The following is a 43,555-nucleotide window of genomic DNA, read 5'->3' on the forward strand; positions in this document are numbered from 1 at the left end:
GGCACGGACAGCGGTCCGGGGGGCCGGCGGGGCCCCGGCGAGCCGGGCCCCGGCGGGCAGCGGTCGCGGGGCGTGGCCCGGCGCAGATTCCTGATCGCCGGCACCACCGCCGTCGGCCTCGGCGTGCTGGGCGTGGCCACCCAGCAGGAGCTCAAACGCTGGTGGTGGCGGGTGCCGGGGAACAGCACGCCCCGGATGGAAGGCCAGGTCGACGACTCCCGCGCCCGGTGGGTGGCCGCCGCCGACGCGAACATGCGCCGCGGGGACCGGCCCGCCGACTACGGGATCGACCGGGTGATCGTGCACGTCACCCAGGGCAGCGCCGCGGCTGCCGTGAAGGTCTTCCGGAACCCGGAGCACCGGGCGGCGGCGCACTACATCGTCTGCCAGGACGGGCAGATCATACAGATGATCCGCGAACTGGACGTCGCCTTCCACGCGGCGAACAAGGAGTACAACGAGCGCAGCATCGGGATCGAACACGAGGGCTGGATCGACCAGCCGCAGGACTTCACGGACGAGATGTACCGCTCCTCCGCCAAGCTGACGGCGGGCATCTGCACCCGCTACAAGTTCCCCGCCGACCGCGAGCACATCATCGGCCACAACGAGGTGCCCGGAGCCGACCACACGGACCCGGGCAGGCACTGGGACTGGGACAAGTACATGCGGATGGTCCAGGCCCAGATGAAGGTGGAGAGCACCCTCCGGAACCGGTGACGGGGAGGCGGCGCGTCACCCGGAACCGGTGGCGGGGAGGCGACGCGTCGGCCGGGCCCGTGGCGGGAGGGCGGCCTCGCCGGTGCCCGTGGCGGGAGGCGGCCCCGTCGGTGCCCGTGACGGGAGAGGGCCCCGCCGGTGCCCGTGACGGGAGGCGGTCCGTCGGGAGGGGTGACCGGAAGCGGCCCCGTCGGTGCCCGTGACGGGAGAAGGCCCCGCCGGGAGGGGTGGCGGGAAGCGGTAGGGGCGACGGGCGGCGGCCCCGGCGCGGCGGTCAGCTCAGGCCCGCGCTGCGCGCCCGCGCGACGACGGGCCCGATCGCCTCGGCCAGCGCTTCCACGTCCGCCTTGGTGGAGGTGTGCCCCAGCGAGAAGCGCAGGGTGCCCCGGGCCAGCTCCGGCCGGGTGCCGGTGGCCAGCAGCACGTGGCTGGGCTGCGCCACACCCGCCGTACAGGCGGAACCCGTCGAACACTCGATCCCCTGCGCGTCGAGGAGCAGCAGCAGCGAGTCCCCCTCGCACCCGGGGAAGGAGAAGTGGGCGTTGGCGGGCAGCCGCCCGGCCGGATCGGGATCGCCGTTGAGCACCGCGTCGGGTACGGCGTCCCGCACGCCCGCCACCAGCGCGTCCCGCAGCGCGCCCACCTCCCCGACGAACGCCTCCCGCCGCTCGAAGGACAGGCGGGCGGCCGTCGCGAACGCGGCGACGGCCGGGGTGTCGAGGGTGCCCGAGCGTACGTGCCGCTCCTGCCCCCCGCCGTGCAGCAACGGCACCGGCGCGAACTCGCGGCGCAGCAGCAGCGCGCCGACCCCGTAAGGACCACCGATCTTGTGCCCGGTGACCGCCATCGCGGCCAGTCCCGAGGCGGCGAAGGAGACGTCCAGCTGACCGAACGCCTGCACGGCGTCGGAGTGCAACGGCACCTCGAACTCCGCCGCTACCTCGGCGAGCGCCCGCACGTCCGTCACGGTGCCGATCTCGTTGTTCGCCCACATCACGGTGGCCAGCGCGACATCGGAAGGGTCCCGCTCGATGGCCTCGCGCAGCGCCTGCGGACGTACTCTCCCGTACGAGTCGACCGGCAGCCACTCCAGGCGGGCCCCCTCGTGCTCGGCCAGCCACTCGACGGCGTCGAGCACCGCGTGGTGCTCGGCGGGGCTGGCCAGCACCCGGGTACGCCGCGCGTCCTGGCCCCGGCGCGCCCAGTAGAGCCCCTTCACGGCCAGGTTGTCCGCCTCCGTACCGCCAGCGGTGAAGACGACCTCACTGGGCCGGGCGCCCAGGGACGCGGCCAAGGACTCGCGTGACTCCTCCACCGTGCGCCGCGCCCGCCGCCCGGCTCCGTGCAGAGAGGATGCGTTACCGACGACCGTGAGCTGCTCGGTCATCGTCCGCGCCGCTTCGGGCCACATGGGGGTGGTGGCGGCGTGATCGAGATAGGCGGGGTGGGCGGTGTCAGCCATGGTGATCCGATTCTACGGTCCGCCGCGGGGCGCACGACCGGCGCGTGGAAGCGGACCCGCGCGGGCGCCGGGGCGCGACCGCGCGGGCCGCGCACCGCGGCCCGCGCCGCGGCGGGCACCCGCCCCCGCCGGACAGATCGCGACCTCGGAACGCGACCTTCAAGCGGGGGCCTCGAAGCGGAGCCTCGAAGCGGGGCCTCGGAACGCGACCTCAGAACGGACGTCGGAACGCGACCTCGGAACGGGACGTCGGAACGCGACCTCAGAACGGGGTGTCGAAAGCCACCCGGGGGGTCGTGCAGCACCGGTGAGGCGGGCGCAGGTGGGCGCTCAGCGGGACTGGAGGGCGTCCAGCGCCACGCCCAGCGCCGCCGCCACCCGGAAGTCGAGGCGCTCGTCGGGCACCGTGACGACGTAGCGGTCCCGCAGGCCCGCCCGCTTCTGGCTGCTGAGTACGGGCTGTCCGCTGCCGGTGTCGACGAAGTCGAAGTGGAAGGGGAAGGGTCCGGGAAGGTCACCCACCCACGGCAGAACCTTCCACACCCGGCGCACGACCGCGATCAGCTGACTGCGCTCCTGACCGCGCGCCTCCGAGCCGCCCGCGGCGAGCGTCCACGTCGAGCGGAGCAGACTCTTGGCGAACTCCTTCTTGAAGTAGCCGATCGGGCGGCCGTCCGCGTCGAGGACGTCGATCCCGGAGCTGACGTCCAGCACGTTGCGCGCCTTGAAGGAGAACAGCGCGCGGGTGCGCGAGTCGTCCGCGTAGAAGGTGACCTCTTCCTTCAGTTTGAACCGCTTCTGCTGGGCGAAGGCCAGCAGCTCCCCTTCCGAGCCGTCGGGCCCGGCCGCCATGACCCGGTAGCGGTTGACCGCGAAGGTGACCTTCTGGCGGATGTGGAAGACGGGCACATGTGCGGGTGCGGTTGCCATGGCCGCATCCTCGCACGGGCGTCGCGGAGCCTACGGGACTTTCAGCGGACGGTGCCCGGCTGCGCGGACGGCGTCGGCCCGGCCCCCGAGATCAGTTCGCGGTGCGACTCCTGGAGCCCGTCGGGCAGGGCGTCCGGAGAGAACCAGCGCGCCTCGAGGATCTCCATCGGATCGATCCGGAGAGTGCCGCCGACGCACACGGCCTCGTACGCCACTTCGACACGGAGCCGGTAGCCGCTCCTCAGCCGCACGAGCGCCCCGGTACGCACGTGCAGACCGGTCTCCTCCCGCACTTCGCGCACCACGGTCTGCGTGAACTCCTCGCCCCGGGCCGCGCACCCGGTCGGCAGCCCCCAGGGCCTCTCCTGCGGCCACAGCCGGTGCCGCAGCAACAGCACCCGCCCTTCCTCGTCCCGCACCACGCCGGTCACCCCGACCATGAACTTCGCGTGCGCGAGCCAGAGCAGACGCCACTGCCACGACCCCCGCAGACTCCGCCAAGCGCGGGCGGCCAACTGCCTCATCCCCCGTCTCCCGTCAGCAGTGGACACCAAGGCCACGATCCTCCACCCGCACGAGCCTGAACGCCAACGGGCCGCCGCCGCGCACGTGTCTTACCGAACCGGGTCCGCGAGCCCCGTGTCGCCTCTACGCTCGGAGGGGAGGTGTCCACGGTGAGTGAGGAACAACAGCGGCGCGGCCCGTACGGCGGCAGCGGCCTGGCCGGGTGAGGCAACCGATGAGCTGCTTGGGGCCGCACCAGCTGTGCCGTGGCTGCGGAGGGACCGGGACGGTACACGGAGGCGCCCTCTACGTCTCCGACCACGGCGCGGGCGAGAGCGTGGCCGCACCCCACGGCTGCCGGCACTGCCGGGACCGCGGCTTCGCGTGCCAGGCCCCCACCCCCTGCGAGGGCGATCACCACGCCGACACCCCCCTCATCCGCCTCGACCGCCGCCCACCGGCGTAGCCATACCGCACACCTGGTGGTGCTCAACCCTTCCGGCTTGCTCCCCCGGGCCACACGACGATCACGTCCACGCCCGCGGCCCGGGCCTGTTCCACGGTGTCGGCGGTGCCGCCGCCCTTACCGGAAGGCGACTGCCCGTCCCACACGGCGACCAAGCGCACCTGGGTGCGACAGATCAGAACCGTACGCATTTCGGACGCGATCAGCGTTCGCTGACCAGCGCTTCGAGCGCGGCCTCCCACGAGTAGGCCGCGCCCTTGCCCTGCCTCGGCGGGTGCGGCTCACCCGGGGTGAACACCACGCGCACACCCTGTTCCCGCAGCACCTCTACGGCCCGGGTCACTGCCGGCTGTGCTCCGAGCGCCGTGCTCCAGAACGGTGCCGCGGCGACGGGCACGCCCATGTGTACGGCTTCCGCCGGAATGCCCAGCGCCACGGTGTCGGTGATCCCTGCCGCCCACTTACACGCACTCGTCGTCGTGAGCGGAGCAACGAGCATCGCATCCGCCTTCGGCAGCCCCCCTGACTCGCCGGGCAGCGTGTACCGATGCCGCACTGGATGCCCGGTCAGCTCCTCCAACTCGGCCGTGCGCTGCCCCCACCATCTCGCGGCCGTTGGGGAGAGGATCAGACAGGTGTCCCACCCGTCAGCTTGTGCAGCGCGAACGCCCTCGCCGATGTGCTGGGCGGGACCGGCCGCACACGCGATCAGGTAGAGCACTGGCTGTGTCATGCGGGGAGTCCACATCGTTGCGCGAGACCACGCAACTCAGGTCCGGGCCTTGGCGCAAGCTCCAGAAGCTGCCCCACCAAGCGAACGACGGAGGGACGGGCGACCTCTTGCGGGGCGAGCCGTTCGGCTTCCAAAGGGTCGCGGACGGCGCCACCCGGGTGCCCCGTGGCGTCTGCCCGGCGGGCTCGTTGAAGCGGGCGAGACTCCGCGCGAGGCACTGCGGCGGGAGTTGTGCGAGGAGCTGTCCCTCGACCTGGCAGCGGGCACGCTGCTCGCTGCTCGCTGCTCGCTGCTCGCTGCTCGCTGCGGAGTGGGCCCTGCCCCGCACCGCGATCGCCGCTCCCGCCTGGCACTGCTGTTCGCCACACGGCCCCTCGCACCGCAGGAGAACCGCCGCATCGCCCCCAGCGCGAGGAGATGGCCGACTCCCGCTGGGTCCGGCTGGAGATGGCCGTGCAACTGCTCCACGAGCGGCACGCGGCCCGCCTCACCGCGGCCTGCGCCGGGCCCCTACCCGTCTACCTCGAACACCGACCGGAAGAGAGAGCCGCCCATGTCTGACTTCCCCGAGCGTGTCCTGCGGATCGGCACACGCTCCAGCCCCATGGCCATGGCGCAGACCGAGCACGTCTCGACACTGCTGCGCGAGTTGCACCCCGAGCTCACGATCGAGGCCGTGCCGACCACCACGGAGGCCGACCGCTGGCACGGCGACCTCGCCCAGCTCGGCGGGAAGGGCCTGTTCGTCAAGGCCATCGACCAGCAGCTTCAGCGCGGCGACATCGACATGGCCGTCCACTGCCTCAAGGACGTCCCCGGCGACGAGCCCATGCCCAAGGGGCTCGTCTTCGCCGCGATGCTGCCGCGGGCCGACGTGCGTGACGTCCTGGTCATGCCCGAGGGCTCACCCGCCAAGTCCCTCGGCGACCTCCCGCCGGGCGCGGCCGTGGCCACCACCGCCGTCCGCCGCACAGCGCAGATCCTCGCCGTCCGCCCCGACCTGAACGTCATCCGGGTACGCGGAGCAGTCGGCACCCGCCTGGACAAGCTCGACGGGAAGAAGGGCGACCTGCACGCGGACGCCATGATCGTGGCCCGCTCCGGCCTCGAACGCCTCCAGCTGACCGACCGCATCGTCTACGAGTTCGGCACCGACGAGATCCTGCCCGCCGTCGGCGCCGGAGTCCTGGCGCTGGAGTGCCGCCGCGACGACAGTCCCGTGGCCGGCCTGCTGGAGCGGCTGAACCATCCGGCCACCCAGAACGAGGCGACCGCCGAGCGCGTCATGCTCCACGGCCTGCGCGGACACTGCAACAGCCCCATCGCCGGGCACTGCGTCACCGGCCCCGACGGACAACTGTCCCTGCGCGGCATGGTCTTCTCCCGCGACGGCAGCAAGTTCGCCCACGCCCACATCTGGGGCGATACCTCCAACGACCCCGGCACCCTCGGCTCCCGCGTCTGCGCCGAACTGCTGCGCCAGGACGCCCGCGACCTCATCGACGGCATCCCCCACTGAGCGCCCGGCTCCCGGCCCGGTGCGACGAGTGCCCACCCCTGGGCACCGCGACCCGGCCAGGGCGGATCGGTCACCGGCCATCCGCGGGCAGCCTCGACGCGACCGTCGCCCCAGCCCCGAGCCGCTCACGGCCCCCCCGGGGGGGGCTCAGGCGCGGTTCTCCGCCTGGAACATCCAGTGTTCCTTTTCCAGGTCGCCGGTGAGGGAGATGAAGACGTCCTCGGTGACCGGGTCGACCTCGCCGACGGCCTTCATGCGCTCGCGGGACTTGGCGATGACGGCGCCGAGGGCGTCGACCATGGTGCGGACGGCGTCGTTGTCGGGGAGCCAGCCCTCGGGGACGGTGTCGAGGGCGCTGCCTTCGGCGACGCTGGCGGAACGGCCGTCGGGGCTGATACCGAGCGCCGAGGCGCGTTCGGCGACGGTGTCGGAGTACTGGCGGGCGGTGTCGACGACCTCGTCGAGTTGGAGGTGGATGGAGCGGAAGCGGGGGCCGACCACGTTCCAGTGGATCTGTTTGGCGACGAGGGAGAGGTCGATGAGGTCCAGCAGCGTGCCCCGCAGTGCCGCGGCGACGGTCTTGAGGTCCGGCTCCGGAAGCGTGCTTTTGACTGTGTAGGTCACTTTTGCGTCGCTTTCTCTCGGAGAGTGGCGTTTCGGTCACACCGTAAACACCCGCGGACGACGGGGGCGCCGGTGACCGCTGGTGGCGGGCTCCGGTGCCCCCGCTGGCCTACGTGCATATGCCGCTACGCGCGTGTCCCGCTACGCGCATGTCCCGCTATGCGGGTGTCCCGCTATGCGCGTGTCCCGCTATGCGCGTGTCCCGCTATGCGCGTAGCGGCCTACGCGCGTGTTCCGCTATGCGCGTGCGAGCTGGCGGGACTGGGCCACCAGGCGGTCGGCGCTGTCCCATACCTCCACGTCCTCCTCCAGGAAGCCGCCCGCCAGGTTGCGGGTGGTGACGGCGACGCGGAGCGGTCCTGGTGCCGGGCGGGCACGGACGTGGACGGTGAGTTCGACGGTGGGCAGCCAGCCGGTGAGGCCCAACTCGAAGCCGGTGGGCGGCAGCGCGTCGACCGTCATCAGCAGGGAGAGCGGGTCGGGGTCGCGGCCGTCCGCGAGGGCGAGCCAGGCGCGCATCTCGCCGCGCATGCTGGGCGCTCCGAGTGCCCAGCCGCAGGTCTGCGGGTCGAGCCGCAGATCGAGCCGGTGCCCCATCTCGGGGACGGCGGCGGCGCCGTCCGGGTGGTCGGTGGAGCGGAAGCACTGTTCGCGAGGCGGCATGGCGGGCGGGTGGGCACTGGTGCGTATGTCGTCCGTCAGTGCGTCGAGGTCGCCGTAGGTGGCCAGGACGCGGATGCGTTCGACCTCAGCGCCCCGCTCGTCCGTCTGGTAGAGGCCGGCGGAGGCCGTGGAGACGGTACGGCCGCTGCGGGCGACGTCCGTGCGGATGGTGGCGGGACCCGCGACCGTGGCGGTCAGGTAGTGGGCCGTGATGGTGAACGGGTCCGGGTGCGGGAGCGCTTGGCGCAGCGCCCGGCCGAGGACGGCCAGCAGGTAGCCGCCGTTGAGGGCCTTGCCTATCGCCCAGCCCGGCGCCAGCAGCGTCTCGTGGACGCCCGGCTCGCGGGTGCGGACCACGGTGTCGCGGTCGAACTCGCTGGTGGTGGAGGTGGGGGCCGTCGGGTCGGCTGCCGCGGTGGCCTGAGAGAGAGCGTCGGACATGGAGGCACCGTACACCGCCTTGTTACCAGTGGGTAGGCACGCCCGGGGTGGGCGGACGGACGCCGGGTCAGCCGCCGCCGACCTGGCGGCCACCGTTTTCGGGCTCCCTGGGGCTCTCCCCGTTCGGCGTCTGGGTGTCCACCGTGGCACTCCTGCGGTGCCACGCGCGCGGGGCGCGCCAGTTGTAGCGCAGGGCCAGCAGCCGCAGGACGAACGCCAGCAGCGCGGCGCCCACCGTGGTGGTGGGCCGCACCTGGTCGAGGTGGATGAGCAGTGCCACCGCGCTGGAGCCGACGATGGCGGGCACCGCGTAGACCTCGCGGTCCCAGCGCAGCAGCGAGGGCACCTCGTTGGCCAGGACGTCCCTGAGCACCCCTCCCCCGGCGGCCGTCGCCAGGCCCATCACGACGGACGACGTCAGGCTGAGCCCGTACTCGTGCCCCTTGAGGGTGCCGGTCACGCAGAAGAGGCCGAGGCCGGCCGCGTCGAAGACGCTCACCGCCTTGTTGATGCGCTCCACCTCGGGGTGGAGGAAGAAGACGAGGGCCGTGGCGAGGAGAGGCGTGAGGAAGTAGCCGAGATCGGTGAAGGCCGCCGGCGGCACGGCGCCGATGACGACGTCGCGGAAGAGCCCGCCGCCCAGCCCCGTGACCTCGGCGAGGACGGCGATGCCGAAGACGTCGAAGTTGCGCCGGACCGCGAGGAGCGCGCCGGAGATGGCGAAGACGAAGATGCCGGCGAGGTCCAGCCAGTGCTGGAGTGAGGGGCTGAAGAGGGAGTCCACGGGCACCTTTGTACCGCCCGGGCGGGGGTGGTCGCGGTGGGTGGAGCGTGCCCTGCCCCGCGCCTTCCCGTCTCCCGGGAGGCTCCGCCCCCCTCAGACACCCCGGTCCTCGATCGCCTGGCGCACCTCCCGGCCGGAGGCCGACGTGTGGTCGGCGGGAGGCCGACGGGAGGCGGGCGTGTTGCCGGCCGAAGGCCGACGTGTGGCCAGCGGGAGGCCCATGGCGGGTGGTCGGCGGGAGGCCCACGGCGTGTAGCCGGCCGGAGGCCCGCGGCGGGTGGCCGGCTCGTCAGCCACCCGCCGGGCGATCGGGGACGAGCGCGTCAGCGCGGTTCTTTGACGGGAGCGGCCGTGCGCAGCAGCTTCGTGTCGCCGGGCTCCTGGTCCGGGGCGTTCTCCGGGTGGTGGCACGCGGTCTGGTGGCCGGGAGCCAGCGAGACGAGCGGCGGCTCCTTGGTCCGGCAGATCTCGGTCGCCTTCCAGCACCGGGTGTGGAACCGGCATCCCGACGGCGGGTTCATCGGCGAGGGCACGTCGCCCTGGAGCAGGATCCGCTCCCGGCCCCCGGCGGCCTTGCGGCGCGGGTCCGGCACCGGCACCGCGGACAGCAGCGCCCGCGTGTAGGGGTGCATGGGCGTGTCGTACAGCGACTGCCGGTCGGTGATCTCGACGATCTTGCCCAGATACATCACCGCGATCCGGTCCGAGACGTGCCGGATGACGGACAGGTCGTGGGCGATGATCACATAGGTGAGCCCCAGCTCCTCCTGGAGGTCGTCGAGGAGGTTGACGACCTGCGCCTGGATGGAGACGTCGAGCGCCGAGACGGGCTCGTCGGCCACCACCAGCTTCGGGCTGAGCGCGAGCGCCCTGGCGATGCCGATGCGCTGGCGCTGTCCGCCGGAGAACTCGTGCGGGTAGCGGTTGTAGTGCTCGGGGCTGAGCCCGACCACGCCCAGCAGCCGCTGGACCTCCTTCTTGACCCCGCCCTCGGGCTGCACCCCCTGGAGTTTGAACGGCGCGCTGATGATCGAGCCGACCGTGTGGCGGGGGTTCAGTGAGGAGTACGGGTCCTGGAAGATCATCTGCACGTCGCGGCGCATCGGCCGCATCGCGCTCACCCCCAGGTGCGTGATGTCCCGCCCCTCGAATTCGACCTTGCCCGCGGTGGGTTCGAGCAGCCGGGTGATCAGGCGGCCCATCGTGGACTTGCCGCAGCCCGACTCCCCCACCACGCCGAGCGTCTCGCCGGCCCGGACCTCGAAGTCGATGCCGTCGACGGCGAGCACGGCGCCGACCTGCCTCTTGAGGAGGCCCTTGGTGACGGGGAAGTGCTTCTTGAGGCCGCTGACCTTGAGCAGCGGTTCGCCCTCGCGCGGCTCGGTGAGGGTGCCCAGGGCGCCGGGCTCGGCGCCGGCGCCGGCCGCGTCCGAGGCGGGTGTCTGCGGCTCGGAGCCCTCACCCGGGGTTTTCGCGGGGTTCGTCATCGGCTCGTCGTCCTCACTCACTGAAAGCTCACAGCTTCGGGGCAATCTCTTCGTTCCAGATGCGCTCCCGGTCCTCCTGCGCCATGTGGCAGGCGGACAGGTGCCCGGGCTTCACCTCGCTCAGCTCGGGCCGCGTGGTGCGGGTGATGCCCCCCTTGGGGACGTCCGCGTAGGGGCAGCGCGGGTTGAAGGCGCAGCCTGCGGGGACGTTGATGAGGCTGGGCGGCGATCCCTTGACGGGGATGAGGCGCTCGGCCCGGTCCCGGTCGATGCGCGGCATGGAGCCGAGCAGCCCCCAGGTGTAGGGGTGCTGCGGTTCGTAGAAGACCTGCTCGGCCGCGCCGTACTCCACGCACCGGCCGCCGTACATCACCAGGATGTCGTCGGAGAGTTCGGCGACGACGCCCAGGTCGTGGGTGATGATGATGACGGCCGAGCCGAACTCCTTCTGCAGGTCCCGGATCAGGTCGAGGATCTGCGCCTGGACGGTGACGTCGAGTGCCGTGGTCGGCTCGTCGGCGATCAGGAGTTCGGGGTTGTTGACCAGCGCCATGGCGATCATGGCGCGCTGGCGCATGCCGCCGGAGAACTCGTGCGGGTAGCTGTCGACCCGCTTGCCCGGCTCGGGGATGCCGACCCGGTCGAGGAGTTCGACGGCACGCCTGCGCGCGGTCTTCTTGTCCACGTCGTGGTGGACGCGGTACGCCTCGACGATCTGCTGGCCGACGGTGAAGAAGGGGTGCAGCGCGGAGAGCGGGTCCTGGAAGATCATGGAGATCTCGCGACCGCGCAGCTTGCGCACGCTGTCGGGGTCCGCGGTGAGCAGTTCCTGGCCGTTCAGCCAGATCTCCCCGGACAGGTGGGGACGCTGCCTGCCGTACTGGCCGACGGTGTGCAGCCCCATGATGCCGAGCGAGGTGACGGACTTGCCGGATCCGGACTCGCCGACGATGCCGAGGGTCTTGCCCTTCTCCAGGGTGAAGGAGAGGCCGTCGACGGACTTGACCAGACCGTCCTGCGTGGGGAAGTGCACCCGCAGGTCGCGGACCTCCAGGAACGCGGTGGGCGGTTCCTTGGCCTGCGTGGCCTCGCCGAGGGCCGTGCCCGCCTCGGTCAGGGTGCCCGCCTCGGTCAGACCTTCGTCGACGGTGTCGGGCACGGCATTCCGCGGCGCCTCCCCTGCGTTGGCCGCGTCGGCCTTAGAGACGTCGGCCTTGGAGACGTCGGCCTTGGAGACGTCAGCCCTGGAGGCTTCGGCCTTGGAGACGTCGGCCTTGCGGGCTTCGGCGGTGTCCGGCTTCGCGTCCTCGTGGGACCGGTGCTCGTGGTCGGTCATCCCAGCCTCACTCGTGGGTCGATCACGCCGTACAGCAGGTCCACGACGAGATTCGCGATGACCACGGCGGTTGCGGTGATGAGGGTGACGCCCAGGATCAGCGGCAGGTCGCGGTCGGTGATCGCCTTGAGGACGGCCTGGCCGAGTCCGGGGATGCTGAAGGTGGTCTCGGTCAGGATCGCGCTGCCCATCAGGGCACCGAGGTCGACACCGAGGAGTGTCAGAACGGGCGTCATGGTGGAGCGCATGGCGTGCTTGCCGATGACGACGGGCTCCTGGAGCCCCTTGGCGCGCGCCGTGCGGATGTAGTCCTCACCCATCACCTCCAGCATGGTGGCGCGGGTCAGCCGCGCGTACATCGCGCCGAAGAGGAAGGCGAGGGTGATCCAGGGCAGGATCATGCCGCTGAACCACTTGGCCGGGTCCTCGCCGAACTCGGTGAAGGTGTTGCTCACCAGGTCGAGCTGGTAGGCGAAGATCGTGAGCGCGATCAGGCCGGTGAAGTAGATGGGCAGCGAGACGCCGGCCAGCGCACCCGTCATGGCCAGCCGGTCCCACAGGGAGCCGCGCTTGAGCGCGGAGAGCACGCCGACGGTCAGCCCGATGAGCAGCCAGATGACGGCCGCACCCAGCGCCAGGAAGAACGTGATCGGGAACCGGTTGGTCAGGACCGGCCAGATCTCCTGCTCGGTGCGGAAGGAGTAGCCGAAGCAGGGCGCCCCGCAGTGCGTGGTGCTTCCGCCACCCGTGTACTCGCGTCCGACGAACAGGCCCTTGAAGAACTCGAAGAGCTGCACGAAGACCGGATCGCCGAGCTGGAGCTTCTCGCGTACGGCCTCGACGCTCTCCTTGTCGGCCTGCTTGCCGACGTACATGGTGGCCGGGTCGATGCCCGCCCACTTGGGGATCAGAAAGAAGATGCAGAAGACCGCCAGAACGATGACGACCAGCATCACTGCGACGGCGAACAGCCGCCTGATGAAGTATGTGAGCACTGCTCTCCGGCCGCCCTGCGGCGGCCCGGCCCGCTCCCGGTCCGGGAGTCGGCGGCCGGGCCACCGCGGCGGCCTTCACCTGCCCTTCGTGCCAGCGGCGGGTGGCGCCGTCAGATGGTGATGTCGGTGGCGGTTGCGGTGACCTTGCGGGTCACTTGACGCCGATGGACGCGAAGTCGTACCAGCCGCTGTAGGCGTCGGACGCGTAGACGTTGGTGAGCCGGTCCGAGCGCCACTGGACGACCTTGAGGTAGGTCAACGGCAGGTAGTGGGCGCCTTCCATGACCTTCTTGTTGACCTCGCCGTACTTCTCGGCGGCCTTTTCCGGGTCGAGCTCGGCGATGGCCTCGTCGATGTTCTGGTCGATCTTCGGGTTGTCGACCAGGGCCATGTTGTTGTTGCCGTTGTCCCGGATCTTGCGGCTGTCGAACAGCTCGACCCCGTAGCCCTGGCCACTCGGGAAGTCCGGGCCCCAGCCGTGGAGGATCATCCCGTAGCCCTCCTTCTTGACCTTCGCCTGGTTGCCGGCGATCGAGGAGCTCTGGGCGCCGTCGTACTGGTCGATCTCGATCTTGATGCCGATCTTCTTCAGCGAGGCCTGGATCGACTCGGCCGACTTCACGTCGGCGCTGTCGGTGTTACGGACGGCGAGCGTGGTCGAGAAGCCGTTCGGCTTGCCGCACTTCTTCAGCTCCGCCTTGGCCTTGGCCACGTCGGGCTCGCCGCCGTTCTTCTTGATCCCGTACGGGTCGTAGCTCTCGTCGTGACCCGGGATGGTGGGCGGCAGCATGTTGGTGGCGAGCTTGCCGCCCGCGGTCGGGCCACCGCGTGCGGTCTGGACCGACTTGTGGTCCGTGCCGTAGATGACGGCCTTGCGGCAGTGGATGTTGTTGAACGGCTTCACGCTCTGCGGGAAGGCCACGTAGTTGATGAACCCGGTCTGCGGGTTGTCGACGTTGCCCTTGTGCTGCTTGAGGGCCTGCTGCCGGCCCGCGACCCCCATGCCCCGCTGGTTGAGGTCGAGGTCCGCGTCCCCGTTGAGCAGGCGCTTGTCGCGGTCCTCCGGGTTGGTCAGCAGGGTGACCTTGATCTTGTCGGGCAGGGCCTTGCGCAGCGGGTCGCCGCTGCGGTCCCAGTGCTTGTTGCGCACCAGGAGCAGCGACTTGTTCGGGGTGTACGACTTGAACTTGTACGGACCCGAGGAGAAGGGGTGCAGCGTGTACTTGGACTTGGTGTCCTTGTCCTCGCGCACCGGCGAGTTGGTGGGCATCGCCAGCATCTGCTCGAAGTCACCGTTGGGCTCGGGCAGGTGGAACTCGATGGTCTTCTTGTCCGGCGTCTTGATGCCCTCGAAGTCGCTCTTCTCCTCGTAGGGGCCCTTCCACTTGCCGTCCGGGTCGAGGACGTCCTTGATGTAGGTGGGGCCACCGGAGAGGGTCTTCTGCGCCCACTGGCGCTGGATGCCGTACTTGACGTCCTGGGAGGTGATCGGCTTGCCGTCCTCCCACTTCAGGCCGTCCTTCAGCGTGTACTTGTAGACCTTGCCGTCGTCGGATATCTCCGCCTTGTCGGTGGCCAGGTCCGGCTGGAGGTCCAGGCTCTTCTGGCCCGGCTTGGGGCTGTAGCTCACCAGCGTGCGGCTGTAGTACCGGGCGAAGTCGAAGGCGAAGCCGTAGTACATGCGGGTGGTGTCCCAGGAGTCGCCGTCCTGGACGCCGACGAACTTCAGGGTCCCGCCCTTCTTGCTCGAGGCGTTGGCGACCTTGTTGACGCCCGCGTTGTACTCGCCGCCGCCCCCGCTGTCGCTGTCGCCGCCGCCGCAGGCCGAGGTGGCCAGCAGCGTCGCGGCGGCGACGGCCGACACCGCGGCCAGTCGGCGCCTCGATGTGCGTAGGGTTGTCACGTCTCGCAACCTCCGTAGTAGGTCACGGCCCGCACGAGCTGGGCGGAGCCGGGGTCTGGAAGGGGGGGTCAACGGGTCCCCTTGGGGTCCAGTGCGTCGCGTACGCCGTCGCCGAAGAGGTTGAAGGCGAGCACGGTGATGAAGATGGCGACACCAGGAATGATCATGTACATCGGGTCGGACTCGTAGTACCGCACCGCGTCCGAGAGCATGGAGCCCCAGGAGGCGGTCGGCGGCTTGACGCCCACGCCGAGGAAGCTGAGCGCGGCCTCGGTGAGGATGTTGGTCGGGATCATCAGCGTCATGTAGACGGTGATCGGCGCGACCAGGTTGGGCAGCAGCTCCTTGCCGATGATGTAGCCCCGCCCCGCGCCCAGGCTGCGGGCGGCCTCGACGTACTCCCGCTCGCGCAGCGAGAGCACCTGGCCGCGGACGATACGGCCGATGTAGGGCCAGCCGAAGAAGCCGATGACCATGATCATCACCAGCAGCCGCACCCCCGTACCGGTCAGTCCCAGCAGGTTGTTCGGCATGACGGAGATCAGGGAGATGATGAACAGCAGCTGCGGGAAGGCCAGCAGCATGTCCATCACGCGGCTGATGGCCGCGTCCAGCCAGCCACCGAAGTAGCCGGCGAGCGTACCGAGAAGGGTGCCGAAGACGACGGCGACGATCGCGGAGAGGAAGCCGACGAGGATCGAGACGCGCGCGCCGTAGATGATGCGGGCGAGGATGTCGCGGCCACTGACCGGCTCGACACCCAGCAGGTGCTCGCCCGACATCCCGCCGAGACCGCCCTTGGGGGTACTGAAGAGCGGGTCGATCAGGTCCTCGTGGCGCTCGTTCGGTGACTGCCCGAGCAGCGCGGTCAGCAGGGGCGCGAAGATGGCGACCAGGATCAGCAGCAGCACGATGAAGCCGCCGATCAGCGCCACTTTGTCGCGCTTGAGCCGCTCCCAGGCGATCCGGCCGAGTGAGCGGCCCTCGATCGCCGTTTCGGCTTTGCTGGGGGCTGGCTCCACGGCCGCGGTTCCCGCGGGTGTCTCCTCGTGCAGTGGTGCCGTCATCGTGGTGGGGACCCCTTCTCGACCGGCAGTTGACCAGTCCACGCACACCGCTGTAGCGGTCGAAGTTTGAAGGACGTTCGCGAGCCGTTCCGCTGGGAGGCCGGCGCCCGGCCTCCCTGTGGCTCATGGCTCGGGAGTCTTCATCGCGGTCACGATCAGTCGCCAGACCTCCTCGTGAAAGGATGCGCAACTGTGATGTGACGCGTCATGTTCCGTTATGCGGACGGGAGTTGACGTTGAGCGGTGCCTGACCAGCACTTATGTCCTGATCTGGACGGTCTCGGGGCAGCGGTTCTCGGCAGCAGGCGACGCTTTTCAGAAAGGCCGCGGATAGCCGTAACCGAAACCACCGACGTGGGGCCCCGGAGCGCCGTATCCCGTGCGCGGCTGCGCGTCACGGTCGAAGAAGGGGCGCGACTGGCGGCGCAGCCACATCGCCACCGGATCATAGTCGTCGGCCATGGCCACGCTGGAGACCGGCAGCCCGTCGGGGACGGCGGCCACCGACTGGGCCATCATCCGCCGCGCCGTCTCCACGGAGGCAGGACTGCTGTCGTACAGCTCCAGCCCGATGGCCAGATACGGCACACCCAGCGCGGGCCGCACCCAGGCGCGGCGCAGCGAGCGCACGGCGGGGGTGTGGTGCGCGTTCTGCGTCAGCAGCGCGTAGAACTGCGGGATCTCCAGGGTGGGTTCGCCGATGCTCAGCGGCCCGGCGGGCAGCTGGTCGAGGCCGACGGCGACGCGCCGCAGATCCAGCCACGGGATGCCGACGCCGCCACCGGGAGCGTGCGGATTCAGCCAGATCCCCCAGCGGTCGGGAAAGAGGGCCGCGGCGATGTCCCGGCCGCCGACGACCTCGTGCGCGCGGCTCCAGCCCGACGCCGCCAACTCCTGCACCGAGGTCACACAGGGCGCGTAGCCGTACCCGGCCACTTCCATGTTGCCGTACTGCGCGTCAGGCGAACCGGCCTGCCCGTTCCACAGCAGCATCCACAGCCGGCTGCCCGCGAGCGCCTGGAGGAGGGCTTCATAGCTCTCGAAGGTGTCGTACGCCCCCGGCGAGACCCGCCGCAGGAGCTGATCGACGCTTTCACCCGCGCTCACCTGGGCCGCCCTTCCACCACTGACGCCGTCCCTGCCCGTCTCGTCGCTCCGCACCGCTATCCAACCAGCTTAAGAGGGGGACGGGACATCGGTACTCCTCCTCAGTCCGCCCCCGTACCCGGACCCACGCCGGGCTGCGTACTTCCCCTCAGCTCTCTTGGCCGCTCAGCCCCGGCTTCCCGGGCCCGCGGCTTCCCAAGTCCGCGGATTCCCGAGTCCGCGGCTTCCCGGGCCCTCGTACGTCTTGGTCCCCCGGTCCCCGGCCACGGCCCCGGCCGGCGCCTGTCCCGCCTCGGCGCCCCGCCGGGTCGAACCCGTCAGACTGTCGAACTCGTCAGACTGTCGAACCCGTCAGACTCGGGCCTCGCGGTCGTAGAAGGGGCGTACGCACTGCCGCATCCAGTCCACGACCGGGTCGTTCGCCGCGTCCAGCAGCACCATCTGGACCGGCCAGCGCACCTGCGCCTGATGCAGTGCTCTGCCCAGCGCTTCGTGCGCCGCCTGCCGCGACTCGGGCTCCAGCAGGTCGAGTTCTATGCCGACGAACAGCGCCGGATCCTCGCCCTCGACGCTGGCGAGCCCTCTGCGCGCTGAGCGTACGAACGTCAGAGCCGCGAACTCGGCCGACGCGGCGGCCAGGAACGCGAGCGGATCGTCCTGCCAGTCCGGCTCGAACAGCCGTACCCGCGCACCCCGTGCGACCCCCGCGGCGGCCTGCTCGGTGGACGTGTTGGCACACAGCTCGGCCACCGCCTGAGCGGGCAGCGGCACCCCGACCGTGCCGTCCGGGTTCACCGCGATGCCCACACCCGGCGGAAGGCCGCGCGCGAACTCCCTCGCCGGGGCGATGGTGAAGCCGACGTGGGCGCCGACGACCTGGAGGAACTGCTCCTCGGAGCTGAAGACCGGCACGTAGACCGAGCCGTCCAACTCGATGGTGGGCAGGTCAAGTTCCCGGCTCTGACGGCTGCCGCCCTCCGGCAGCGGGACCCACACGCTGGACCGGCCGAGCACCTCCAGCAGCCGGGCCCCCGCGTGCGGCACCTGAAGCGAGGCGGCGAGGGCTTCCTCCAGCTCGTTGCCGGGCCAGCCGCCCCCATGCCCTGGGCCGAAGTGCTGCGGCTGCGGCTGCTGGGGCTGCGAGGGAACTGTCATGCGCACCAGCCTATCCATCGTCCGCGCGCTGCCCGTGGGCCCGGGGCCGGACCGCCGGCAGCGTCCCGGGCGCACCCGTCGCCTCGCGTGCGGCGCCCGCGTGAGACGGCGGGTGTCACGGGCGGCGCCGCGCCCGGGGGTACGCACGGTGAAGCCTTGGGGGGTGGCGCTCAGCGCGGCGCACCGCTCCGCTCCACGCGGGGGGGGCCGGGTGACACGTACGGCGACGCTCCGGTTGCGTTCCGTGGAGGGTGGCCGAAAAGTGGAGAACGTCCCACTACGTGCCGACCGGCACGCTGACTGGAGGAAAGCACATGCGCGTGAACAGGATCACCGCCGCGGCCGTCACCGTCTCCTTGGCCGGCTCGCTCGCCATCGGCGCGGCGGGTGCCGCGTCCGCCGCGCCCGCCGACCACTCCCCGGGGCACACGGCGGGCGCCCAGGCCAAGCCCGGCCCTTCGGAGGACCCGGACTCCCAGGACCAGCAGGACGCGACGGCCAAGCCCACCAAGCCGCAACAGAACCCCTCCGACCAGGACAAGCCCGCGCAGCCGCAGTTCCCCAAGGAACAGCAGCAGCCGAAGCAGCCCTCCCAGGAGCAGGCGCCCGGCAAGCAGACCCAGAAGCCGGGCAAGCCCGGCCAGCCGGCCCAGGCCCCCAAGGAGGCGGCGAAGCCGCAGGCCCCCGCCAAGCAGGCCCCGGGCAAGCCGGCGGCGGAGGCCGCCAAGCCCGGCGCTGAGAACGCGGCGCCCGGACAGGCGAACAAGCCCCTCACCCCCGAACAGGGCCGCTGAGCCGCAGCCGCCCGCCGGAGCCGGCCGACCGCTCCGGCATGTCCCCCGTCCGCGGGCCCGCCGCCCTCCTGGGTGCGGCGGGCCCGCGGGCGCTCCTCCCCCGCCCCCTTGACGCCGCTACGCCGGGGCTGCCGGCCCCGCGGCCGGTGCCGACTGCGGGGCCGGGGCCGACTGCGCGGCCGGTGCCGACTGCGGGGCAGGTGCCGGCGGGGCCGGAAAGGAGCGCGGAACCGACACGGACCGCGGAACCGGCACGGGCCGCGGAGCTGACACGGACCGCGGAGCCGACACGGGCCGCGGAACCGGCACGGACCGCGGCGCCGGAAGAGGCCGCGGCGCCGGTCGGACGTGGGCCGTGACGGACAGCGGGACGGCGGCCGGCAGCGGGGCGAAGGAGACCGCCCGCAGGGCCTGCGCCGCACGCCGGTCCAGCAGGACCGAGGACGCGAAGCCGCGCGGCAGCCGCCCGCCCTCGGCAGCGGCCCGCAGCCTGCGCACGGCGCGCAGGTGGCGGCGGAAGGCGTAACCGGACACGCCACGGCCGCGCGCCGCCTGCCCGGCCAGCGCGTCCTGCGGTGAGACGTCGAGCAGCAGCAGGTGCAGCGCCCGGCCCCGCCGCAGCGCGTCCCGGGCGAGCCAGCGGCGCACCCAGGTCTGCGTGCCGCAGTCGTGCACCACCACGGAGGCGCCGGAGGCCAGCGCCGCGCGCAGCCCCGCGTAGTGCGCCACCCGGACGAGGGGTCGGTAGAGGCCGTAGGGCAGCCAGTCGGGCAGGCGGCGCTCCCAGCGCTCGCGGGTGTCCTGGGAGTCGACGCGCACCACCTCGGGGCGCTGCGTGACCGCCGCCCGCATCAGGGTGGACTTCCCGCCGCCCGGCAGGCCGGAGACGACGACGACGTCCCCGGCGCGGTAGCGCAGCGTGCGCGGTGCGGCGCTGTCGCGCAGGTCGTGGCGGAGCGTGGTGCGCGCGCCGTGGCAGGGGCCCGCCTCCGCGCGTCCGGGCCCGGGCGTCCCTCTGTGCACGGCCGCCGGCGACGCCGTACGCGTGACCGCACGTGTGGCCGTGCGCGAAGGCGTGTCCTTCCACCTCGCCCCGGCGCTCACCGGTGTCACCTCAGCACCGCACAGGCTGCCCACAGCTCTCCCCTCCCCGAGGCGGCGGCCCGGCCGCCACTCCTGCCAAGTGTAAAGAAAAGGTAATGCGATTCAAGGCGAACGGCTTCCGCTCAGGGGCAGCCACAGCCCGCTCACCCGTGCGATGATGTGCGGACCAACTGCATACCGGCCGTTCGAACCCGCGCGGGAGAGTCCCCGGCGAGCAGAGCGCGAAACCGCGAGCAGGGCAGTACCGAGGGCCCGCGAGCGGGACGCGTCGTCGCACGCCAGGGCGCCGAAGGAGCAAGATCCTCCCTTGAATCTCTCAGGCCCCGTTACCGTGCGGGCGAGGCAGATCTGAAAAGCGGACCACCGTCTCTCATGCTCTGTGCGGGCCGGTGGTTCCACCCAAGGTGCAAGCCGCGCTCCGCCTTCCGGCGGGGCTGTCGGCGAACCTCTCAGGTTCCGATGACAGATGGGGAGGACATCCGCGTCACACCCCTCTCCGGGACCTGGGAGCCTGAATGACCGACCCATCGGCCACCCGCACGACCGCGCTGGACGCCACGCACCGTGCCCTGGGCGCCACCATGACCGACTTCGCCGGCTGGGACATGCCGCTGCGCTACGGCAGCGAGCGCGAGGAGCACCTCGCCGTGCGCTCCGCCGCCGGGCTCTTCGACCTCTCCCACATGGGCGAGATCACCCTCACCGGGCCGCAGGCCGCGCAGCTGCTCGACTTCGCGCTGGTCGGCAACCTCTCCAAGCTGGCCGTGGGCCGTGCCCGCTACACCATGATCTGCGACGAGAGTGGCGGCATCCTCGACGACCTGATCGTCTACCGGCTGGACGACCAGGAGTATCTGGTCGTCGCGAACGCGGCGAACGCGCAGACGGTGCTGGACGCGCTGCGCGAGCGGCAGGACGGTTTCGGCGCCGAGGTGCGCGACGACCGCGACAAGTACGCCCTCATCGCCGTCCAGGGCCCGGCCGCCGCCGGCATCCTCAAGCAGCTGACGGCCTTCGACGTCGACGGCCTGCGCTACTACGCGGGCGAGCGCGACGTGGTGGCGGACAAGCCCGCGCTCATCGCCCGTACGGGGTACACCGGTGAGGACGGTTTCGAGCTGTTCGTCGCGACCGAGGACGCCGTGGCCGTGTGGGAGGCGCTGACCGCGGCCGGCGAGGACGCGGGCCTGGTGCCGTGTGGGCTCAGCTGCCGCGACACTCTCCGCCTGGAGGCGGGCATGCCGCTGTACGGGCACGAGCTGTCCACGTCGCTGACGCCTTTCGACGCGGGCCTGGGCAGGATCGTCAAGTTCGAGAAGACCACCAACGAGGGGCGTTTCGTGGGCCGGGACGCGCTGGCCGCGGCTGCGCGGAAGGCCGAGGACGCGCCGCCGCGGAAGCTGGTGGGGCTCGTCGCCGAGGGCCGGCGGGTGCCGCGGGCCGGCTACCCGGTGGTCGCCTCGGACGGTTCCGTCGTGGGCGAGGTCACCTCGGGCGCGCCGTCGCCCACGCTGGGCAAGCCGCTCGCGATGGCGTACGTGGACGCGGCGGTCGCGGCCCCGGGCACGGAGGGCGTGGCCGTCGACATCCGCGGCTCCCACGAACCGTACGAGGTCGTCGCGTTGCCCTTCTACAAGCGCGGCTAGCGCACGGCCGCCCGCGCACGGACGGCGTGCCCGGCGCGCGTCCCGCGGACCCGGACCGGCGTGCGTGCGAACGTGACCGGCACGGCCCGCCGACGCGCCGAACCGCCGAACCGCCGGCGCGTCAGGCGTGCGCCGCGGGCGCGGTCCGCACGTGCCACCAGCGTGCGCCACCAGCGCGCCGGGCGCGTGCCACCAGCGCGGGCCGGGCGCGTGCCGCGAGCGCGGGCCGGACGGTCCCGGCCGCATCGGCCCGCGTCCGTCCGGGTCGCCATCCGCCCGGGCCCGCCCGGGGTACCGCACCCCGCCGGGCCCCGCCGTACGGGCTCAGCGGCCCCGCGGCGGTGCCCAGTGTTCACCTGCCAAGACCGCTTTCCTTCCCACCTACCGCATCCGGGAGAATCGACCCATGAGCAACCCCGAGCAGCTCCGCTACAGCAAGGAGCACGAGTGGCTGTCGCACGCCGAGGACGGCGTGGCGACGGTCGGCATCACCGAGCACGCCGCGAACGCGCTCGGCGACGTGGTCTTCGTCCAGCTTCCCGAGGTCGGCGAGGACGTCACCGCAGGCGAGACCTGCGGCGAGCTGGAGTCCACCAAGTCCGTCAGCGACCTCTACTCCCCCGCCTCCGGCGAGGTCACCGAGGTCAACCAGGACGTCGTGGACGATCCCGCGCTGGTCAACTCCGCCCCGCTGGAGGGCGGCTGGCTGTTCAAGGTGAAGGTCTCCGAGCTGCCGGACGACCTGCTCTCGGCCGACGAGTACGCCACCTTCGCCTCAGGCGCCTGAGGCTCAGGTCCCGGCCTCGGCCTCGGTCCCGGGTGGGCCGAGGCCGGCCTCGGTCACCCGAGGCAGCTTGCCCGCCCGCCATTTTCCCCAGGGATGGTTCTTCCATGTCGCTTCTGAACGGCTCTCTCCACGAAGTCGACCCCGACGTCGCCGCCGCCGTCGACGCCGAACTCCACCGTCAGCAGTCCACCCTCGAGATGATCGCCTCGGAGAACTTCGCCCCGGTCGCCTCGATGGAGGCGCAGGGTTCGGTACTCACCAACAAGTACGCCGAGGGCTACCCGGGCCGCCGCTACTACGGCGGCTGCGAGTACGTCGACGTCGTCGAGACCCTGGCCAGGGACCGGGTCAAGGCGCTGTTCGACGCGGAGGCCGCCAACGTGCAGCCGCACTCGGGCGCCCAGGCCAACGCCGCGGCGATGTTCGCGCTGCTCAAGCCGGGCGACACGATCATGGGCCTGGACCTGGCGCACGGCGGGCACCTCACGCACGGGATGAAGATCAACTTCTCCGGCAAGCTGTACAACGTCGTCGCGTACAAGGTCGACGAGGAGACCGGCCGCGTCGACATGGAGGAGGTCGAGCGGCTGGCCAAGGAGCACCGTCCGCGGCTGATCGTCGCGGGCTGGTCCGCCTACCCGCGCCAGCTCGACTTCGCCGCGTTCCGCCGCGTCGCGGACGAGGTGGACGCGCTGCTGATGGTCGACATGGCGCACTTCGCCGGTCTCGTCGCCGCGGGCCTGCACCCCAGCCCGGTGCCGTACGCGGACGTGGTGACCACGACCACGCACAAGACGCTCGGCGGCCCGCGCGGCGGTGTGATCCTCTCGAAGAAGGAGCACGCCAAGAAGATCAACTCGGCGGTCTTCCCGGGACAGCAGGGCGGCCCGCTCGAACACGTGATCGCCGCGAAGGCCGTCGCCTTCAAGGTCGCGGCCTCCGACGAGTTCAAGGACCGCCAGCGCCGCACCCTGTCCGGCGCGAGCATCCTCGCGGAGCGCCTCCTGCGCCAGGACACCACGGACGCGGGCGTCTCCGTCCTCTCCGGCGGCACCGACGTCCACCTCGTCCTCGTCGACCTGCGCCACAGCGAACTCGACGGACAGCAGGCCGAGGACCGGCTGCACGAGATCGGCATCACGGTCAACCGCAACGCCGTCCCCAACGACCCCCGGCCGCCCATGGTGACCTCGGGACTGCGCATCGGGACGCCCGCGCTGGCGACCCGCGGCTTCCAGGACGAGGACTTCACCGAGGTCGCCGACGTCATCGCCGAAGCCCTGCTGCCGGGCTTCGACGAGGCGAAGAGCAAGACCCTCGCCGCGCGGGTCTCCGCCCTCGCGGACAAGCACCCGCTGTACCCGGGTCTGGGCAAGTAGCACTCCGCCGCGGGCCCGGCCCCGCCCCGGACGCTTCGGCGGCCGGGGTTCGGGCCGGCCCCGCCGGGCACCCGGCACCCGCCCGTGCCACCCCGCGCGCACGTGCCACCCCGCGACCCGCCCCGCGTCGCACACCAGCAATCCCACTCGCCCCACAAGGGCAAGGAGAGCCGCACCATGGCAATCTCGGTCTTCGACCTCTTCTCCATCGGCATCGGACCGTCGAGCTCCCACACGGTCGGCCCCATGCGCGCGGCGCGCATGTTCGCACGGCGCCTGAAGAACGAGGGCGCGCTGGCGCACACCACCTCCGTGCGCGCCGAGCTGTTCGGCTCCCTCGGGGCGACGGGACACGGCCACGGCACGCCCAAGGCGGTGCTGCTGGGCCTGGAGGGCGAGTCACCCCGCTCGGTGGACGTCGAGACGGCGGACGCGCGCGTGGCCCGCATCCGCGAGGACGGCCGGCTGCGCCTGCTGGCCGCCGAGATAGGAGACGCGCACGAGATCGCCTTCGACGAGCGCTCCCAGCTCATCCTCCACCGCCGCCGCTCCCTGCCGTACCACGCCAACGGCATGACGCTCTTCGCCTACGACGAGACGGGCGCCCCGCTGGCGGAGAAGACCTACTACTCGGTGGGCGGCGGATTCGTCGTCGACGAGGACGCGGTGGGCGAGGACCGCATCAAGCTCGACGACACCGTGCTGCGCCACCCCTTCCGCACCGGGGACGAACTGCTGCGGCTGACCCGGGAGACGGGCCTGTCGGTCTCCCGGCTGATGCTGGAGAACGAGAAGGCCTGGCGCAGCGAGGAGGAGATCCGGGAAGGCCTCTTGGAGATCTGGCAGGTGATGAAGGCGTGCGTCGCCCGCGGCCTGTCCCAGGAGGGCATCCTTCCCGGCGGCCTCAAGGTGCGCCGCCGCGCCGCCACCTCCGCCCGCCAGCTGCGCGCCGAGGGCCAGACGCAGGCGCACGCCATGGAGTGGACGACCCTCTACGCGATGGCCGTCAACGAGGAGAACGCGGCGGGCGGCCGGGTGGTGACCGCGCCCACCAACGGCGCGGCCGGCATCATCCCCGCCGTCCTGCACTACGCCCACCACTTCGTGCCCGGCACGGACGACGACGCCGTGGTCCGCTTCCTGCTCGCCGCGGGCGCCATCGGCATGCTCTTCAAGGAGAACGCCTCGATCTCCGGCGCCGAGGTCGGCTGCCAGGGCGAGGTCGGCTCGGCGTGCTCCATGGCCGCGGGAGGCCTCGCGGAGATCCTCGGGGGCAGCCCCGAACAGGTGGAGAACGCGGCCGAGATCGGCATCGAACACAACCTCGGCCTGACCTGCGACCCGGTCGGCGGCCTCGTACAGATCCCCTGCATCGAACGGAACGGCATGGCCGCGGTCAAGGCCGTCACCGCGGCCCGCATGTCCCTGCGCGGCGACGGCCGCCACCACGTCTCCCTCGACAAGGCCATCAAGACCATGCGCGAGACCGGGGCCGACATGAAGGTCAAGTACAAGGAGACCGCCCGCGGCGGGCTCGCGGTGAACGTCATCGAGTGCTGAGCGCGCCACGCCTCACCAGGTGATGCGCGTCTTCCAGCTCTGTCATGGGCTTGCCCTTCTGTAACGCGCGATCGCCGCCAAGGCCTCCGGTTGAGACTGGCGGGAGGGCGGACCTGGGCCGAAAGTCGGTCTGTCGGCCTGTGGGGCTGACCCCGCCTCCGGGGGAGGGGCCGGTCAGTAGGTCACTGTCACCGGTCGGCTGGATGGCGCTTTCGGGCCTCTCAAGTGGCTGAGACAGACGGATGCCCGCATCCTGATCGAGGGCATCGGGCCAGTTCGACTGCGCGGTCCCGTGCCAAGAGAACCAGCAGCTGGGTCCTGGCCGTCGACGAAGGGTCCGACTCTCCGCCTCGTGGTGCGGCCGGGCACCTCGCAGCGCCGACCAGCCTGCCGTCTCCCCATGTCCCCTCAACCCCCTGCCCCGCTCGGTAATCGTCCTGCGGACGTACTCCGGTTGGGCGCCTTACGCGGAAGGAGGCCGCTCATGGACAAAGGTAAGCGGATCACCGAGCCGGGGAGCGATCACGCCCCGGGCACGGTCGAGAGGAAACACGAGGGCGGCAAGTCTCTCCGGGGCCTGGCGGAAGCGTATGGACGAACGTACGGGCTCATCCAGCAAATCCTCACCGAGATGTCCGATGCCCGCCTGCGTGGCAGGGGCGGCTCCCTGCGGAAGGACGGCTGAGCAACGCCTCCCGCCCACGAGGACAGCCCGAAAGCTCCGTGGCCGCTCAGCGCGGCCCGGCTCAGTCTGTTCCATGACAGTCCGGGCCCATGACGGTGGCGTCGTCTTCCAACTGTCCCTCGCAGGCCCCCAGGACAGAGGCGGCCAAAGCCGGCACCGCCTCCCGACCAGCTTCCCGGACTGCTGCGGGGGACGGAGGCGGCGGCACGCCGCCTAGTGCGTCGGGGATCCGGGGGCGGGGGCCGACGGCGTGCTGGACGGCCGGTTCGTGAGCGGCTGGGCAGGGAGCGCGAGGAGGACTGTGGCGGACGAAAAGGCGCCCGAGCAGGTGCCGGGCGACGAGGCAACCCAGGTCTTGGGCTTGGTGGGCGAGCCTGGTCTGGGCAGTGAGGTGGCCGAGGCGATCGCCCGGCGGCTGCCCCCACTCCTCCGGCAAGAAGCGGACCATGGCGGCGGCGGTCGGGAAAGTGTTCGATGGAGGGTGGAGGTGGGCCGCGAGGTGCTGCCGTTGGACGAGGAGGGAAGTCTGCCGCTGGTGAAGATCGGGCAGCGTCAGGTACGCGAGCGCGGCTGGGACGCGGTGGTGGTGCTGACCGAGATGCCACGTCGGGCCGGCACTCGCCCTATTGCCGCCGACTGCGTGCCCGACCAAGGGCTGGGTCTTGTCTCACTTCCCGCGATGGGTGCCTTCCGGCTGAGGCACCGCACGCTCGCGGTGGTCGCCCATCTGGTCATCGCCTACTTGAGTGGTGACTCCGAAGCAGCCGCGAGCGCCAAGCCGCCCCGCGGCTATCCGACCGGCTACCGCGCTGTCCCGGCACGCGAGGACAACGACAGGACAGACGTTGTATCCAATGTTCTGTTGGATGAGTCAGGGGTGCATCTGACGCTGAGCGGCTGGCTCGGACGGGTCCGTCTTCTGGCCGGCATGGTGCGGGCCAACCGGCCATGGCGACTGGTGCCGAGTCTCTCGCCGGCTCTGGCGGCTGCCACGGCCGGCGCTGCCTTTGGGATTTTCTACTCCAGTATCTGGCAGCTGGCGGACGCTGCCAGCACTCTGCGCCTCCTCCTGGTCAACATTCTCGCCGTTGTCGCTATGGTCGCCTGGCTCGTCCTGGACAACCGGCTGTGGGAGCGACCGCTCAATCCCCGGCAGCGGCCGATCTCCGCGCTTTACAACGCCGCCACCCTGGCCACGGTCACCTGCGGCGTAGTGGCGGTGTTCGCGCTGTTGTTCAGTGCCATGTTCCTGGCGGCCTGCATCGTCGTCCCCACCGGTTACCTGGCCCGTACACTCGGCCACCCGGCCGGGCTGTCGGACCTGGCCACCATCGCCTGGATGGCCGCCTGCCTGGGCACCATCGCCGGTGCACTCGGTTCCGGTCTGGCCGGTGAGGACGCCGTCCGGCAGGCCGCCTTCAGCCGCCGCGAACGCGAACGTCAAGACCGCCGCGCAGCCAAAGAGGCCGAACTCGAACAGGCACCGGATTCCGGCACCGAGCGCGAAAAGCAGGCTCCTGACACCTGAACAGTCACCTCCGCCGCAGGACGGCAGCTTCCCTTATCGACCACGCGCGCCCCCACCGTGGCACCGGACGAGGCTCCACGGTCAGCCGCACCATCCGGAGGCGTGTGGCGAGTGGCACTCGGCAGGTGAGGGCTCGATGGGTCCGGAGCCGCAGCAGATGCCGGCGGTGGTCGCTGGCACGCGGCGACGAGAGCGAACGGCCCAGTGGGCAGTGGCACACAGGGCAACGACAGTGGCTGTCGCCAGGGAGTCGGTCCCAGGATTCTTCCGTGAGCGCACGAGACACCCGGATGGGGCGTGACCAGGCCCGACTGGCTGCGCGGCTGGCCGTCGCCCCGGCGGGCACACCGGGTCTGGTCGAGTGGTGCGGTGACTCGAACGGTCCCGCTTCCCGAAGAGGGGTGTTCCGCGCTCGCCGCGGTGGGGTACGCGGGGCGGGTCGGAGCCGGCGAACCAGGAGGGCCGTATGACGTTCAATCCCCTCGAACAACGCGGAATCCCGTTGGAACGCCAGGTGCGCAACTGGCGCGAGCTGAACGTGACGCCGATCGATCCGGACCACGCGGATCCCTACACGCGGTGCCGCGTCATCACGATGAACGGGATCGAGGTCGAGGCGATTCTGTTCAGCCACCAGTTCGCCCGTCACTGTCCGGACCCGGAGATCAAGCGGCAGCTGGCCGAGGTGCGCTACATCGAAGCGCAGCAGCAAAAGGCGGTGAACTGGCTGCTGCCCGGAGTCTCCTCCGTGCTGGAGACGACGATCGCCTACGAGCAGGTGGCAGTGGACCTGACGGCGTGGGTGGCTCGCGCGGAGCCGGATCCGTATCTGAAGCAAGCGTACGAGTTCGGGGTCCTGGAGGACTTCGATCACCTGTACCGGTACGCGAACCTGTACGAGATGATCGAGCACCGCAAGGCGGACAAGATCGTCGACGGCCTGACCGAGGTGATGCCCGGCCGGCCCACCCCCATGCACCACCGCCACCCGGTCGACAACGTACGCGACCCCTACGACAAGACCCGCGCCAATCCGCTCTCGAAGCTGCACGCGCTGACGGTCATGTCAGCCGAGCAGCAGACGATGAACTTCTACATGAACGTCGGCCCCACCTACATGGAGCCGATCGCCCGCCAGCTCTACCAGGAGATCGGGCTGATCGAGGAGGAGCACGTCACCCATTACGAGTCGCTGGTCGACCCGGGAGAGACGTGGTGGGAGCAGCTGGTCAATCACGAGTACAACGAGTGCTACCTCTACCACTCCTTCATGGAGCAGGAGAGCGACCCGAAGGTGAAGGCCATCTGGGAGCTGCACCTGAACATGGAGCTGGAACACCTGCACCTGGCGTGCGACCTGATGCGCCGCCACGATGGCAGGGACCCCGCCGAGGTCCTCGCTCCCGAGCTGCCGAACGTTCTCACGTTCGAGCCGAACAAGAGCTACCTGCGCGAAGTCATCGCCGACCAACTCGACCTCACCACCCTGGGCGCCGGTTACGTCCGCGAGGCGCACGAGCGGTTCGAGCGGATGCAGCAGGCCGTGAACGGCGAGGGGCCCGCCCCCAGCGACCAGGTGATGGACGCCCACCAGGCCGCCTTCGGCCGCGACTACCGCAACCAGGACGGGGACCACCCCGTCACCGCCCTCCGACAGCACTGGAACCACTGGTCGAACTGATGCCCTCCCGCGTCTGGTGACCCGAAGGAGACACTCACGTGAACCAGCCCACCACCGCGCACGGCGGGCCCGACCCAGACCAGGACGTGGTCGCGCTGCTGATGGCCCAGCACGGCCAGATCCGTAACCTCTTCGACGAGGTCGAGGCCACCAGCGGCGAGGCGCGCCGTGACGCCTTCGGGCGCCTGGTGCGGATGCTCGCCGTCCACGAGACCGCGGAAGAAGAGGTCGTCCACCCCCTCGCCAAGCGCACCGCCGAAGGCGGCGAGAACATCGTGGCCGAACGCCTCGAAGAAGAACGCCAAGCCAAGGAGGCGCTCGCCTCGCTGGAGGAGATGGACCCCGAGGACGAAAAGTTCCTCCCCGCGCTTCTCAGGCTGCGCATGGACGTCGAGCAGCACGCGCGGGCGGAAGAGCGGTACGAGTTCGCCCAACTGCGCCGGAACACCGAGCCCTCCCAGCTGGCCACCCTCGCAAAAAGCGTGAAAGCCGCCGAGGCCACCGCCCCGACCCACCCCCGTCCCGGCGTCGAATCCGGGGCCAAGAACGCCGCCCTCGGCCCCTTCGCCGCCATCAAGGACCGAGTGAAGGACGCCATGCGCGGCTCCGGCAGCCGCAGCAGTAGCGGCTGACCGGCACGACGCGGGGCTGGGGAAGCCTCCTGCCCGGTCCTCCCAGCCCGCGTGCCACCTGACAATCCGGACACCCGAATCAAAAGACGGTCGGCGGTCTCCTACTGATCGACGGAATCTCCCCACTGGCCGGCGCGGACTCGCCAGAGGGGCGGCGGCGGCCCGCACTCTCGGCCTGGCGACAGCGTCGACGCTCTTGGCCGTGGACCTCCTTTATGTTCCCCGTCGGCAGATCCCGGCCACCTACCTACTCGACGCCGCCATGGAAGTCGGATGGCTACGGGTCTGGCTGCGCTCCGACCGCCCCGGACGTGCTCCGAAGGCCGAGCGTTCACGACCGCAGCGCTCGGCAGTCGACAGGCATGGGAACCGGCGAGTCGGCACTCTGGGAGATCGCCGCGGGAGGCGGAAGCGATGAAGGAGTCAACCGTGCAGGAGCAGTCGCGAAGCAGCCGTCCCCCGGGTTTGCGGGTGGTGGTCGTCGGGGCGACGGGCAACGTCGGTACCAGCGTCGTCGGAGCTTTGAGCGAAGACCCCGAGATCGCCTCCGTGCTCGGGCTCGCGCGGCGGCCGAGCCGGCTGTCGGTGGCCAAGACCGAGTGGGCCTGCGTAGACGTCGGCGACCCGCAGGCCGACCTCGTTCGTCACTTCGAACGCGCGGACGCCGTGATCCACCTGGCCTGGCTGTTCCAACCCACACACGCCCCCGTCACGACGTGGCGCACGAACGTCGAGGGCAGCATGCGGGTCTTTGAGGCGGCAGCGGCAGCCGAGGTCCCGGCCCTGGTATACGCCTCCTCGGTCGGCGCCTACTCGCCCGGCCCCAAAGACCGGTTCGTGGACGAGACGTGGCCCACGCACGGCTGGCCCGAGGCGGCGTACTGCCGGGAGAAGGCGTACCTGGAACGGGTGCTGGACGCCTTCGAGCGGCGGCATCCCTCCGTCCGGGTGGTGCGCATGCGTCCCGGCTTCCTGTTCAAACGCGCATCGGCCTCCGAGCAACGCCGTCTGTTCGCAGGACCCCTGCTGCCCCAGCGGCTCGTCCGACCTTCCCTGATCCCCGCCGTTCCCGACCTGCCGGGTCTGCGCTTCCAGGCTCTCCACACCGATGACGCGGCGGACGCTTACCGACGCGCGGTGGCGCGCCCGGTCTCCGGCGCGTTCAATCTGGCTGCCGACCCGTGATCGACGCCCCCGAGCTGGCCGCACTCCTGGGCGCCCGGACGGTAAGGCTGCCGCTGTCGGCCGTACGCGGGGCGCTCGTCGCCGCCTGGGGCCTCCACCTGGTCCCGGCTTCCCCGCACCTGTTCGATGCGGTCCTGCGGCTGCCGTTGTTGGACACGTCCCGGGCGCGCACCGAGCTGGAGTGGACACCACGGCATACGGCCTCCGAGGCCGTCACAGAATTCCTGGGTGGACTTCGTGAGGTCGCCGGAGCGCGTACCGTGCCGCTCGCCCCACGGCTTCCGGGCGGACGCCTCAGAGAGCTGGCCACCGGGGTGGGACGCCGCCCCTGACCTGCTGGGCCGCCCATCTCCTGACAAGCGGCCCCCTGGTTTCCCGGTCACCAGCACCCTGCATCCATGGCGAAGTACGGCTCGGGCGTGCGCTGAACAGGTCAGGTCGGTGAGGGGCACGCAGATGCGGGGTATCCGTGGCCGCATGATGAAGCGTGTGTGGTGGGAAGGGCTGGTAGCTGGGACGGCCGGGGCCGTGGTGATGACGCTGGGCGAGAAGGCCGAACAGCACTTGACCGGTCGGCCCGACTCCCATGTCCCGGCACGCACGCTCGAACGGACGGCGTGGCTGACGGAGCGGCCGGGGCGTCAACTGGCTACTGCGAACTGGGTCATGCATGTCGGGCAGGGCGCGCTGCTGGGAGTGCTTCGATCGGTGATGGCTCACGCCGGGCTGCGAGGAGCGTGGGCGTCCGCGCAGTTCGCTGTCGTGCGGTTGACCAATGACCAGATCTTGGAGAATGCCACAGGCGTCGGCGCCCCGCCTGCTACGTGGCCACGTACGGAGCTGGCGGTGGACCTCCTTCACAAGACCATCTACGCGTTCACTACCGGGGCTGTGGCCGACGCTCTGGCCGCCCGGTCGGGCCTCGGCCCCGGCCAGCAGCATGCAGCACAGCGCCCAGGCCGACAGGCAAACGTCGGGCCACTGCCCCGCCGCGGGAGTCATGAGCGCTAGGCCAGGAGGCGAGGCTGCGGTGCGGTGCGGCCGAGACGCGCGAGAGGCCAATCTGGGCACGGCTTCGCCCCTCCCCTGCAAGGACGCGAGTGATCGCTTCCTCAGCGCCTACAGGCTGTTGGAGCGCTATCTACCCACACTCGCAGGCCGCGCAGGGCTTCCAGGGACGTCCGGTGTGCGTTCTGGGCATGCTGCATTCGATGAGCCCTGTTCGCCGGCGCCAGAGGGCCTTCTTCTCCCGCCAAGACATCGACCGTTTCGTCAAGAACCAGCTACTGGCCTCAACCGGGCGTATGTGCGCCTTCGCGGCTCTCCGCGCCCAAGCTCCACGCGCCCACTATGACCGGCGGCGCGCTGGTGGAGAACGCCATACCGCCGCTCTCAGGAATCTGTTCAGCAAACTGCTCGGCTGCCTCCACCACTGCCTGCAGTGCCGCGTTCTGTTCGATCCCGATCACGCCTTCGCGTCGCCCATGGATCGTGCTGCCTGAGCACCTACTTGACCGGCCAGCGACATGGGACGTCTTGGACTGCTCGGCGACCGAGCGGTCCTGGGTGGGCGCCAAGCTGCCGTCCACGAGGAGCACGGTGTTCCTGGCGAACCGCTTACGCGGCTGGAGCGCGAGCTTCGGGCCGCGGTGGTCGATGATGCGGTCGGCGGCCGACCGACGTGTCCAGCGCCCGCGACGACACCATCCACCAGTCGGCGACGCGCTCGCGCTCGATCGCCCCCGCGAGCCCCAGCTCTGCGAGCCACGCGCCGTAGGCGCCCTCCGGGTCGTGGGCCATGCTCGCGATCGCGGCCCACGGACTCCGAAGAGCACCGGCGGTGCCGTGGGCCTCATCCGCGATCGCGAGGTCGAAGACGGCCATCTTCTGCCCCTGAAGCCCGTCTCCGCCCGCCAGGGTGGCCTCCAGCGGCCCGGTCCCGGCCCGCGGGGCGAGCTGGAACGGGCTGGCGGGCACGTGGGGGTGCTACTTGTGGGAGCTGATGAGGCCGCCGGTGGTGAGGACGATGGACACGCCGTTGGCGTCGAGGCCGGCGTCGTGGCCGTCTGCGTCCAGGGTGCCCATGACGCCGTCGTGCCCGATGATCTCGGCGCGGTAGTGGCCCTCGCCCTGTTCGGTGACCTTGGCCTTCCAGCCGCCTTCGAGGTTGAAGGTGCCGGGCCCCTGCTGGCCGGCGTCCATCCACGAGGAGATCTGACCGCCCGCAGTGAGGGTGACGAACATGCCGTTGCCGTCCATCCCGGCATCGCGGCCATCTGCCTCCAGCGTCGCGATGACGGCACCGTCACTGACGATCTCGGCACGGTAGTGCTGGTCACCCACCTTGGAGATCTTGGCCTTGCTCCCGTCGACCAGCGTCTGTGTGCGATCCGCAGAAGCGCTCTTGGACGTGAGGGAGGCGCTCTCGTGCTGCGCCTGGGACTGCGCGCTGGTGCCGGCCTTGTGGGAGCCGGATGCGTCGTTGTCACCGCTCTGGCAGGCGGTCACGGAGAACGCCGCGGCGGCGGCCACCGCCACCAGAGTGGCGGAACGGACGGTGCGGCGGATGCGACGGGTTGTCATGGCGGAAATCTCCAGGGTCTCAAGGGGCGGTGCCGGTCCCTGTCGTGACCGGCGCCGCCCGGGTCTGCTGTGCGCTACACAAGGTGAGATGGCCTTGAGGCGGATCTTGTTCACCGGTTTGTGTCCGCACTTGGTAACAGCGAGACGGCCGCTGCCCGCTGTGGTCGTTCACCTCAGCCCGCTCCAAGCTGGAAGGGCCTGGGGTTCTCGTTCCGGTCGGGGCTCCCGCCGATGCACGTCCTGGGTTGCCTGGTCGTCAGAAGCAACCCTTCCGGATACCGAGGCGGTCTTACCGGGCGTCGTACGCAGAGGTTCGGCCGCTGCGTACGACGCCCCGTAACCGACTGGAAAGGTGCGCCCCGTGGCACGCGATCCCGATTTCTGTGTGGAAGTTCCAGAGGACTTCGACGACTCGGACGACGAGACCGGCGTGTATCCCATCGCCGCGAAGCTGTTCATCGGCGCGACACCCGCGGAGGTCTTCAGGAAGGCCCATGAGTGGGTGGGGGAACACGACATCCGTGTGACGGACGTTGCCTGGACCTACATGGACGACGAGGACCAGCCCTGTGTGATGAGCATGTATTTCGCCTTCGAGCTGGACCCCGAAGAGGACTGACGCGGGCCTTCCCGTCGCCGCTGCCCTCAGGACGTGGCGGCGCTCTCCAGCTCACGGCGTCCGCGTCCGCGCGGCTGCCGCTCCCCCGGCGGTGGAGCGGCAGCCGCGTCGTCCGGCACCTCGATGGTGTGTCCCCGCAGGGGCCTGGAGGTGCGCCAGCCGCCGACCCCGAGCTGGAAGTGGACGTCCCAGGTGCCGGGGGCGAGGGGGCGGCCGTGGTCGGCGGTGGCGGGGTCGAGGGTGAACTCGGCCGTGTAGCGCAGGGTGCGCGCGTCCGGCTCCCCGGCCCGGCCCCGCAGCCGGGCGGCGGCCTTCGCCCACAGGTGCCGCAGGCGGCGCCAGGGGCCTGGGCCTGCCGCGGTCCGTTCGGTCGGCACCTCGCTGACCTGCCAGGTGGTGGGGACGCTCAGTACGGTGCCGCCCTCGCGGTGCCGCAGTTGGCCTCGTACGTTGCTGCGCCGGACCGCCTTGGCGAAGTCGGCCACCTCGGCCGCCGCCTCCACGTCGGCGACGCGGGGCGGCAGGCGCAGCCGGAGGCGGTGCTCGTCGGGCCGCAGGAAGACGAGCGGTGCGGCGCCGCGCCCTCTGCCGCGCTCCCGCACCAGCGAGGAGGTGCACCGTATCCGCAGCGCGCTGTCGTGCCACCGGGCCGACTCCACCCGGGGCCGCTGGACGACGCCGGCCTCGAAGGCCGCCTGCTCCTCGGCCAGGGCGAGGTCGCCGTGGCGGGCCAGGGCCGCGACGACGCGCAGCCGCGTGGGCAGGGCCGCGTCCGCTTTCTCGGGCAGCTCGGCGGCCAGGGAGGCGACCGCCTCGAACCAGGCGGCCCTGCGCTCGGCGGGCTGGTCGAGCAGGCGCCGCCCGGAGATCCTTTCGAGCGCCTTCTTGCCGTACCACTTGGCCGTCAGCCGGTTGCGGTGGCGGCCCGCGGGGACGTGGGTGTCCGGCGCGTCGAGGATCGCGAGGATCTTGCGGACGCTGTCGATGTAGGGCGCCGGGTCGATCGTCTCGTAGCTGACGTTGTGCTTGCCGTCGGTGTGCCGCACCCAGTGGTAGCAGGTGTAGTCGTGGACGGTGGCGACCCGGTCGGTCAGGAGGAAGGCCCGCAGGGTGAACATGTGGTCCTCCAGGCGCACCCTGCCCTCGGCGAAGCGCAGCCCGTGTGCCCGCAGGAAGTCCGTCCGGAAGAGCTTGTGCACCGTCATGGAGGCCAGCAGTGTGGTGTCCTGGCGCAGGTCGCAGGAGTCCAGCGGCTTCTCGAACAGGGCGCGCGGCGCCTGCCGCCCGTGCCCGGCCATCCGGCCGATCACGATGTCGGCGCCGGTCTCGCGCGCCCGCGCGTAGGTGCGTTCCAACGCTTCGGGGGCCAGCCAGTCGTCGTCGTCCACGTAGTGGACGAACTCGCCGCGCGCCGCGTCGGTGCCGACGTTGCGCGGCCTGCCCGGCCAGCCCGAGTGGTCGATCCGCAGCACGCGGGCCGTCTCCTGCGCCCCCTGCCTGGCTATCTCGGCCTCGAGTATCGCGACGGTGTCGTCGCTCGACTCGTCGTCCACGTAGATGATCTCGAAGTCGGAGCGCGGCATGCTCTGGGCCAGGAAGGAGCGCAGCCCGGTGAGCACCGTCTCGCCCGTGTCGTGGGTGGGCACGACGATGCTGACCTTGACCGGCTTCCGGTCGGGCTTCCGGTCGGTGTCGGTAGCCGCGTCCGCTGTGGTGCGCGCTGTGGTGTGCACTGCCGCCTTTCGGGTCGCTGACATCGAAGCGTGCGACGTCCCTGCCTGTGGCGTCGCCGCTTGTGGCATCGCCGTTTGTGGCATCGTCGCTGGTGACGTCGGCCACGTGTGACGTCGCTGCGTGTGACATCTGCGGGGCGGGTGCCCGGCGTCACGCGGCCGAATCCCCTCCAGACCACGGGTGCTCCCTCCGGATCCCAGGTGTTCCCCTCCGGTCATCGGGCGGCTGTTTTCGGCCCCTGGGGCGGTCACCTTCGGACCTCGGCGCTCCCTAGCGCACGTCGAGCGGGATCTCGCACCAGACGCGCTTGCCGTTGCCGCGTGGCTCGACGCCCCAGTCGGTGGCGAGCTCCTCGATGAGGACGAGGCCGCGGCCCGACGTGGACTGCTCGGTGGCAGCACGGCGCTGCGGTGAGGCGGGTGAGGTGTCGGTGACGGCGATGCGCAGGGCGCGGCCCCCGCTGCGCACCGGTCTGGCCGTCAGCGTGGCGTCGCCCCCGGTGTGCAGCAGCGCGTTGGTGGCCATCTCGCTGGCGAGCAGCTGGGCGGTGTCGCTGAGGTCGTCCAGGGACCAGCGGTGCAGTGCGGTGCGCAGGGCCTGGCGGGCGGCCTGCAGCGAGTGCGGGTCGTTGGTGGTGATGGTGACGGCCATCTGGGGTGCGGTGTGGCGCCTGCCCGCGGCGCGCCGCAGCAACAGCAGGGCGACGTCGTCCTCCTGGCCCGTGAAGGCGCCCATCGTGTGCAGCAGATGGTCGGCCAGCGGGTCGGGGCGCAGAGGCCCGGTTCTCACGGCGTCGATGAGCTGGTCGCGGCCCTGGTCGATGTCCTTGGTACGGGACTCGATGAGACCGTCGGTGCACAGCAGCAGGGTGGATCCGGGGTCCAGTACCGTCTCCGCGGTCGTGTAGGGGGGTTGGGTCGACGGCGCGGTCAGCCCGAGCGGGAGGCCGCCGGGGGTGTTGAGCCAGACGCAGCTCCCGTCCGGGCGGCGCAGTACCGGGTCCAGGTGGCCGGCGCGGACGCTGACCACGTGCCCGGTGTGCGGGTCGAGCAGGACGACGAGGCAGGTGGCGAACCGGTCGGTGTCCAGTTCGGCGAGGAAGGCGGAGGCCCGCGCCATCACGGTCGTGGGCGGGTGCCCCTCTGCGGCGTAGGCCCGCAGCGCGATGCGCAGTTGGCCCATCACGGCGGCGGCCGTCACATCGTGCCCCTGCACGTCGCCGACGACCGCGGCGATCCGCCCGTCGGGCAGGGTGACGGCGTCGTACCAGTCACCGCCGATGCCGCCTCTGGCGCGGGCCGGACGGTAGCGGGTCGCCATGGACAGGCCTGGCACGTGCGGGATGTGTCCCGGCAGCATCGCCGTCTGGAGCCCCGTGGCCAGCTCGTGCTCTTGGTCGTAGAGCAGGGCGCGCTGCAGCGACTGGGCGATGGTGCTGCTCAGCGCGGTCAGCACGGTCCGCTCGTCGTGGGTGAAGCGGGTCTTGCCGTCGTAGGTGAGGCCGAGCGCGCCGATGGGGGTGTCGTGCGCGATCAGTGGCAGGTAGACGGCGGCCGTGGACTCCGGCACGGCCCGCAGGTACGCGCGCAGCCCCGGGTAGCGCCGGGCGAACTCCTCGCGGTCGGTCACGAAGACCGGCTTGCGGGTGCGCACGGCCTCGCTCAGCGGCAGGGGCTCGGCGATCCGGGCGAGGTGGAAGTCGCGGATCAGGCCTTCCGGCACACCGTTGGCGCCCACCAGTCCCATGCGGCCGTTGTCGGCCAGTCCGAGCAGGATGCTGGCGGCGCCCAGGTGTTCCAGCAGCAGGTCGGTGGTCAGTGCCTCGGCCACGTCGTCCACCGAGACGGTGGGCGCGAGGGCCTCGTTGACGTGGCCGACGATGTCGGCCTGCCTGCGGCGGTCGCTCTTGGCCTGCCGCAGCTCCCGCGTCTGGTCGACGGCGCGCAGCTCCTGGCTGGCGTCGCGGATGATCCCGATGACCTGCGCGGGCTGCCCGTGGTCGTCGCAGACGACCGTGCCCTGGGAGTGGGTCCAGCGCAGTGACCCGTCACGGTGGCGTACCCGGAAGTAGAGGCTGTAGCCGGTGTGCTCCTTCAGCGCCCGGTCCACCCGGGCCTGGATCTCGGGCAGTTCCTCGCCGAGCATCCGCTCGGCGAGGGTCGCGGTCCGGTTGTCGTACTCCTCGGGCCGGAAGCCCATCACGGCGAGTCCGGCGTCGTCGTAGCGCATCTCGCCGCTGGCCAGGTCCCAGGCGAAGCTCCCCATCCCGTTGAGGGCCAGAGCCACGTGCGGAGCGACGGGTGGGTCGCCGCGCAGGCTGGATCCCCTGTTCGGTTCGCGGAAGCGGTGCATCGCTCTCTCCCGGGCTCGGCCCGCCGGGCAGGGCCGGCAGCAGCCACGGCTCCCTTGGCGGGGCCGCTTCCCCATCATGCGGCCGACGCCCGGCAGCCGCCTGCCGGGAAGCGCCATCCGTGCGCCCAGGGGGGAGCAAGCCGTGCGCCCACCGGGGGAGCCATCCGGGGGCGCCCCCGGGGGTGCCATCCGGAGGTGCCATCCGGGGGCGCCATCCGTGCTGCCCGCTGCCATGCCCCCTCGGCTGCCGCAGCCGGTGCCGCAACGCGGGCGACGCGGCCGGTCCCGCAACACGGGCACGGCAGGTGCCGCAGCACGGGCACGGCCGGTGCGCCGCCCGGCAGGCCGCACACCGCCGCCGGAGCACCACCCTGTCGGGCGGCGCACCGGCGGTGCGGTCACGGGTCTGCGGTTGGGCTGCCTCGGTCCGGGGCGGGGTTCGCCGGGCCAGGAGGGGTCGCGGCTGCCCGCCGAGGGCCGGCCGGTCAGGGCTTGCCGCGGGCCCCCTGGGCGGCCTTGCCCGCGGCGGCCTCCTCGGAGTCGTGCGGGCCGGTGGAGAGCTTGCCGCCTGAGCTTTCGATGTGTGCGCGCACGAACCACTGGAAGAGCTCCAGCTGGCGCAGGTGTTCGATGAGCAGGTCCTGGGTGACCGGGTCCGAGGTGTCGGTGGCCTCCACGGCCTTGCGGTGGTCCTCGATGACGCCGGTGTAGACGACGTCGAGGGCGCCGAGGTGTTCGATGGCCTCGGCCCTGCCGAGCGAGTAGTCCTCCCAAGTGCGCTCGGAGACCAGCACGCCGGGGGTGCCCCAGGGCGAGCCGCCGAGCGTGGAGATGCGCTCCGCAGTGTTGTCGATCATCTCGCGGACGGCCTCCACCTGCGGGTCGAGCATCTCGTGGACGGCGATGAAGTGCGGTCCGATCACGTTCCAGTGCACGTGCTTGAGCGTCAGCGCCAGGTCGTTGAGGGCGTGCAGGCGCATCCGCAGAAGCCGGATGACGTCGCCGCCGTCGCTCGTGGACATGCCCGGGACGGTGTACGAGGGGTTGGACCCGTTGCGCGAAGCGTTGGCTGCCACGGTGCGCTCCAATCGTGTGGGATTCTCAGAAATCGTCAGCGGTGAACCGGACGGGGTCCGGGGTGCCGCCTGGGTGCGGCAGGCGGCGCGCCGGGCGGGCCGGAAGGCGGCTGGGGCCGCGCCGAGGGGTGGGGCCGGCCGCTGGGGCCGGCGTGCGCCCGTCAGTCTCCTGGCGAGTGCCGCTCCTGGGCGGCGGCGTACGCGAACTGCAGGAAGTCCGAGCCCGCGACGGCCGCCAGGCCGCTGTAGCAGGTGCGTGCGGTAGCGGGGGACGCCGCGCGCAGCACGAGCAGCGCGGACGCCACCCACGGTGCCAGGCAGAACGGGCAGGTGATCAGCTCGCCCACGGCGTGCCTGAGCCCCTTGCCGCGGACCTCCTCCGCCACCTCCGCCGGGGCGCTGGTGCCCGTGTAGCGGGTGAAGGGGGCCCTGAAGGGGCTGGCCACCGCGTCCTTGGACACCATCCTCGACAGCTTGTGCGTGGCCAGGGTGAGGAGTACCAGTTCGCGGGTGCTCAGGTCCTGCGGTGCCCGGCGTCCGGCGCAGCGGGCCGCGAGGGCGGCGCCCACGACGCCGGTACCGAACGACGAGAGCACGGCCAGGTAGCCGCCGAGCGGGCGGTCGGCGTCCGGCGCGTAGCGGTGCTCGTGTTCTTGTACGACCTCGCGGGGCGTACGCGGTTTACCCGGCATACAGCGTTACCTCCCAAGACGTGCGCCACGGGGTTCCCTGCCCGCGCGCGGTGAAACGCCCGCCGACGGCCCGAGGCCGCTTCGGCGACCGCCCGTCGCGGCCCACCCCGGCGGCACCGTCCGAACGGGGAGCCGTCCGGGCGGGAGCCGTCCGAACGGGGCCGTCCGAACGGGAGCCGTCCGGGCGGAGGGCGGCAGGACGGTCCGGCGACGACCCGGCGGCAGGACGGCCCGGCGACGGCCCGGCGACGGGGCGTCGGCGGGGCGTCGGCGGGGCGCTCAGCGGCCGAGTGCCCGCTGGAGTTCCTGCTTGTTCATGTGGGACCTGCCCTCGATGCCCTTCTGCTTGGCCTCGTTGTAGAGCTGGTCGCGGGTGGGGCCACCGGAACCGGTGTGGGACCGCTGCCCACCGCGCTTGGGTGCGGGCTTGTCGCTCACGGAGGTACGGCTGGCGCGCTTGGCCTCGCCCTTCTGCGCGCGCTCCTTGTTGACCGTGCGGGAGGCGATCTCCTTGGCGCGGCCGGTGGACGTGCCGCGCTTCTTGGCACCCTCCTTGATGTGCTCGTACTGGCGTTCGCGCTTGGCGTTCGACCCTGCAGGCATGGTTCCTCCGTACTCTGTGGTCGTACCCGTCTATCCGTTTCACGTCTTTTGTTCGTTTTTATGGTCCGCCCTCGCGCGCCGGAAGGCGACCGCACCAGCGCGTGCCTCGGCCGGGTTCCACGTGCGGAAAGCACCACACGTGGAACCCGGCATCGGCCGCTTCGCGCGGAGCACCGAGGCAGGGCCCGCTCCGCGGGGCAGCGAGCGCACAGCTGAGCCAGGCCCGACGCACGCGTGGCCGAGCACCACGCACACGAGAGCCGAGCACACACGCGAGCCGATCGATCACCGCGCACGCACACGGGAGGAGCGGGTCCAGGTGAGCAGGACGGACAGTCGGTGGCTTCCGACGGTGGTCGACCGCGCGCGCCGAGCCGCGCACAGGGCGCGGCAACAGGCGGGACCGGAGCGGGAGACGGCACTCCTGCTCGCCAAGAGCGGGGCCGCGGGCGTGATGGCCTGGGCACTGGGCGCCTATGTGATCGGCTCCCCGCAGCCCACCTACGCGCCCTTCACCGCCCTGCTGGTGGTGCAGTCCACGGCGTACCGCTCCGTGCTGCAGTCCCTGCGGTACGTGGTGGCGGTCGTGCTCGGTGTCCTCGCGGCGGGGCTGGTGGGTCCGCTGATCGGCGAGAACACCCTCGCGTTCGCGGTGATGCTGGCCATCACCCTGCTGATCGGCCGCTGGCGCCACCTGGGAAGCCAGGGCATCCAGGTGTCGATCGCCGGGGCGTTCGCCTACAACGCGCTCTCGGGCACCCATGTCCAGATGCTGTGGGAGATCATCCAGATGGCGCTGCTGGGCGCGGGCGTCGGCATCGCGCTCGCCATGCTGGTCTTCCCCCCGCTGCGCTACCGCACGGCCGAACGGGGCATCGAGGAGATCACCCAGGCCACCCAGCTCCTGCTGCATGACATGGCCGAGTGCCTCAAGGAGGGGCTGCCCGACGAGGAGACGGCTGAGGACTGGCTGCACCGCGCACGGCAGTTGGACAACACCCTGGGCGCGGCACGCGAGGCCGTCGAAATGGGCGCGGAGAGCGTCGTCTACAACCCGCGTACGTGGCTGCACCGCCGCACGGCCCCGCGCAGTTTCCAGGGATACCGCACGCTGATGGAGTCGCTGGGCCGCGCCGGTGAGCAGATCCGCAGCATCAGCTACGGGTTCGTGCGGTTCCACGGCGAGGACGCCACCCGGCCGGAGGACGACTTCCTGTCCGCCTACGGGGAGCTGCTGGAGAGCATCTCCGAGGCAGCGGGCCTGATCGGCTCCCTGGAGGACGACGAGGGCGACGATCCCCTGCGCCGCACCCTGCGGCAGTGCCGCGAGCGGTACGCGCGGCTGTGCGAGAGGGCGGAGGGTGAGGCCTGGCCCAGCCACGGGGTCCTGCTGACGGACGCGGACCGGCTGCTGGTGGAGTTCCGTCACGCCCACCGGCAGGGCGCCGCCCAGCCACCGCGCAGAAGCTGACGCCTCACACGAGAACGTCAGCCGCGCCCCACGTGCACGGGCCGCGCCTCCCGGTCAGGCGGACGGGGCGGCTCTCAGCCCCGCGGGCGCGCAGCGCTTCGTGCGCGCGAGAGGCAGCGGTTTCAAGCGGTCGGGAGCCAGCGGTTTCACGCGCTCGGGGGAGGTAGGGATTTCCATGGCGCGGGAAGCAGCGCTTTCACACGCCCGGGGGAGGCAGCGGTTCCGTGGCGCGGGAAGCAGCGCTTTCACACGCCCGGGGGAGGCAGCGGTTCCGTGGCGCGAGAGGCAGCGGTTTCACACGCCCGGGAGGCAGCGGCAGCGCTTTCAGCCGCCCGGGGAGGTGGTGTGCGGCGCCGCCTCGGAAGCGGACCGCAACTCGCCGGCCACCCGGATGTAGGAGAACGCGAACTCCACGGGCTGGTCGAACCGGAGCACCGTGCGCCCCTCCGTCTGGTCGATCCGGTACGCCGTCCGTACGGTCGCGTCCACCGGCACGGCGGTGCCGCCCGGCTCGCTGAACGTCTCCTCCCGCAGGACGAGCACGCCCGGGCGGGGGCAGCTCCAGCGGAAACGGGTGAGGTCGTCGGCACCGGCCGCGTTCGTCAGTCTGCTCCGGCCCGTGCCGTCGGCGGCGAAGGCGAGCTCACTGGCCTCCATGGCGCCGCCGGGCTCGTCGGCCCACGCCCCGAACAGTGCCGGATCGAGGGCGGTTTCCCCGCCGTCCCGTGCGCTCATGTCAGTCGGCTGCCCGCATCTCGAACCAGGTGGTCTTCCCCCGGGGCAGCAGGTCCACGCCCCAGCGTTCCGCGAGGGTGTCCACGAGGAAGAGACCGCGCCCGCTGACGTCCAGCTCACTGACCGGCAGCAGGCAGGGCAGCCCGCGCGAAGGGTCGCGGATCTCCACGCGGATCCAGCCGGAGCGACGCAGCATGCGGATGCCGATGGTGTGGGCGCCGGTGTGCCGGACCGCGTTGCCGACGAGCTCGGAGACGAGCAGCACCGTGTGCTCGGTGATCTGCGCGGAGACGGCCCAGCGCTGCTGGAGCACGGCCTGGGCGAGCCGGCGCGCGCGCCGCGCCGACTCGGGGAGGTTCACCAGTGGCACCTCCCGCACGGTCGGATCGCCTGCCCGGTCGAGGACGGTGCTCATCGGCTCGGCGTCCCACGTCTGTGCGGGGTCTTCCGGAACCCGTTCGGTCACGCTCGCCACATCTCCCTGACCCGCCATGGCCCCCATCATGACGGCAGGTACAACCCCCCGTGGGCGGTTCGGCGGTATCGGGGAGGCGCCGGAGGGGCTCCCGGGCGGGCACGCGGTCGCCCCCGTGCGCGCCCCGTTCCGGGCGGACGCGCTCTGACCTGGTATGACAACCGGTACTCAGGTGGGCACAAGGCGCCACGAGCGGACAGTGCGCAGCCGGAGAGCGGCGCCTCCCGATTCGCCCGCACGGTGCGGTGGTTGGAGATGCCACGCTTTACGCCACCCCCAGCCACCGGGGGGGTACAACCCCCCGTGGGCGGTTCGGCGGTATCGGGGAGGCGCCGGAG

At 71.4% G+C, this 43,555-nt stretch carries 36 protein-coding genes, 5 pseudogenes and 1 riboswitch; of the genes and pseudogenes, 16 read left to right on the plus strand and 25 right to left on the minus strand.

Annotated elements, in window-relative coordinates; genetic code table 11:
• Nucleotides 1-90 precede the first annotated feature (90 nt).
• Nucleotides 91-720 carry an N-acetylmuramoyl-L-alanine amidase gene (locus AB8Z75_RS02885; RefSeq protein WP_369199779.1) on the plus strand — a complete coding sequence of 210 codons (630 nt, stop codon included), beginning with the start codon at nt 91-93 and terminating at the stop codon, nt 718-720.
• A gap of 274 nt (nt 721-994) precedes the next feature.
• Here the strand turns inward: AB8Z75_RS02885 and AB8Z75_RS02890 are convergent, their stop codons facing one another.
• From AB8Z75_RS02890 to AB8Z75_RS02905, 4 genes are all read right to left on the minus strand, one after another.
• The gene (locus AB8Z75_RS02890; protein ID WP_369199748.1) at nt 995-2,182 is read right to left on the minus strand and encodes a cysteine desulfurase family protein; all 1,188 of its coding nucleotides are present in this window, start codon (nt 2,180-2,182) and stop codon (nt 995-997) included.
• Nucleotides 2,183-2,512: 330 nt separating this feature from the next.
• The gene (locus tag AB8Z75_RS02895; RefSeq protein WP_369199749.1) at nt 2,513-3,112 is read right to left on the minus strand and encodes a hypothetical protein; all 600 of its coding nucleotides are present in this window, start codon (nt 3,110-3,112) and stop codon (nt 2,513-2,515) included.
• Between the two features lie 41 nt (nt 3,113-3,153).
• Nucleotides 3,154-3,636 carry an NUDIX domain-containing protein gene (locus tag AB8Z75_RS02900; protein WP_369199750.1) on the minus strand — a complete coding sequence of 161 codons (483 nt, stop codon included), beginning with the start codon at nt 3,634-3,636 and terminating at the stop codon, nt 3,154-3,156.
• 648 nt (nt 3,637-4,284) lie between these two features.
• Complete coding sequence (locus tag AB8Z75_RS02905; protein WP_369199751.1) at nt 4,285-4,815, minus strand: flavoprotein; 531 nt, start codon at nt 4,813-4,815, stop codon at nt 4,285-4,287.
• Between AB8Z75_RS02905 and AB8Z75_RS02910 the strand changes: the two are divergent.
• From AB8Z75_RS02910 to hemC, 3 genes and pseudogenes are all read left to right on the plus strand, one after another.
• Nucleotides 4,814-5,083, plus strand: a pseudogene (locus AB8Z75_RS02910) (NUDIX domain-containing protein); the annotation flags it as partial. The gene AB8Z75_RS02905 and the pseudogene AB8Z75_RS02910 overlap by 2 nt on opposite strands.
• Before the next feature lie 149 nt (nt 5,084-5,232).
• Complete coding sequence (locus tag AB8Z75_RS02915; protein ID WP_369199783.1) at nt 5,233-5,376, plus strand: hypothetical protein; 144 nt, start codon at nt 5,233-5,235, stop codon at nt 5,374-5,376.
• Entirely contained in the window at nt 5,369-6,334 is a 966-nt protein-coding gene (hemC, locus tag AB8Z75_RS02920) for a hydroxymethylbilane synthase (protein ID WP_369199780.1), read from the plus strand. Before AB8Z75_RS02915 ends, hemC begins: the two co-directional genes overlap by 8 nt.
• A 147-nt stretch (nt 6,335-6,481) precedes the next feature.
• Here the strand turns inward: hemC and AB8Z75_RS02925 are convergent, their stop codons facing one another.
• The 10 genes from AB8Z75_RS02925 to AB8Z75_RS02970 all read right to left on the minus strand — a co-directional run bounded on the left by AB8Z75_RS02925 (nt 6,482) and on the right by AB8Z75_RS02970 (nt 17,896).
• The gene (locus AB8Z75_RS02925) at nt 6,482-6,958 is read right to left on the minus strand and encodes a Dps family protein (protein WP_369199752.1); all 477 of its coding nucleotides are present in this window, start codon (nt 6,956-6,958) and stop codon (nt 6,482-6,484) included.
• A 237-nt stretch (nt 6,959-7,195) separates the two neighbouring features.
• Entirely contained in the window at nt 7,196-8,062 is an 867-nt protein-coding gene (locus AB8Z75_RS02930) for a thioesterase family protein (protein WP_369199753.1), read from the minus strand.
• 67 nt (nt 8,063-8,129) lie between these two features.
• A complete protein-coding gene (locus AB8Z75_RS02935; protein ID WP_369199754.1) occupies nt 8,130-8,846 on the minus strand; it encodes a trimeric intracellular cation channel family protein in 717 nt (238 codons plus the stop codon).
• A gap of 323 nt (nt 8,847-9,169) precedes the next feature.
• Nucleotides 9,170-10,333, minus strand: coding sequence for an ABC transporter ATP-binding protein (locus tag AB8Z75_RS02940; RefSeq protein ID WP_369199755.1), 1,164 nt, complete (start codon nt 10,331-10,333; stop codon nt 9,170-9,172).
• 28 nt (nt 10,334-10,361) lie between these two features.
• Nucleotides 10,362-11,468 (minus strand): ABC transporter ATP-binding protein, encoded by a 1,107-nt coding sequence (locus AB8Z75_RS02945; protein WP_369199781.1) that lies wholly within the window; start codon nt 11,466-11,468, stop codon nt 10,362-10,364.
• A gap of 197 nt (nt 11,469-11,665) precedes the next feature.
• Nucleotides 11,666-12,664 (minus strand): ABC transporter permease, encoded by a 999-nt coding sequence (locus AB8Z75_RS02950; RefSeq protein ID WP_369199756.1) that lies wholly within the window; start codon nt 12,662-12,664, stop codon nt 11,666-11,668.
• A gap of 151 nt (nt 12,665-12,815) precedes the next feature.
• Nucleotides 12,816-14,567: an ABC transporter substrate-binding protein gene (locus AB8Z75_RS02955; RefSeq protein ID WP_369199757.1), complete on the minus strand. Its 1,752-nt coding sequence runs from the start codon at nt 14,565-14,567 to the stop codon at nt 12,816-12,818.
• Between the two features lie 68 nt (nt 14,568-14,635).
• Nucleotides 14,636-15,634: an ABC transporter permease gene (locus AB8Z75_RS02960; protein ID WP_369199758.1), complete on the minus strand. Its 999-nt coding sequence runs from the start codon at nt 15,632-15,634 to the stop codon at nt 14,636-14,638.
• A 315-nt stretch (nt 15,635-15,949) separates the two neighbouring features.
• Nucleotides 15,950-16,741 (minus strand): enhanced serine sensitivity protein SseB C-terminal domain-containing protein, encoded by a 792-nt coding sequence (locus AB8Z75_RS02965; protein ID WP_369199759.1) that lies wholly within the window; start codon nt 16,739-16,741, stop codon nt 15,950-15,952.
• Between the two features lie 351 nt (nt 16,742-17,092).
• A complete protein-coding gene (locus tag AB8Z75_RS02970) occupies nt 17,093-17,896 on the minus strand; it encodes an enhanced serine sensitivity protein SseB C-terminal domain-containing protein (protein ID WP_369199760.1) in 804 nt (267 codons plus the stop codon).
• Nucleotides 17,897-18,210: 314 nt separating this feature from the next.
• Here AB8Z75_RS02970 and AB8Z75_RS02975 point away from each other — a divergent pair, with 314 nt between their 5' ends.
• Nucleotides 18,211-18,690, plus strand: a complete 480-nt coding sequence (locus AB8Z75_RS02975) for a hypothetical protein (protein WP_369199761.1) — start codon at nt 18,211-18,213, stop codon at nt 18,688-18,690.
• Between the two features lie 390 nt (nt 18,691-19,080).
• Here the strand turns inward: AB8Z75_RS02975 and AB8Z75_RS02980 are convergent.
• Nucleotides 19,081-19,617: pseudogene (locus AB8Z75_RS02980) on the minus strand (AAA family ATPase); the annotation flags it as partial.
• A gap of 363 nt (nt 19,618-19,980) precedes the next feature.
• A riboswitch (glycine riboswitch) is annotated at nt 19,981-20,136 on the plus strand.
• A 173-nt stretch (nt 20,137-20,309) separates the two neighbouring features.
• On the opposite strand from AB8Z75_RS02980, the gene gcvT reads away from it, so the two are divergent.
• The 9 genes and pseudogenes from gcvT to AB8Z75_RS03025 all read left to right on the plus strand — a co-directional run bounded on the left by gcvT (nt 20,310) and on the right by AB8Z75_RS03025 (nt 31,209).
• A complete protein-coding gene (gcvT, locus tag AB8Z75_RS02985; protein WP_369199762.1) occupies nt 20,310-21,440 on the plus strand; it encodes a glycine cleavage system aminomethyltransferase GcvT in 1,131 nt (376 codons plus the stop codon).
• Between the two features lie 406 nt (nt 21,441-21,846).
• Nucleotides 21,847-22,227 carry a glycine cleavage system protein GcvH gene (gene gcvH, locus AB8Z75_RS02990; protein ID WP_369199763.1) on the plus strand — a complete coding sequence of 127 codons (381 nt, stop codon included), beginning with the start codon at nt 21,847-21,849 and terminating at the stop codon, nt 22,225-22,227.
• A gap of 104 nt (nt 22,228-22,331) precedes the next feature.
• Entirely contained in the window at nt 22,332-23,606 is a 1,275-nt protein-coding gene (gene glyA, locus AB8Z75_RS02995; RefSeq protein WP_369199764.1) for a serine hydroxymethyltransferase, read from the plus strand.
• A gap of 177 nt (nt 23,607-23,783) precedes the next feature.
• Nucleotides 23,784-25,166 carry an L-serine ammonia-lyase gene (locus AB8Z75_RS03000; RefSeq protein WP_369199765.1) on the plus strand — a complete coding sequence of 461 codons (1,383 nt, stop codon included), beginning with the start codon at nt 23,784-23,786 and terminating at the stop codon, nt 25,164-25,166.
• A gap of 484 nt (nt 25,167-25,650) precedes the next feature.
• Nucleotides 25,651-25,851, plus strand: coding sequence for a helix-turn-helix domain-containing protein (locus tag AB8Z75_RS03005; protein WP_369199766.1), 201 nt, complete (start codon nt 25,651-25,653; stop codon nt 25,849-25,851).
• Between the two features lie 301 nt (nt 25,852-26,152).
• On the plus strand, nt 26,153-27,379 hold the full coding sequence (locus tag AB8Z75_RS03010; protein ID WP_369199767.1) for a hypothetical protein: 1,227 nt from the start codon (nt 26,153-26,155) through the stop codon (nt 27,377-27,379).
• A 466-nt stretch (nt 27,380-27,845) separates the two neighbouring features.
• Nucleotides 27,846-29,060, plus strand: a complete 1,215-nt coding sequence (locus tag AB8Z75_RS03015) for a hypothetical protein (RefSeq protein ID WP_369199768.1) — start codon at nt 27,846-27,848, stop codon at nt 29,058-29,060.
• Nucleotides 29,061-29,098: 38 nt separating this feature from the next.
• Nucleotides 29,099-29,692: a hemerythrin domain-containing protein gene (locus tag AB8Z75_RS03020; protein ID WP_369199769.1), complete on the plus strand. Its 594-nt coding sequence runs from the start codon at nt 29,099-29,101 to the stop codon at nt 29,690-29,692.
• 414 nt (nt 29,693-30,106) lie between these two features.
• Nucleotides 30,107-31,209 (plus strand): annotated as a pseudogene (locus AB8Z75_RS03025) (NAD-dependent epimerase/dehydratase family protein).
• 1,203 nt (nt 31,210-32,412) lie between these two features.
• On the opposite strand, the pseudogene AB8Z75_RS03030 reads toward AB8Z75_RS03025, so the two are convergent.
• From AB8Z75_RS03030 to AB8Z75_RS03040, 3 genes and pseudogenes are all read right to left on the minus strand, one after another.
• Nucleotides 32,413-32,553 (minus strand): annotated as a pseudogene (locus AB8Z75_RS03030) (IS5/IS1182 family transposase); the annotation flags it as partial.
• Between the two features lie 34 nt (nt 32,554-32,587).
• Nucleotides 32,588-32,812 (minus strand): annotated as a pseudogene (locus AB8Z75_RS03035) (hypothetical protein); the annotation flags it as partial.
• A gap of 51 nt (nt 32,813-32,863) precedes the next feature.
• Complete coding sequence (locus tag AB8Z75_RS03040; protein ID WP_369199770.1) at nt 32,864-33,460, minus strand: hypothetical protein; 597 nt, start codon at nt 33,458-33,460, stop codon at nt 32,864-32,866.
• 361 nt (nt 33,461-33,821) lie between these two features.
• Between AB8Z75_RS03040 and AB8Z75_RS03045 the strand changes: the two genes are divergently transcribed.
• On the plus strand, nt 33,822-34,079 hold the full coding sequence (locus tag AB8Z75_RS03045) for a hypothetical protein (RefSeq protein ID WP_369199771.1): 258 nt from the start codon (nt 33,822-33,824) through the stop codon (nt 34,077-34,079).
• A gap of 26 nt (nt 34,080-34,105) precedes the next feature.
• Here the strand turns inward: AB8Z75_RS03045 and AB8Z75_RS03050 are convergent, their stop codons facing one another.
• The 5 genes from AB8Z75_RS03050 to AB8Z75_RS03070 form a co-directional block, all read right to left on the minus strand.
• Nucleotides 34,106-35,836, minus strand: coding sequence for a glycosyltransferase family 2 protein (locus AB8Z75_RS03050; protein WP_369199772.1), 1,731 nt, complete (start codon nt 35,834-35,836; stop codon nt 34,106-34,108).
• A gap of 247 nt (nt 35,837-36,083) precedes the next feature.
• Entirely contained in the window at nt 36,084-38,165 is a 2,082-nt protein-coding gene (locus AB8Z75_RS03055) for a SpoIIE family protein phosphatase (RefSeq protein ID WP_369199773.1), read from the minus strand.
• A 485-nt stretch (nt 38,166-38,650) separates the two neighbouring features.
• A complete protein-coding gene (locus AB8Z75_RS03060) occupies nt 38,651-39,187 on the minus strand; it encodes a Dps family protein (RefSeq protein ID WP_369199774.1) in 537 nt (178 codons plus the stop codon).
• 215 nt (nt 39,188-39,402) lie between these two features.
• Nucleotides 39,403-39,933 carry a DUF1360 domain-containing protein gene (locus tag AB8Z75_RS03065; RefSeq protein WP_369199775.1) on the minus strand — a complete coding sequence of 177 codons (531 nt, stop codon included), beginning with the start codon at nt 39,931-39,933 and terminating at the stop codon, nt 39,403-39,405.
• 279 nt (nt 39,934-40,212) lie between these two features.
• Nucleotides 40,213-40,536 carry a plasmid stabilization protein gene (locus AB8Z75_RS03070; protein WP_369199776.1) on the minus strand — a complete coding sequence of 108 codons (324 nt, stop codon included), beginning with the start codon at nt 40,534-40,536 and terminating at the stop codon, nt 40,213-40,215.
• A gap of 319 nt (nt 40,537-40,855) precedes the next feature.
• Here AB8Z75_RS03070 and AB8Z75_RS03075 point away from each other — a divergent pair, with 319 nt between their 5' ends.
• On the plus strand, nt 40,856-42,007 hold the full coding sequence (locus AB8Z75_RS03075; RefSeq protein ID WP_369199777.1) for an aromatic acid exporter family protein: 1,152 nt from the start codon (nt 40,856-40,858) through the stop codon (nt 42,005-42,007).
• A 324-nt stretch (nt 42,008-42,331) separates the two neighbouring features.
• Here the strand turns inward: AB8Z75_RS03075 and AB8Z75_RS03080 are convergent, their stop codons facing one another.
• Nucleotides 42,332-42,742 (minus strand): hypothetical protein, encoded by a 411-nt coding sequence (locus AB8Z75_RS03080; RefSeq protein WP_369199778.1) that lies wholly within the window; start codon nt 42,740-42,742, stop codon nt 42,332-42,334.
• Between the two features lies 1 nt (nt 42,743).
• The gene (locus AB8Z75_RS03085; RefSeq protein WP_369199782.1) at nt 42,744-43,244 is read right to left on the minus strand and encodes an ATP-binding protein; all 501 of its coding nucleotides are present in this window, start codon (nt 43,242-43,244) and stop codon (nt 42,744-42,746) included.
• Nucleotides 43,245-43,555 lie beyond the last annotated feature (311 nt).

Origin of the sequence: Streptomyces sp. PU-14G (assembly GCF_041028275.1) — a bacterium.
Taxonomy (GTDB): Bacteria; Actinomycetota; Actinomycetes; order Streptomycetales; family Streptomycetaceae; genus Streptomyces.

Bases quoted from the DNA above. Each gene is read 5' to 3' on its own strand.
- AB8Z75_RS02890 (WP_369199748.1), bottom strand. From the start codon at position 2,182: ATGGCTGACACCGCCCACCCCGCCTATCTCGATCACGCCGCCACCACC.
- AB8Z75_RS02895 (WP_369199749.1), bottom strand. From the start codon at position 3,112: ATGGCAACCGCACCCGCACATGTGCCCGTCTTCCACATCCGCCAGAAG.
- AB8Z75_RS02900 (WP_369199750.1), bottom strand. From the start codon at position 3,636: ATGAGGCAGTTGGCCGCCCGCGCTTGGCGGAGTCTGCGGGGGTCGTGG.
- AB8Z75_RS02905 (WP_369199751.1), bottom strand. From the start codon at position 4,815: ATGACACAGCCAGTGCTCTACCTGATCGCGTGTGCGGCCGGTCCCGCC.
- AB8Z75_RS02915 (WP_369199783.1), top strand. From the start codon at position 5,233: ATGGCCGACTCCCGCTGGGTCCGGCTGGAGATGGCCGTGCAACTGCTC.
- hemC (WP_369199780.1), top strand. From the start codon at position 5,369: ATGTCTGACTTCCCCGAGCGTGTCCTGCGGATCGGCACACGCTCCAGC.
- AB8Z75_RS02930 (WP_369199753.1), bottom strand. From the start codon at position 8,062: ATGTCCGACGCTCTCTCTCAGGCCACCGCGGCAGCCGACCCGACGGCC.
- AB8Z75_RS02940 (WP_369199755.1), bottom strand. From the start codon at position 10,333: ATGACGAACCCCGCGAAAACCCCGGGTGAGGGCTCCGAGCCGCAGACA.
- AB8Z75_RS02960 (WP_369199758.1), bottom strand. From the start codon at position 15,634: ATGACGGCACCACTGCACGAGGAGACACCCGCGGGAACCGCGGCCGTG.
- AB8Z75_RS02970 (WP_369199760.1), bottom strand. From the start codon at position 17,896: ATGACAGTTCCCTCGCAGCCCCAGCAGCCGCAGCCGCAGCACTTCGGC.
- AB8Z75_RS02975 (WP_369199761.1), top strand. From the start codon at position 18,211: ATGCGCGTGAACAGGATCACCGCCGCGGCCGTCACCGTCTCCTTGGCC.
- gcvT (WP_369199762.1), top strand. From the start codon at position 20,310: ATGACCGACCCATCGGCCACCCGCACGACCGCGCTGGACGCCACGCAC.
- gcvH (WP_369199763.1), top strand. From the start codon at position 21,847: ATGAGCAACCCCGAGCAGCTCCGCTACAGCAAGGAGCACGAGTGGCTG.
- glyA (WP_369199764.1), top strand. From the start codon at position 22,332: ATGTCGCTTCTGAACGGCTCTCTCCACGAAGTCGACCCCGACGTCGCC.
- AB8Z75_RS03000 (WP_369199765.1), top strand. From the start codon at position 23,784: ATGGCAATCTCGGTCTTCGACCTCTTCTCCATCGGCATCGGACCGTCG.
- AB8Z75_RS03005 (WP_369199766.1), top strand. From the start codon at position 25,651: ATGGACAAAGGTAAGCGGATCACCGAGCCGGGGAGCGATCACGCCCCG.
- AB8Z75_RS03015 (WP_369199768.1), top strand. From the start codon at position 27,846: ATGACGTTCAATCCCCTCGAACAACGCGGAATCCCGTTGGAACGCCAG.
- AB8Z75_RS03040 (WP_369199770.1), bottom strand. From the start codon at position 33,460: ATGACAACCCGTCGCATCCGCCGCACCGTCCGTTCCGCCACTCTGGTG.
- AB8Z75_RS03050 (WP_369199772.1), bottom strand. From the start codon at position 35,836: ATGTCAGCGACCCGAAAGGCGGCAGTGCACACCACAGCGCGCACCACA.
- AB8Z75_RS03055 (WP_369199773.1), bottom strand. From the start codon at position 38,165: ATGCACCGCTTCCGCGAACCGAACAGGGGATCCAGCCTGCGCGGCGAC.
- AB8Z75_RS03060 (WP_369199774.1), bottom strand. From the start codon at position 39,187: ATGTCCACGAGCGACGGCGGCGACGTCATCCGGCTTCTGCGGATGCGC.
- AB8Z75_RS03065 (WP_369199775.1), bottom strand. From the start codon at position 39,933: ATGCCGGGTAAACCGCGTACGCCCCGCGAGGTCGTACAAGAACACGAG.
- AB8Z75_RS03070 (WP_369199776.1), bottom strand. From the start codon at position 40,536: ATGCCTGCAGGGTCGAACGCCAAGCGCGAACGCCAGTACGAGCACATC.
- AB8Z75_RS03080 (WP_369199778.1), bottom strand. From the start codon at position 42,742: ATGAGCGCACGGGACGGCGGGGAAACCGCCCTCGATCCGGCACTGTTC.
- AB8Z75_RS03085 (WP_369199782.1), bottom strand. From the start codon at position 43,244: ATGGGGGCCATGGCGGGTCAGGGAGATGTGGCGAGCGTGACCGAACGG.